At 70.5% G+C, this 54,947-nt stretch carries 57 protein-coding genes, 1 tRNA gene and 2 pseudogenes (2 of these 60 cut by a window edge); 25 read left to right on the forward strand and 35 right to left on the reverse strand.

Annotation, left to right across the window (positions count from 1 at the left end; translation table 11 throughout):
• On the forward strand, positions 1-541 hold the 3' portion of the coding sequence (locus AB0C87_RS21525; protein ID WP_353831824.1) for a trypsin-like peptidase domain-containing protein. Its footprint begins 434 nt before the window's first position; the window shows 541 of its 975 coding nt (coding positions 435-975); its start codon lies beyond the left edge, outside the window; the stop codon is at positions 539-541.
• 176 nt (positions 542-717) lie between these two features.
• Here AB0C87_RS21525 and AB0C87_RS21530 read toward each other — a convergent pair whose 3' ends face one another.
• Complete coding sequence (locus AB0C87_RS21530; protein ID WP_353831825.1) at positions 718-1,587, reverse strand: oxygenase MpaB family protein; 870 nt, start codon at positions 1,585-1,587, stop codon at positions 718-720.
• A gap of 129 nt (positions 1,588-1,716) precedes the next feature.
• Between AB0C87_RS21530 and arfB the strand changes: the two genes are divergently transcribed.
• Positions 1,717-2,142 carry an alternative ribosome rescue aminoacyl-tRNA hydrolase ArfB gene (gene arfB, locus AB0C87_RS21535; RefSeq protein WP_345172742.1) on the forward strand — a complete coding sequence of 142 codons (426 nt, stop codon included), beginning with the start codon at positions 1,717-1,719 and terminating at the stop codon, positions 2,140-2,142.
• Positions 2,143-2,298: 156 nt separating this feature from the next.
• On the opposite strand, the gene AB0C87_RS21540 is transcribed toward arfB, so the two are convergent.
• The 5 genes from AB0C87_RS21540 to AB0C87_RS21560 form a co-directional block, all read right to left on the reverse strand.
• Positions 2,299-4,107 (reverse strand): M4 family metallopeptidase, encoded by a 1,809-nt coding sequence (locus AB0C87_RS21540; RefSeq protein ID WP_360579159.1) that lies wholly within the window; start codon positions 4,105-4,107, stop codon positions 2,299-2,301.
• Between the two features lie 222 nt (positions 4,108-4,329).
• Positions 4,330-7,143: an AAA family ATPase gene (locus tag AB0C87_RS21545; RefSeq protein ID WP_360579161.1), complete on the reverse strand. Its 2,814-nt coding sequence runs from the start codon at positions 7,141-7,143 to the stop codon at positions 4,330-4,332.
• Positions 7,144-7,224: 81 nt separating this feature from the next.
• Positions 7,225-7,968: a L,D-transpeptidase family protein gene (locus AB0C87_RS21550; protein WP_360579163.1), complete on the reverse strand. Its 744-nt coding sequence runs from the start codon at positions 7,966-7,968 to the stop codon at positions 7,225-7,227.
• 238 nt (positions 7,969-8,206) lie between these two features.
• Positions 8,207-8,971 carry a crotonase/enoyl-CoA hydratase family protein gene (locus AB0C87_RS21555; protein ID WP_345172734.1) on the reverse strand — a complete coding sequence of 255 codons (765 nt, stop codon included), beginning with the start codon at positions 8,969-8,971 and terminating at the stop codon, positions 8,207-8,209.
• Positions 8,972-8,979: 8 nt separating this feature from the next.
• On the reverse strand, positions 8,980-9,753 hold the full coding sequence (locus AB0C87_RS21560; RefSeq protein WP_345172731.1) for an SDR family oxidoreductase: 774 nt from the start codon (positions 9,751-9,753) through the stop codon (positions 8,980-8,982).
• 179 nt (positions 9,754-9,932) lie between these two features.
• On the opposite strand from AB0C87_RS21560, the gene AB0C87_RS21565 reads away from it, so the two are divergent.
• Positions 9,933-10,781: an SDR family oxidoreductase gene (locus AB0C87_RS21565; protein WP_360579165.1), complete on the forward strand. Its 849-nt coding sequence runs from the start codon at positions 9,933-9,935 to the stop codon at positions 10,779-10,781.
• Between the two features lie 10 nt (positions 10,782-10,791).
• On the forward strand, positions 10,792-11,814 hold the full coding sequence (locus tag AB0C87_RS21570) for a DNA topoisomerase IB (RefSeq protein WP_360579167.1): 1,023 nt from the start codon (positions 10,792-10,794) through the stop codon (positions 11,812-11,814).
• 28 nt (positions 11,815-11,842) lie between these two features.
• Here the strand turns inward: AB0C87_RS21570 and AB0C87_RS21575 are convergent, their stop codons facing one another.
• Positions 11,843-13,246 (reverse strand): family 1 glycosylhydrolase, encoded by a 1,404-nt coding sequence (locus AB0C87_RS21575; RefSeq protein ID WP_360579169.1) that lies wholly within the window; start codon positions 13,244-13,246, stop codon positions 11,843-11,845.
• A 626-nt stretch (positions 13,247-13,872) separates the two neighbouring features.
• Here AB0C87_RS21575 and AB0C87_RS21580 point away from each other — a divergent pair.
• Entirely contained in the window at positions 13,873-14,403 is a 531-nt protein-coding gene (locus AB0C87_RS21580; RefSeq protein ID WP_345172723.1) for a C40 family peptidase, read from the forward strand.
• Between the two features lie 55 nt (positions 14,404-14,458).
• Here AB0C87_RS21580 and AB0C87_RS21585 read toward each other — a convergent pair whose 3' ends face one another.
• Together AB0C87_RS21585 and AB0C87_RS21590 are read right to left on the reverse strand one after the other, a co-directional pair.
• On the reverse strand, positions 14,459-15,145 hold the full coding sequence (locus tag AB0C87_RS21585; protein ID WP_360579172.1) for a dienelactone hydrolase family protein: 687 nt from the start codon (positions 15,143-15,145) through the stop codon (positions 14,459-14,461).
• A gap of 1 nt (position 15,146) precedes the next feature.
• Positions 15,147-15,539 (reverse strand): hotdog domain-containing protein, encoded by a 393-nt coding sequence (locus tag AB0C87_RS21590; protein WP_353831833.1) that lies wholly within the window; start codon positions 15,537-15,539, stop codon positions 15,147-15,149.
• 6 nt (positions 15,540-15,545) lie between these two features.
• Here AB0C87_RS21590 and AB0C87_RS21595 point away from each other — a divergent pair, with 6 nt between their 5' ends.
• The 4 genes from AB0C87_RS21595 (at position 15,546) to AB0C87_RS21610 (ending at position 17,990) form a co-directional block, all read left to right on the forward strand.
• Complete coding sequence (locus AB0C87_RS21595) at positions 15,546-16,850, forward strand: cytochrome P450 (RefSeq protein WP_360579174.1); 1,305 nt, start codon at positions 15,546-15,548, stop codon at positions 16,848-16,850.
• Between the two features lie 44 nt (positions 16,851-16,894).
• A tRNA-Lys gene (locus AB0C87_RS21600) sits at positions 16,895-16,967 on the forward strand.
• A gap of 367 nt (positions 16,968-17,334) precedes the next feature.
• Positions 17,335-17,601, forward strand: coding sequence for a hypothetical protein (locus AB0C87_RS21605; protein ID WP_353831835.1), 267 nt, complete (start codon positions 17,335-17,337; stop codon positions 17,599-17,601).
• Positions 17,602-17,786: 185 nt separating this feature from the next.
• A complete protein-coding gene (locus tag AB0C87_RS21610; RefSeq protein WP_353831836.1) occupies positions 17,787-17,990 on the forward strand; it encodes a hypothetical protein in 204 nt (67 codons plus the stop codon).
• A 196-nt stretch (positions 17,991-18,186) separates the two neighbouring features.
• On the opposite strand, the gene AB0C87_RS21615 is transcribed toward AB0C87_RS21610, so the two are convergent.
• Both AB0C87_RS21615 and AB0C87_RS21620 read right to left on the reverse strand, forming a co-directional pair.
• Positions 18,187-18,345: a hypothetical protein gene (locus AB0C87_RS21615; protein ID WP_360579176.1), complete on the reverse strand. Its 159-nt coding sequence runs from the start codon at positions 18,343-18,345 to the stop codon at positions 18,187-18,189.
• A 32-nt stretch (positions 18,346-18,377) separates the two neighbouring features.
• Entirely contained in the window at positions 18,378-18,734 is a 357-nt protein-coding gene (locus AB0C87_RS21620; RefSeq protein ID WP_360579178.1) for a PRC-barrel domain-containing protein, read from the reverse strand.
• A gap of 774 nt (positions 18,735-19,508) precedes the next feature.
• Here AB0C87_RS21620 and AB0C87_RS21625 point away from each other — a divergent pair.
• From AB0C87_RS21625 to AB0C87_RS21635, 3 genes are all read left to right on the forward strand, one after another.
• Entirely contained in the window at positions 19,509-19,841 is a 333-nt protein-coding gene (locus AB0C87_RS21625) for a hypothetical protein (RefSeq protein WP_360579179.1), read from the forward strand.
• Between the two features lie 67 nt (positions 19,842-19,908).
• Entirely contained in the window at positions 19,909-20,487 is a 579-nt protein-coding gene (locus AB0C87_RS21630) for a DUF5994 family protein (protein WP_360579181.1), read from the forward strand.
• 78 nt (positions 20,488-20,565) lie between these two features.
• Positions 20,566-20,961, forward strand: coding sequence for an STAS domain-containing protein (locus AB0C87_RS21635; protein ID WP_360579183.1), 396 nt, complete (start codon positions 20,566-20,568; stop codon positions 20,959-20,961).
• A gap of 607 nt (positions 20,962-21,568) precedes the next feature.
• Here AB0C87_RS21635 and AB0C87_RS21640 read toward each other — a convergent pair.
• From AB0C87_RS21640 to AB0C87_RS21660, 5 genes are all read right to left on the reverse strand, one after another.
• Positions 21,569-21,850 (reverse strand): hypothetical protein, encoded by a 282-nt coding sequence (locus AB0C87_RS21640; protein ID WP_179848283.1) that lies wholly within the window; start codon positions 21,848-21,850, stop codon positions 21,569-21,571.
• A 294-nt stretch (positions 21,851-22,144) separates the two neighbouring features.
• Positions 22,145-23,614, reverse strand: coding sequence for a High-affinity nickel-transporter (locus tag AB0C87_RS21645; RefSeq protein ID WP_360579185.1), 1,470 nt, complete (start codon positions 23,612-23,614; stop codon positions 22,145-22,147).
• A 158-nt stretch (positions 23,615-23,772) separates the two neighbouring features.
• Positions 23,773-25,074, reverse strand: a complete 1,302-nt coding sequence (locus AB0C87_RS21650) for a tetratricopeptide repeat protein (RefSeq protein WP_360579187.1) — start codon at positions 25,072-25,074, stop codon at positions 23,773-23,775.
• Positions 25,075-25,129: 55 nt separating this feature from the next.
• The gene (locus AB0C87_RS21655) at positions 25,130-26,554 is read right to left on the reverse strand and encodes a DUF4331 family protein (protein WP_353831843.1); all 1,425 of its coding nucleotides are present in this window, start codon (positions 26,552-26,554) and stop codon (positions 25,130-25,132) included.
• A 244-nt stretch (positions 26,555-26,798) separates the two neighbouring features.
• Positions 26,799-26,990 (reverse strand): transposase, encoded by a 192-nt coding sequence (locus tag AB0C87_RS21660; RefSeq protein WP_353831855.1) that lies wholly within the window; start codon positions 26,988-26,990, stop codon positions 26,799-26,801.
• A 573-nt stretch (positions 26,991-27,563) separates the two neighbouring features.
• On the opposite strand from AB0C87_RS21660, the gene AB0C87_RS21665 reads away from it, so the two are divergent.
• From AB0C87_RS21665 to AB0C87_RS21695, 7 genes are all read left to right on the forward strand, one after another.
• Positions 27,564-27,851, forward strand: coding sequence for a hypothetical protein (locus tag AB0C87_RS21665; RefSeq protein ID WP_179842312.1), 288 nt, complete (start codon positions 27,564-27,566; stop codon positions 27,849-27,851).
• 232 nt (positions 27,852-28,083) lie between these two features.
• Positions 28,084-28,326 (forward strand): helix-turn-helix domain-containing protein, encoded by a 243-nt coding sequence (locus AB0C87_RS21670; protein ID WP_360579258.1) that lies wholly within the window; start codon positions 28,084-28,086, stop codon positions 28,324-28,326.
• Positions 28,323-28,706, forward strand: a complete 384-nt coding sequence (locus tag AB0C87_RS21675) for a hypothetical protein (RefSeq protein WP_179842314.1) — start codon at positions 28,323-28,325, stop codon at positions 28,704-28,706. The genes AB0C87_RS21670 and AB0C87_RS21675 overlap by 4 nt, the downstream gene beginning before the upstream one ends.
• A gap of 1,717 nt (positions 28,707-30,423) precedes the next feature.
• The gene (locus AB0C87_RS21680) at positions 30,424-31,788 is read left to right on the forward strand and encodes an amino acid permease (RefSeq protein WP_353831845.1); all 1,365 of its coding nucleotides are present in this window, start codon (positions 30,424-30,426) and stop codon (positions 31,786-31,788) included.
• A gap of 25 nt (positions 31,789-31,813) precedes the next feature.
• Positions 31,814-33,022 (forward strand): arginine deiminase, encoded by a 1,209-nt coding sequence (locus AB0C87_RS21685; protein WP_360579190.1) that lies wholly within the window; start codon positions 31,814-31,816, stop codon positions 33,020-33,022.
• Complete coding sequence (gene argF, locus AB0C87_RS21690; protein ID WP_360579192.1) at positions 33,019-33,957, forward strand: ornithine carbamoyltransferase; 939 nt, start codon at positions 33,019-33,021, stop codon at positions 33,955-33,957. Before AB0C87_RS21685 ends, argF begins: the two co-directional genes overlap by 4 nt.
• Positions 33,954-34,853, forward strand: coding sequence for a carbamate kinase (locus AB0C87_RS21695; protein ID WP_360579194.1), 900 nt, complete (start codon positions 33,954-33,956; stop codon positions 34,851-34,853). The genes argF and AB0C87_RS21695 overlap by 4 nt, the downstream gene beginning before the upstream one ends.
• A gap of 192 nt (positions 34,854-35,045) precedes the next feature.
• On the opposite strand, the gene AB0C87_RS21700 is transcribed toward AB0C87_RS21695, so the two are convergent.
• The 4 genes from AB0C87_RS21700 to AB0C87_RS21715 all read right to left on the reverse strand — a co-directional run bounded on the left by AB0C87_RS21700 (position 35,046) and on the right by AB0C87_RS21715 (position 37,508).
• On the reverse strand, positions 35,046-35,414 hold the full coding sequence (locus AB0C87_RS21700) for a hypothetical protein (RefSeq protein WP_360579196.1): 369 nt from the start codon (positions 35,412-35,414) through the stop codon (positions 35,046-35,048).
• A 243-nt stretch (positions 35,415-35,657) separates the two neighbouring features.
• The gene (locus AB0C87_RS21705) at positions 35,658-36,089 is read right to left on the reverse strand and encodes an STAS domain-containing protein (RefSeq protein ID WP_360579198.1); all 432 of its coding nucleotides are present in this window, start codon (positions 36,087-36,089) and stop codon (positions 35,658-35,660) included.
• Between the two features lie 74 nt (positions 36,090-36,163).
• Positions 36,164-36,733, reverse strand: a complete 570-nt coding sequence (locus tag AB0C87_RS21710) for a DUF5994 family protein (RefSeq protein ID WP_360579199.1) — start codon at positions 36,731-36,733, stop codon at positions 36,164-36,166.
• 442 nt (positions 36,734-37,175) lie between these two features.
• Positions 37,176-37,508 (reverse strand): hypothetical protein, encoded by a 333-nt coding sequence (locus AB0C87_RS21715; RefSeq protein ID WP_353831851.1) that lies wholly within the window; start codon positions 37,506-37,508, stop codon positions 37,176-37,178.
• Positions 37,509-37,977: 469 nt separating this feature from the next.
• Here AB0C87_RS21715 and AB0C87_RS21720 point away from each other — a divergent pair, with 469 nt between their 5' ends.
• Together AB0C87_RS21720 and AB0C87_RS21725 are read left to right on the forward strand one after the other, a co-directional pair.
• Positions 37,978-38,370 carry an STAS domain-containing protein gene (locus AB0C87_RS21720; protein ID WP_360579201.1) on the forward strand — a complete coding sequence of 131 codons (393 nt, stop codon included), beginning with the start codon at positions 37,978-37,980 and terminating at the stop codon, positions 38,368-38,370.
• A 414-nt stretch (positions 38,371-38,784) separates the two neighbouring features.
• Complete coding sequence (locus tag AB0C87_RS21725; RefSeq protein ID WP_360579203.1) at positions 38,785-40,518, forward strand: SpoIIE family protein phosphatase; 1,734 nt, start codon at positions 38,785-38,787, stop codon at positions 40,516-40,518.
• 49 nt (positions 40,519-40,567) lie between these two features.
• On the opposite strand, the gene AB0C87_RS21730 is transcribed toward AB0C87_RS21725, so the two are convergent.
• From AB0C87_RS21730 to AB0C87_RS21745, 4 genes and pseudogenes are all read right to left on the reverse strand, one after another.
• Positions 40,568-40,864 carry a hypothetical protein gene (locus AB0C87_RS21730; RefSeq protein ID WP_353833101.1) on the reverse strand — a complete coding sequence of 99 codons (297 nt, stop codon included), beginning with the start codon at positions 40,862-40,864 and terminating at the stop codon, positions 40,568-40,570.
• Between the two features lie 603 nt (positions 40,865-41,467).
• Positions 41,468-42,742: a cytochrome b N-terminal domain-containing protein gene (locus AB0C87_RS21735; protein WP_360579260.1), complete on the reverse strand. Its 1,275-nt coding sequence runs from the start codon at positions 42,740-42,742 to the stop codon at positions 41,468-41,470.
• A 185-nt stretch (positions 42,743-42,927) separates the two neighbouring features.
• A complete protein-coding gene (locus AB0C87_RS21740; protein ID WP_345172678.1) occupies positions 42,928-43,659 on the reverse strand; it encodes an MFS transporter in 732 nt (243 codons plus the stop codon).
• 79 nt (positions 43,660-43,738) lie between these two features.
• Positions 43,739-44,143, reverse strand: a pseudogene (locus tag AB0C87_RS21745) (MFS transporter); the annotation flags it as partial.
• On the opposite strand from AB0C87_RS21745, the gene AB0C87_RS21750 reads away from it, so the two are divergent.
• On the forward strand, positions 44,097-44,231 hold the full coding sequence (locus AB0C87_RS21750; RefSeq protein ID WP_345172675.1) for a hypothetical protein: 135 nt from the start codon (positions 44,097-44,099) through the stop codon (positions 44,229-44,231). The pseudogene AB0C87_RS21745 and the gene AB0C87_RS21750 overlap by 47 nt on opposite strands.
• A gap of 273 nt (positions 44,232-44,504) precedes the next feature.
• Here the strand turns inward: AB0C87_RS21750 and AB0C87_RS21755 are convergent, their stop codons facing one another.
• From AB0C87_RS21755 to AB0C87_RS21770, 4 genes and pseudogenes are all read right to left on the reverse strand, one after another.
• Positions 44,505-44,729 (reverse strand): hypothetical protein, encoded by a 225-nt coding sequence (locus AB0C87_RS21755; protein WP_345173126.1) that lies wholly within the window; start codon positions 44,727-44,729, stop codon positions 44,505-44,507.
• A gap of 85 nt (positions 44,730-44,814) precedes the next feature.
• Positions 44,815-44,901 (reverse strand): annotated as a pseudogene (locus AB0C87_RS21760) (hypothetical protein); the annotation flags it as partial.
• Positions 44,892-45,287, reverse strand: a complete 396-nt coding sequence (locus AB0C87_RS21765; RefSeq protein ID WP_345172673.1) for a sigma factor — start codon at positions 45,285-45,287, stop codon at positions 44,892-44,894. The pseudogene AB0C87_RS21760 and the gene AB0C87_RS21765, both read right to left, overlap by 10 nt.
• Before the next feature lie 238 nt (positions 45,288-45,525).
• Positions 45,526-46,269, reverse strand: a complete 744-nt coding sequence (locus AB0C87_RS21770; RefSeq protein WP_360579205.1) for a helix-turn-helix domain-containing protein — start codon at positions 46,267-46,269, stop codon at positions 45,526-45,528.
• A 64-nt stretch (positions 46,270-46,333) separates the two neighbouring features.
• Here AB0C87_RS21770 and AB0C87_RS21775 point away from each other — a divergent pair, with 64 nt between their 5' ends.
• A complete protein-coding gene (locus AB0C87_RS21775) occupies positions 46,334-46,903 on the forward strand; it encodes a TIGR03086 family metal-binding protein (RefSeq protein ID WP_360579207.1) in 570 nt (189 codons plus the stop codon).
• Between the two features lie 137 nt (positions 46,904-47,040).
• Here the strand turns inward: AB0C87_RS21775 and AB0C87_RS21780 are convergent, their stop codons facing one another.
• On the reverse strand, positions 47,041-48,165 hold the full coding sequence (locus AB0C87_RS21780) for a glycoside hydrolase family 76 protein (RefSeq protein WP_345172667.1): 1,125 nt from the start codon (positions 48,163-48,165) through the stop codon (positions 47,041-47,043).
• A 284-nt stretch (positions 48,166-48,449) separates the two neighbouring features.
• Between AB0C87_RS21780 and AB0C87_RS21785 the strand changes: the two genes are divergently transcribed.
• Positions 48,450-49,202, forward strand: a complete 753-nt coding sequence (locus tag AB0C87_RS21785) for a DeoR/GlpR family DNA-binding transcription regulator (RefSeq protein ID WP_360579210.1) — start codon at positions 48,450-48,452, stop codon at positions 49,200-49,202.
• A gap of 241 nt (positions 49,203-49,443) precedes the next feature.
• Here the strand turns inward: AB0C87_RS21785 and AB0C87_RS21790 are convergent, their stop codons facing one another.
• The 6 genes from AB0C87_RS21790 to AB0C87_RS21815 all read right to left on the reverse strand — a co-directional run bounded on the left by AB0C87_RS21790 (position 49,444) and on the right by AB0C87_RS21815 (position 54,546).
• Positions 49,444-50,640 (reverse strand): UDP-N-acetylglucosamine--N-acetylmuramyl-(pentapeptide) pyrophosphoryl-undecaprenol N-acetylglucosamine transferase, encoded by a 1,197-nt coding sequence (locus AB0C87_RS21790; RefSeq protein WP_360579211.1) that lies wholly within the window; start codon positions 50,638-50,640, stop codon positions 49,444-49,446.
• Positions 50,637-51,221 (reverse strand): peptidase, encoded by a 585-nt coding sequence (locus AB0C87_RS21795; protein WP_360579213.1) that lies wholly within the window; start codon positions 51,219-51,221, stop codon positions 50,637-50,639. The genes AB0C87_RS21790 and AB0C87_RS21795 overlap by 4 nt, the downstream gene beginning before the upstream one ends.
• Positions 51,222-51,279: 58 nt before the next feature.
• Entirely contained in the window at positions 51,280-51,888 is a 609-nt protein-coding gene (gene vanX, locus AB0C87_RS21800; RefSeq protein ID WP_345172659.1) for a D-Ala-D-Ala dipeptidase VanX, read from the reverse strand.
• Entirely contained in the window at positions 51,885-52,925 is a 1,041-nt protein-coding gene (gene vanA / locus AB0C87_RS21805; protein WP_353833094.1) for a D-alanine--(R)-lactate ligase, read from the reverse strand. The genes vanX and vanA overlap by 4 nt, the downstream gene beginning before the upstream one ends.
• Positions 52,922-53,887 carry an NAD(P)-dependent oxidoreductase gene (locus AB0C87_RS21810; RefSeq protein WP_353833102.1) on the reverse strand — a complete coding sequence of 322 codons (966 nt, stop codon included), beginning with the start codon at positions 53,885-53,887 and terminating at the stop codon, positions 52,922-52,924. Before AB0C87_RS21810 ends, vanA begins: the two co-directional genes overlap by 4 nt.
• A 461-nt stretch (positions 53,888-54,348) precedes the next feature.
• On the reverse strand, positions 54,349-54,546 hold the full coding sequence (locus AB0C87_RS21815; RefSeq protein WP_345172655.1) for a hypothetical protein: 198 nt from the start codon (positions 54,544-54,546) through the stop codon (positions 54,349-54,351).
• A 212-nt stretch (positions 54,547-54,758) separates the two neighbouring features.
• On the opposite strand from AB0C87_RS21815, the gene AB0C87_RS21820 reads away from it, so the two are divergent.
• Positions 54,759-54,947: the start of a dihydrofolate reductase family protein gene (locus tag AB0C87_RS21820; RefSeq protein ID WP_345172653.1), read on the forward strand. Its footprint extends 375 nt past the window's final position; only the first 189 of its 564 coding nucleotides appear in the window; its start codon is at positions 54,759-54,761; its stop codon lies beyond the right edge, outside the window.

The following is a 54,947-nucleotide window of genomic DNA, read 5'->3' on the forward strand; positions in this document are numbered from 1 at the left end:
CAACGCGCACGTGGTGTCGGGCGCCCAGCAGGTCGCGGTGAAGTTCAGCGACGGCAGGACCGCCTCGGCGCGGGTCCTCGGCGCGAACACGGCGGAGGACGTCGCCGTGGTCAAGGCGCAGGGGGTGTCGGGCCTGAAGCCCGCCACGCTCGGCACCGGCGGCCGCGTCTCGGTGGGCGACGCGGTCCTCGCCGTGGGCAGCCCGCTCGGGCTGGACGGCTCGGTGACGTCCGGCATCGTCAGCGCCCTGGGCCGCGACATCCAGGAGGGCGGCGACCAGCAGCAGCTTCCGCCGGGGCTCCAGGGACGGCTGTCGCAGCAGCAGCAGACCGTGATCAAGAACGCGATCCAGACCGACGCCGCCATCAACCCCGGCAACTCCGGCGGCGCGCTGGTGAACGCCGCGGGCCAGGTGATCGGCGTCAACACCGCCATCGCCACGTCCGGGAGCAGCGAGGGGAACATCGGGGTCGGCTTCGCCATCCCCGTCGACTCCGCCAAGAAGGCCGCCGACGCGATCATCGCCGGCGCATCGGTCTGACCCGGGGCGCCGTCCGGCCAGGGCTCTGGGGGGAGCGGGCGGCGGACGGCGACCCGGGCCGGTAGGTCCTCCCGCCGGGTCTGGGCGGGAGGACCGAGCAAGGGAGAGCGGCCGCGTGACCTGCCTGTGGGTCGCGCGGCCGCTCACATCCGTCTCCGGCCCGCCCGGGCCCGCGGTCAGCCCTGTTCCGGCGCCGCGCTCCGCACCTCGACGGCCGGGCGGCGCTTCAGCTTCGCCAGCATGCGGCGGGTCGTGAGCAGGTAGTAGTCGCGCGGCAGCGTGCGGACGCGCAGCGGGAGCCGCGGGTACACGAGCGCGATCACGCCGACCAGGAGGCGGAAGCGGCGCTCCCGCGCCGCGTTCCAGGTCCATCCGTACTGCTCGCGGATCGGCGCGGGCATCAGCCCCGCGGTGAGCAGCCGGATCGCCGCGAGCCCGGGCGCGTGCAGCGGCCCGCCCGGCAGCCGCGGGTTCAACACCTGCTCGGCGATGGCCCGCGACGCGTCGGTGATCTCCAGGCCGCGCAGCATCCCCGCGTAGTACTCGCGGAAGCGCGGGTACGTCTCCGGCATCCGCTCCTCCGGGCAGCCGAGGATCGTCGCGTAGACCTTGGTCTGCCGGTAGAACTCCTCCAGCTCCGCGTCGGTGAACGTCCGCCGGAAGACCAGCTGGTAGAACTGCACCGCCACCGCGAACAGCGTGGCCGCGACCCACACCTGCAGCTCCGGGTCGTTCGCCTCGTAGTCCGGGCCCGTGACGGCCGCGTGTCCTTTGGTGACCAGGGCGCTGAAGGTCTCGGCCTCCTCCTTCGTCCCGAACTGCACCGCGTAGAGCCACCCCATCGTGTTCCGCAGCCGGCGCAGCGGGTCGTCCGCCGTGTAGCTGTGGTCGTAGACGCCCTGCGCGACCTTGGGGTGCGCGGTCTGGAGGAGCGACGCGGCCCCGCCCGCGGCGATCAGCACGCCCTCCCGCGTGATGACGCGGATGAGGTCGTCGTCCCGGAAGAGCCCTGGTTCGTCGGCATGGTCATCGGCGAGAACGGTCATGGCGCCCAGTGTAAGTAAGTACTTGCAACGGTCGCCAGTCGGACCCGCGAGCCGGAGGTTGGGGCGCGACGCGGCGGCGGGCACGATATTGGAGCGACCGGGCCGGCCCTTCCCTGCGACAATGGGGGCATGCCCGCCCAGATCCACGTCCGCGGCTCGGTCTCCATCCCGGAGTCCGAGCTCGGCTGGCGCTTCTCCCGCTCCTCGGGGCCGGGCGGGCAGCACGTCAACACCAGCGCCACCGCCGCCGAACTCTCCTTCGACGTCGCGAACTCGCCGTCCCTCCCCGAGCCGCTGCGCGCCCGCGCCCTGGAGCGCCTGTCCGGCCGCCTGGTCCGCGGCGTCCTCACGATCCGCGCCGAGGAGTACCGCTCCCAGCAGCGCAACCGCGACGCGGCCCGCACCCGCCTGGCGACCCTCCTGGCCGAGGCGACGGCCCCTCCCCCGAAGAAGCGGATCCCCAAGAAGGTCCCCAGGGGCATCAACGAGCGGCGGCTGGAGAACAAGAAGCGCCGCAGCAACGTGAAGCGCCAGCGCAACGCTCGCTGGGACTGACCCCGGCGGCGTCCCCCAGCACGCGGATCCGACCCGGCACGACGGCGGCGCACGGCGCGACCCGAGAACACAGCGCGACCCGAGAACACGGCGCGACCCGAGAACACGGCGCGACGCCGCGGTGCTCGGCGGGAGCACCGCGGCGCGCGGGTTCGGTCAGATCCTCTCCCAGAGGGCGGGGACGTTGGGCGGGGTCCAACCGGGCATGGCGGTGTGGGCCTGGAGGCATCGGTAGCTGGCGCCGTCGTAGGTCACCACGTCGCCGGTCTTGTACGCGGTGCCCGCGGCCCACGATCCGCTCGGGTCGCCCGGGCCGGGGTCGCCGGGCCCCGGGTCGCTGACGCGGCTGCCGACGTTGACCCCGGCCCACGCGTTGGCGGTCGCGGCGTACTCGGCGCTGGACTGCCCGTACAGCTTGGACGCGGCCGCGAGCGTCGAGCGGCGGGCGTCGGCGTAGTTCGTGGTCGGGCGCATCTCCTCGGTGAGCGCCTTGTACCAGATCGCCGTGGCCTTCTCCCGGCCGATGCCGGTGACCGGCTTGCCGTCGGAGGTCGGCGAGTTGTAGGCGGTGCCGTTGATCACCTTGGAGCCGCTGCCCTCGGACAGCAGGTAGAAGAAGTGGTTGGCGATCCCCGAGGAGTAGTGGACGTCCACGTTCCCGGCGTTCGGCGACCAGCTGTCCAGCGAGGAGCCGTCCTTGCTGGGACGGTCCATGTACCGCAGCGGCGCGCCGTCGCCGCGCAGGTTGATCTTCTCGCCGATGAGATAGTCGCCGACGTCGCTGGAGTTGTTCGCCCAGAACTCCATGGCGCTGGCCATGATGTCCGACGTCGCCTCGTTCAGGCCGCCGGACTCGCCCTGGTAGACCAGGCCGGCCGTGTTGGAGGTGACGCCGTGCGTCATCTCGTGGCCCGCGACGTCCAGCTCGGTCAGGGGCTTGCTGTTGCCCTGGCCGTCGCCGTACGTCATGCAGAAGCAGCTGTCGTCCCAGAAGGCGTTGACGTAGCCGGTGCCGTAGTGGACGCGGGAGTAGGCGCCGACGCCGTCGCCGCGGATCCCCGACCGTCCGAAGACGGTCTTGTAGAAGTCCCAGGTCTCCCCGGCGCCGTAGGCGGCGTCGACCGCGGCGGTCTGGCTGTTGCCGGCCGTGCCGTCGCCCCAGGTGTCGTCGGCGTCGGAGAAGAGCGTGCCGCGTCCCGTGGTGGCCCGGTTGAGGTTGGTGGTGTCGTGGTTGCCGCGCCCGGTGTCGCGCAGGACGTAACTGCCGCCGGACGAGCTGGTGCCGAGCTGGACCGTGCCGGAGTACTGGCTCCTGCCGGTGCCGGTCTGCACGCCCTGCCACTCGATGATCCTCTTGCCGGAGACGGCGTCGGTGAGGACGTGCAGCCGGTTGGGCGTGCCGTCCTTCCGCGTCCCGCCGACCACGGTCTCCCAGGCGAGGACGGGCTCGCCGCCCTCGCCGACCCACACGACCTTGCGCGGGGCGACGCTGCCCTCGGCCTTCGGCGTGTTCGGCCTGGTCGACACCAGGGTCTTCGGTGCGGTCTCCACCTGGAGCGGCTTGGTGAGCGCCTGGGAGACCCGCTCGATCGAACCGGCCTTGGAGCGGTGCACGATGAGGTCGCCGCCGAGGACGGGCAGGCCCTCGTAGGTGCTCTCGTAGTGCGTGTGGGTGGTGCCGTCCTGGTCCTTGACGACGGTCTTCACCTTCAGGCCGACCTTCGCGCCGAGCTTCAGCGCGGACCGGGTCTCGTCCTGCCGCGCCTCGGCCCGGCCGACGAGCGTCCGGTACTCCTGCGCGCTCACCTTCGCCGGCAGCTGGCCGGGGTCGCCCTTCGGCGCCCGCGCGGGTGCGGCGGACGCCGGGCCCATCGGCATGCTCAGCAGCGCCATGGCGGCGACGGTGACGAGGGAGGTGCTCAGGGCGACGCGCCTGTGGGCGCGTCCGGGGGTCGTGGATCTCACGGGGGTACTCCTTGTCTGCCGGCCGTCGCGGGGACGCCCGAGGGGGAGCGCTCCTGCGGCCCGGTGGGGCCGCGGAACTCCGGAGTGGGGGGTTTGCCTCGGGAACGATGACACGCCATTTCCGGCATGTCATCGCAAAGTTCCCCCTGCACCTGAGGTGTAGGGAGGCCCGCCGCACGGCAAGGGAAACCCCTACACGGCCAGGGGGCGGACGAGGGTTCCCTAGTGCGGCGGCGACGCCCCGGGGCCGGCCGGCCCGCCGCCCAGCAGCGCCCCGAGCTGCGCCCGGGAGCGGATGCCGAGCTTGCGGTAGACGCGCGTGAGGGACGCCTCGACGGTCTTCACGCTCAGATACAGCCGGTTGGCCACCTGCTGGTTGGTGGCGCCCTGACCGACGAGGACGGCGATCCGCCGCTCCCCCTCGGTCAGCGACGCCCGGGCGGCGGGACCGGGCCCGGCGGGGCCGTCCCGCAGGCCGGTCTCCAGGCGGGACAGCCGGTGCCGCGCCTGCTCGATCCAGGGCCGCGCCTCGCACCGCGTGAAGATCTCCAGGGCGTCCTCGGCCGCCCGCCGCGCGGCCGCGGCGCGCCGCCGGCGCCGCTCGACGCGCGCCTGGTCGAGCAGGCAGTGCCCGGCCTCCAGCGGCTGGCCGAGCCGCGCGAACAGCGCCGCGGCCTCGCTGAGCAGCGCGACCGCCGCGTCGTGCTCGCCGCGCGCGGCCAGCAGCGCCGCCTCCGCCCGGTCCAGCCGTCCGGTGACGCTCGCGCCGCGGTACCCGACGGCGGCGCGGGTCGTGCGGATCAGCTCCGCGGCCCGCCCGGTGTCGCCCAGGGCCGCGAGCCCCTCGGCGAGGTCGCACTGCCAGGGCAGCACCGTCGGCGACGGCAGCCTGCGGTCCTGGCCGAGCGCCTCGATGCGCCGCAGCGTGCCGACGCCCGTCCGGACGTCCCCGCTCCGCGTCTGGGCGACGCCGAGCACGTGCAGCAGGCGGCTCTGGAAGATGACGTCGTTCTCCTGCTCGGACGCCCGCACCCCGCGCTCGGCGAGGGCGACCGCCCGGTCGATGTCCCCGCCCGCCAGCTCCGCCAGCGCGCCGTGGTACCAGGCCGGGCCGGGGCTGAGGGCCGCCTGCTCGGTGACGCGCATGGCGCGGTCGGCGAAGTCCAGCGCCTCCCGGCAGCGGCCCGTCCGCGCCGACACCTCCGACAGGTTGCGCAGGACGTGCACGACCTCCTCGCCGGAGCCGCGCTCCACCAGCGCCAGCAGCCGCAGCAGCTCGGCGCGCGCCTCGGTGAGCCGGTCCTCGAAGATGGCGCAGTAGGCCGCGAGGTACCGGGGCGTCATGTGGAGCCGTCCGTCCAGCGGGGGCTCCGGGAGCCGCCGCGCCCGTTCGAGGTCGCCCGCGTAGTCGCCGCGCCCCTCGATCAGCGCGATGTTCGCCCGGACGGCGAGCGCCCGCGCCTCCAGGTCGGTGTCGCCGGTGTCGCGCGCGTGCACCAGCGCGGCGTTGACCTCCTGCTCGGCGCGTCCGGGCGCGCCGGTCACGAGCGTGCCGAGCGCCGTCCGCAGCCGCACCTGCCCGAGCAGCGCCGGGTCGCCCTCGGCGTCCACCAGCGCGGCGGTGAACAGCTCGCCCATCTCGGTGAGCCCCTGGCCGGACAGGTCCAGCAGCGCGAGCCGGACCCGGACCCGCTGCGCGCGGGTGGCGTCGGCGGCCAGGACGGCGTCGGCGGCGCGGTGCGCGAGGTCGGGCAGGCCGCCGCTGGCGCCGGTCTCGGCCGCCGCGACCAGCCACTCCAGCCGCTCGGCTGCGGGCTCGGCCGGCGAGCGGTCCGCGGCCAGCAGGTACAGCTCGGCGGCCATCCGGTGCGACCCCTGCCGGACGGCCTGCTCGGCGGCGGTGACCAGCGAGTGCGCGAGCTCGGCGTTCGGGCCCGGGTCGGCGAGGGCGCGGTGCCGGGCCCGTCCCGCCGCGTCCGGCACCACCTCGGCGAGGGCCCGGTGCACCCGCGCCAGGTGCGGGGCGTCGGCGGACTCGGCGAGGACGGTGGCGACCGCGGGCGGGGTGAACCGGATCCCGCCGCCCTCGGTGATCAGCAGCCCCAGCCCGGCGGCGTGCCCGATGTCGCGCGCCGCCTCGGCGCGCCCGGCCCGGCGCAGCAGGTCCGCCGTCGGCCGGATCGCGAGCGCCGCCATCAGCAGCGTCTCGCGGGCACGCTCGGGCAGCCGCGCCAGCCGTTCGGCGATCACGGCCCGCACCCGCTGCGGCAGCGGGGCGGGGCGCCAGTGCCGCGGGACGCGCCCGGTGAACGCGCCGCCGAGCGCGAGCGCCAGGTACGGGTTGCCGCCGGAGTCGGCGTGCAGGGTGTTCACCACCCGCACCGGGAGCCCGTAGCTGTCGAGCATCTCGGCCAGCTCGTCCGGCTCCAGCGGCGGGACGGGCAGGTGCGCGGCGTCGGGCGCGGGCGTCCAGGTGTCGCCGCCGCCGTCGCCCGCGGCGAATCCGTCCGGCCAGCGCCCGGCGACGATGGCGCGCACGCCGCGCGGGCCGAGCCGGCCGACCGTGTAGCGGACGGCGTGCACGGACTCGGCGTCCAGCCACTGGGCGTCGTCGACGAGCAGCAGCACCGGCCGCTCCTCGGCGCACCGGGCGAGCAGCCCCCGGAACGCCAGCCGGCACGCGGCATGGTCGGACGCCGCCGCCGGATGCGGCTCGGGCAGCCCGGACAGCCGCTCGCGCGGCAGCTCGGCGGTGAGCGCGCCCGGCAGCTGGTCGAGCAGCTCGGCGAGCCCCGAGCACGGCACCCACCGCTCGGTCTCGGTGCCCGCGACCCGCAGCACGAGCTCCCCGCGTTCCGCGGCCGCGGCTCCGGCGGCTTCGAGCAGCGCCGTCTTCCCGATACCGCTCGGACCGGTCAGCACCACGCTGCCGTTCCGCCCGATCCGGGACTCCACGGACGCGAGCAACGCGGACCGCCCTGCCAGCCTGGGCGGTGCTCCGGCGCGGACCACCGACGACGCGGCGAGGACGTCCATGACTCGCTCCCCTCAGGAGGACTAGGACGCCGCCACCGACGATAGCCAGCGGACGAACCCGTCACAACGCCCGCGTTCCGTTCAGGGGCGGAACAGGGCCCGGCTCGTCCCCATCATGATCCGGTCGTGCGGGCGCAGGGTCCGCATGACGGCCTCCAGGACGGACCGCTCCATCGAGACGCACCCGGCCGTCCGACCCGCGCCGACGTGCATGAAGATCGCCGAGCCGTTCCCCTGGACGACCGGCGAGTCCGGAGGCCGGTTGTAGTTGATCACCACCGCCTGCCGGTAGGGCCCGTCCTGCATGATCTTCGAGAGGTTCTCGTCGGCGGGCAGGCACGTGCCCCGGTAGTACCGGTTGTACCGCCGGTCGCCGATCGTCGAGCCCCAGCAGTCACCGCCCTCCCGCAGCGTGCGGTAGGGGAGGCGGGTGCCGGGGTCCCCTTCGCCGAACGCCTGGGTCAGGCTGTAGGAGCCGGTCGGCGACCTGCCGTCGCCCTCCCGCTTGGCGCCCGGCTCGGCATATCCGTTCCGTCCCACATGCCCCGGTGCGGTCAGGAGCGTCTTCCACGAGCGCCCCGCCTTGACGCATTCGGTGACGGCCACTTCGGTCGTGCCGTATTGGGCCGCCACGGCGAACACCACATGCCGCGCCGCACCCGGCTCGTAGCGCGTCTTCCCCTGGCCGAGGGCCCGGCAGGGATCCTCCGCCCTCTCCCGGGCGAACGCCTGCGGGGCATGAACCCCCGCCGCGACCAGCACCGCGGCAGAGGACAGCGCGGCGGCAGAGGAGAGAACCGTGACCCGCATGGCACCCGAACGCATGACGCGGCTCCCTGCTGTCGAGGAACGGATGATCATGCCTCGATCTCTACCCCGCCCCGGTACCCCTCAACAGCGGGCATGCGCCCGAGAGGACGGCATTACTCACTGCCGGGCAAGGGGGCTCTTCTCGGCGACCGGATCGGGACGCTCTGGAAACCGCAGAACGCCCGGAACCGTGAAGTTCCGGGCGCTCTGGAGGGGCCGTCACGACACCGAAGGGCCACTCAGGCCGGAAGGCTTACTCGCCCTTCCAGTTCGGCTTGCGCTTCTCGGCGAAGGCCGCCGGGCCCTCCTGGGCGTCCTTGGACATGAAGACCGGCAGGGTGATGTCCTGCTGCTTCTTCCACGCCTCGTCGGACGTCCAGTCCGCGGACTCGACGATGACCTTCTTGGTCGCCGCGAGCGCCAGCGGGGCGTTCTCGGCGACCTTCAGGGCCAGCTCCTTGGCCGCGGCGAGCGCGCCGCCCGGCTCGGCGAGCCGGTTGACGAACCCGAGCTCGGCCATCCGCTCCGCCGGGTACTTGTCCCCGGTGAGGGCGATCTCCATGGCGATGTGGAACGGGATGCGCTGCGGCAGCCGCAGCAGCCCGCCGCCCGCGGCGACCAGCCCGCGCTTCGGCTCGGGCAGCCCGAACTGGGCGTCCCGCGCCGCGACGATCATGTCGCAGGACAGCGCCACCTCGCAGCCGCCGGCCAGGGCGTAGCCCTCGATGGCGGCGATCAGCGGCTTGGCCGACGGGCGCTCGGTGATGCCGGCGAAGCCGCGTCCCTCGACGGTCGGGTTGTCGCCCGTCAGGAAGCCCTTGAGGTCCATCCCGGCGCAGAACGTCCCGCCCGCGCCGGTGAGGATGCCGATGGACAGGTCCTTGCGGGAGTCGAGCTCGTCGAGGGCCGCCGCGATCCCCTTCGCCACCTCGCCGTTGACCGCGTTGCGGGCCTCCGGGCGGTTGATGGTGACGATGAGGACGGCGCCGTCTTCTTCGGTAAGGACAGCGTCGGTCATTCAGTGCCTCACTTCGGCTGGAAGCGGATACCGCCGTCGAAGCGGATCGTCTCGCCGTTCATGTAGTCGTTCTCGATCAGGGACTTGACCAGGTGGGCGAACTCCGACGCCTTGCCCATCCGCTTCGGGAACGGGACGGGGGCGGCGAGCTTGGCCTTGAACGCCTCCGCCGCCTCGCCCTCGCCGTAGATCGGGGTGTCGATGATGCCGGGGCAGATCGTGTTGACGCGGACGCCGATCGCGGCGAGGTCGCGGGCGGCGGGGAGCGTCATGCCGATGATGCCGCCCTTGGACGCGGAGTACGCGAGCTGCCCGGTCTGCCCCTCGATGCCGGCGATGGAGGCGGTGTTGATCACCACGCCGCGCAGGCCGTCCTCGTCGGCGGGGTCGGTCTTGGAGATCGCCGCGGCGCCGATCCGCATCAGGTTGAAGGTGCCGATCAGGTTGATCCGGATGACGGTCTCGTAGGAGGCCAGGTCGTGCGGGGTGCCGTCGCGGTTCACGGTCCGCGACGCCCAGCCGATGCCGGCGCTGTTGACGATGACGCGCAGCGGGGCGCCGGAGTCGACGGCGGCCTGCACCGCGGCCTGCACCTGCTCCTCGTTCGACACGTCCGTCTTGACGAACACGCCGCCGATCTCGTCGGCGAGGGCCTTGCCCTTGTCCTCGTTCAGGTCGGCGATGACCACCTTGGCGCCTTCGGCGGCCAGCGCGCGGACGGTGGCCTCACCGAGGCCGCTCGCGCCACCGGATACGACGGCGGAAACTCCGTTCAGGTCCATAAGCGACACCTTACGTGAGGGACCGAATGTGGTTCGGGGTGATGCTATCCAGACGTCGTCGCGCGCTCTGCTCACACCCCTGCGGATCAGGGAGGCGCGACCTCGCCCGGGAAGGCGAAGTTACTCTGGAGTCACAATAGAGAACGTTTGCCGCCCCCTGGCAAGGGCACCCGGACCCCATGAGCGAGCGTCCTGCACAGAGCCAGTCCTACCCCGGGCGCACCGAGGACATGACGCCCGAACCACGCGACGAGATGCGCGGCTACACCGGCAGCGGCCTGCTGGACGGACGGCGCGCACTGATCACCGGCGGCGACTCCGGCATCGGCCGGGCGACGGCCGTCGCGTTCGCCAAGGAGGGCGCGGACGTCGCGATCACCTACCTGGAGGAGGACGAGGACGCCCGGCACACCGCGGGCCTCGTCGAGGCCGCCGGCCGCCGGTGCGTGACGTTCGGCGGCGACCTGGCCGAGGAGCGGCACTGCCGCGAGGTGGTCCGGCACACCGTCCGCGACCTCGGCGGGCTCGACCTGCTCGTCCTGCACCACGGCACCCAGACGCCGGTGAAGGACGTGCGCGAGATCGACGACGCCCAGCTCCGGCGGACGTTCGAGGTGAACGTGTTCTCGCTGTTCTGGACCGTCCAGGAGGCCCTCGACCACCTGGGGCCCGGATCGTCGGTGATCATCACCGGGTCCATCAACGGGCTGCGCGGCAACAAGACGCTCATCGACTACTCGGCCAGCAAGGCGGCGGCGATGGCGCTGACCACGTGCCTCGCCCAGAACCTCATGGACCGCGAGATCCGGGTCAACTGCGTCGCGCCCGGCCCGGTCTGGACGCCGCTCATCCCCGCCACGTTCGACGCGGAGAAGGTCGAGGACTTCGGGAAGCAGGCCCCGATGGGGCGCGCCGCCGACCCCGACGAGATCGCGCCGTCCTACGTCTTCTTCGCCTCCGACCGCCAGTCGTCCTACTACACCGGGCAGACCCTGGTCCCCGCCGGCGGTGAGATCCACCCGGGCTGATGGAGTGCCGATGACGGAGCTGCGACGCAGCGACCTGAGCGAGCCCGGCTACGGACGCCGGAAGTGCGGGAAGGGATTCGTGTACCTCGGCCTCGACGGCCGGACCCTGGCCGACGCCGCCGAGAAGGCACGGATCAAGGCCCTCGTCATCCCTCCCGCGTGGAAGGACGTCTGGATCTGCCCCGACTCCGACGGCCACATCCAGGCCGTCGGGACGGACGTCGCCGGGCGCCGCCAGTACCTCTACCACGACGCCTGGCGCGAGCAGCGCGACCGGGAGAAGCACGACCACGTCCTGGAACTGGCCGAGCGGCTGCCCAAGGTCCGCCACACGCTCACCGAGCACCTGGCCGGACGCGGCTACACGCGCGAGCGGGTGCTCGCGGCGGCCGTCCGCCTCATCGACCTCGGGTTCTTCCGGATCGGCGGGGAGGCGTACGCGGCCGAGAACGGCACCTTCGGGCTCGCGACCGTCCTGCGCGAGCACGTCACCTGCGGGCGCGACCGGGTGACGTTCGACTACCCCGCCAAGGGCTCGAAGGACCGGTACCAGGCGGTCGCGGAGGAGAACGTGCGCAAGGTGGTGAGCGGCCTCAAGCGGCGCGGCGACGACTCGCCCGAGCTGCTCGCCTACCGGACGCCCGGCGGCTGGCACGACGTCACCACGTCCGACATCAACGAGTTCATCCACGAGGTCACCCAGGGCGACTTCACCGCCAAGGACTTCCGGACGTGGCACGCCACCGTCCTCGCGGCCGTCGGGCTCGCGGTGTCGGTGCGCGCCGGTGACAGCGAGGCCTCCCGCAACCGCGCCGTCGTCCGCGTCGTCAAGGAGGTCGCCTCCTACCTCGGCAACACCCCGGCCGTGGCGCGGGCGTCCTACATCGACCCGCGCGTCATCGACCTGTACGAGGAGGGCGCGACGATCGCGCCCGCCCTCGGACGGCTCGGCGTGGACGTCGCCGAGGGCGAGCTGGCGACGCAGGGGCCGGCGGAGCAGGCCGTCCTCGACCTGCTCCGCGGGGCCTCCTGAGGCCCTCCGGAGGCGGAGACGCCCGTCCTCACTCCGCGCGGCGGTAGGCGGCGGGCGGGGTGGGCGTCGTGCCGAGGCAGGTGGCGACGGGGTCCTCGATCGAGCACCAGCCGGGCTTGCGCACCGGCACGTAACCGGCGGGAACGCCCCGGTTCGCGATGATCGACCGGTAGGTCGGGACGGCGTCGGTCGGACGGCGCGCCAGGGACGGATCGGTCAGCGCGTCCACCGTGTAGAGGCCGAACCGCGGCCGGTAACTGCCCCACTCGTAGTTGTCGGTGAGGCTCCAGTAGTTGTAGCCCATCATCTTCACGCCGTCGGCCATCGCACGCTGGATCCAGTAGACGTGGTCGCGCAGATGGTCCGAGCGTGTGTAGCCGTCCTGGCGCGGCTTGCCGTCGTCCGTGGACATGCCGTTCTCGACGATGTAGATGGGCAGGTTCGGCAGCCGGCGCTGGTAGTTCCTGAGGACGTAGTACAGCCCCTCGGGCTCGGGGTCGATCTTCCAGAACTCGCCCATGAGCGCGTAGGCCGCGGTCCCATTCTGCAGGTTGGCGCCGTAGTAGTAGTCGATGCCGATGAAGTCGAGCTTGTCGGTGACCTCGTTGAACAGGGCCGCGTCGAAGATGCCGTTGACAGGCGACCCGTAGGCGACGTTGCTGGACACCGGGGCGCCCGGGTCCACCGCGTGGATCATGTCGTAGGCGGCGCGGTGCGTCCTGACCAGGGCGTCGCGCATCCTCATCATCTGGCCGAGGTCCATCGGACGGGCCGTCAACTCCTTGTAGACGTAGGCGCTGGCCTCGTTGAAGGTGATCCAGACGACGCCCTGGCGCTTGTACCTGTCCACGACGAAGCGGGCGTTGCGCAGCCAGTCGTCCCGCGTCCGAGGGTTGTCCCAGCCGCCCTGGTCGGCGACCCAGCCCGGGTAGACCCAGTGGTCGAGCGTCAGCATCGGGCGCATCCCGGCCGCTTTGATCCGGCGGACGAGGTCGTCGTAGTAGGCGATCGCCTTGGGGTCGCGGAAACCGCGGCGCGGCTCGACGCGGGACCACTCGACGGACGTCCGGAACACGTTCGCGCCGAGCCCGCGGGCGAGTTTCAGGTCGCTCGGGTAGCGGTGCCGGAAGTCGACGGAATTCCCGTAGGGGTCGGTGACGCCGCCGGCCTTGCGGTCGGCGTACCTCGTCCAGTTGCTGTCGGGGAAGGAGCCTTCGCTCTGGAAGCCGGACGTGGCGACGCCCCAGAGGAATCCCGGCGGGAACTTGGCGGTGGCGGGCCTGCCCGCGGCGGGCTCGGCGGCCGGGGCGGCCGCGGCGGGGGACGCGGCGGTCAGCGCGAGGGCGGCCGCCAGGCCGAGGGCCGGCAGGAGGTGGACGGGGCGTGCTCTGCGGGGCCTGCCGAACACGGGACTCCCTCCGGAGGCGGACATGAATCTCCTTCGCACTACAGGGGTCGCGCGCGCCCCCGTCAATGGCCGGACACGGCCGGATCCGGCAACCGCCGGACCCGCCCCCGGCTGTGCCGCGCATCACAGACCGATAAATTGATCATGCTTTTCCGGCGCTTGTGACTCACTTCACAATCAGTGAAAGGGGTTGCTGATCAGTGCTGGCAGAACGCTGGACCGGTGTCTCAAACGGACCGCCGCCACCGTGGAGAAATGGCGGGTGATTTGCCAGCCCGGCCGCGCGCTGGCTAGCTTCCTGCCCGGTTCATGCGGCGCCCGAGCCGCCCGGACAACAGAACACGCACCCCGACGCGCGGCGGCGGCGCGGACGGTCTCCCACGGGAGGCCGGCGCGGACCCCCAGGTCGTCCCCTCCAGGGACCTCGCCCGGAAGCCGTCGTCGGACGCCGAATCCGTGCAGACGAGAGGCACGGAACCGGAAGCGGCCGCCATTTCTCTGCGTCCCCCCTCAATGACGCTGCGAAATCGGCCGCTGCATCTCGAACCCTCCAATTAATCCGGAGGGTGACGGCTGCCCGGTAGGCATCAACCGCGAGGTCTGGAGACATTCTGCATACCCCTCGAAACCCCCTCAAGGCCGGATTCACCGTGGGCGGGCTCGTGCTCACCACGACCACCGCGCTCGGCGCGTCCGTCCTGGCGGCAGGGCCCGTGCACGCCGCGGCCCCGCAGCGGGCGCCCCTCGCCGCGGCCCCGGCCGCGACGGTCACCACCACGGCCCTCACCGCCAAGCAGGCCCGGATCGCCAAGCAGAGGAAGCGCGCCGACTACGCCGTGAGGTACGCGGCCAAGCAGATCGGCGACCCCTACCGCTACGGCGGCACGGGCCCCGGCTCCTGGGACTGCTCCGGGCTCGCCGGAGGATCCTGGCGCAAGGCCGGGGTGAAGCTCCCCCGGACCACCCAGCAGATCTACAAGGCGGTCCACAAGAAGGTCTCCTGGAAGGGCGCCGTCAAGGGCGACCTGCTGTTCTTCTACGGCGGCCGGAGCCACATGGGCATCTACGTCGGCCACGGCTACATGATCCACGCGCCGAGCTCCGGCAAGCGGGTCAAGAAGATCAAGCTGAACGGCTACTACAAGCGCAACTTCCACGGCGCCGTCCGGCCCGGGATCTGACCCGGACCGCACGCCAGGCCCCGCGCCGCCCGCCCGGCGCGGGGCCTTCGCGGCACTAGGCCGGCAGGGTCCGCCGCAAGAACTCCTCGGTGAGCCGCCAAGCGCGCGCGGCGGGCTCCGGCTGGTAGAACATCGGAGCCTTGCGGTTGTGGAACGCGTGCCCGCCGTCCTCCTGGACGTGGATCTCCATGTGGTCCCTCTGCTCGACCGCACGTTCCACCTTGGCGACGTCCTCCCGGGGGATGTACGGGTCGGCACCGCCGAAGTGGAACTGCGCAGGCGCCTGGACGGCGTCGAGCTTGTCAAGCATTCCCGGCACACCGGACCCGTAGTACGAGACGAGCGAATCGACCTGCGCGTTCGCAGCCACCAGGTACGCCAGCGTCCCGCCGAAGCAGAACCCCAGGACGCCCACCCGGCCCACCTCTGGCAGCCCCTTGAGGACCCCCAGCGCCGCCACAGCGTCCTCTACACCCCTCTCCCAGTCGAACTGGGAGACCATCGACATCCCCTTGGGCAGGGCCGCCTCGTTGTGCGCGGTCGTCCAGTTCGGCTCGATCCGCCAGAACATGTCGGGCGCCGCCACGACGAACCCCAGCGCGACCAGGTCCTCGGCGACCGCCTCCATGTAGTCGCCGACACCGAAGATCTCCTGGAGGAGCAGGATCCCGGGGCCGTGCGTTCCCCACACCCGCAGGTCGAACTCGCCGTCCGCGACGACGACCTTCTCTGTACACGTCATGTCAGCCGATGATGGCGTAGACCGCGCTGGCATGCGCGACCGTCCGCCCGTCCGCGGTCATGTCGATCTCCGCGAACGCCAGCGTCCGGCCCAGCTTGGACAGCTCCGCGCGCACCAGCACGTCCCGTCCCGTCACGGGCCGCTGGAACGTCGTGCTGAGCTGCACCGTCGTCATCGGCACGAAGGCCCCCCTGGCCCCCGACACCGCCAGCACCACCGCCGTGTCGGCCGCCGCCATCAGCGCCTGCCCCGACAGCGCGCCGCCCTCCCTGGCGAGACGGTCGGACCAGGGCAGCCGCAGCACCGCCGTCCCGTCCCCGACCTCCTCGGGCACCAGGCCCAGGTCGAGCACCCACGGCGCGAAGTTGTCACGGAGGATCTCTTCAGGCTTCACCCCGTCATGATGCACGCTGAGGGCATGCACGAGGAGATCTTCCTGCCCGCCACCTATGCCGCCGGCGTCCCCTACGCGACGTTCGCCCGGCTCCGCGCCGCGTCGCCGGTCGCCCGGGTCGGCGAACCGGCCGTCGGCCCCTGGCCCGCGGGCCCCGGCTTCTGGGCGGTCTTCCGGCACGCCGACGTCAAGCACGTCCTGCGCTCCCCGGACCTGTTCTCATCCCACCTCGGCGCCACCCAGATCCGCGACCCCGACACGCCCGAGGACCTCGCCTTCGTCCGCGCGATGATGCTGAACCAGGACCCGCCGGACCACTCCCGCCTGCGCCGCATCGTCGCCGCCGCGTTCACCCCCCGCGCCGTCCGCGCCCTGGAGGACACCATCAACGAGCGGGCGCGCGCCCTCGTGGCCTCCGCCCTCGGCGAGGACACCGACTTCGTCGAGCTCGCCGCGGACCTCCCCGTCTGGACGCTGGCCCACATCATGGGCGTCCCCGACTCCGACCGCCGCCTCCTCTACGACTGGGCGTCCCGCGTCATCGGCTACCAGGACCCCGACTACGCCGGCCTCTCCACCGCCGACGCCGCCGCGATGACCCCCATGGCCCGCGAGGCGATGAGGCACCGCCCGTCCGAGACCGTCCGCCCCGACGGCCGCCCCATCAACCCGCGCTCCTCCACGGCCCTCGCCGACATGTTCGCCTACGCGCACGCCCTCGCCGCCGAGAAGCGCTCCCACCCGTCCGGCGACATCATGTCCCGCATGCTCGAAGGCGGTCTCACCCCCTCCGAGTTCGAGAACATGTTCTTCCTCTTCGCCGTCGCCGGGAACGAGACCCTCCGCAACGGCATCCCGGGCGGCCTGCTCACCCTCCTCGACCACCCCGCCGAACTCGCCCGCCTCCGCGCCGACCCGTCCCTGCTGCCGTCCGCGGTCGAGGAGATGCTCCGCTACTGGCCACCGGTCATGGACTTCCGCCGCACCGCCACGACCCCGCTCGACCTCGGCGGCCAGAAGATCGAGCCCGGCGACAAGGTCGTCGTCTACCACGCCTCCGCCAACCGCGACGAGACCGTCTTCTCCTCCCCCGACCGCTTCGACATCACCCGCACCCCCAACGACCACGTCAGCTTCGGCTTCGGCCCCCACTTCTGCCTGGGCGCCCACCTGGCCCGCACCCAGATGCGCGCCGTCTTCCGCGAACTCCTCCCCCACGACGTCACCCTCACCGGCACGCCCGTCCGCCTGGCCTCCAACTTCCAGAACGGCCTCAAGCACCTCCCCGTCCACCTGACCCCCGCCCCCTAACCCCGTCGCGAACCCCCCGTCGATCTCGGTACGCTTGCCAGGACGGGTCGCTAGCTCAATTGGCAGAGCTCCGGACTTTTAATCCGTAGGTTGTGGGTTCGAGTCCCACGCGACCCACCCAGTCCGACCAGGGCAAACGCGAAAATGTCCCGGTTTGCCAACTGCCCGATTCCCCCCACTCCGTCCCCCTGACGGCTTGAGGACGGCTCGGCGGCTCGATCCGGGCCATGCGTCCACCTTGGTCAAGCCTCGAACCCGGGCGCTCTTCGCCCGCCCAAGCCGGTCATACCACCCACTGAACCGACCGCAGGACCACCAGAGCAGTCAGCAGCACCCTCCCGCAGAGTGAATCCGGAGGCTCGCATCCCGCTGGCGGCATCATCGATGCGCTTCCCATCTGGTGGCCGTGGGGGGCGGCGCAGTCAAGAGCAAAAGGCGGACGAAGGCCTGCCTCTGCCCCTCAATACTCATACGCGCGTGGCCCTTGCACGTACTTCTCGACGACAACCTGCGCGAGTTCGCGGCCCGCTACCTTCTAGCTGGCGGTATCGCCGAGGACACCGACGAGTTGGAGGCGGCGATCACGGCGTTCGCGGCGCTCTGGCTCTCGATACGCGGTATGGACCTGCTGTCCCACGGCAACGGGGCGATCCGTCGTTGGGGGTCGGTGATCCGCGCGCAGACGCTCGTGCGCGCCCTCAGCAACCGCCACGGCGTCGCCTATTGCGAGACGAGTCTCCTCCAGTCCTAAGCGCAGGCGCTGCGCCATCTCCATGCGGTCGGCGGGCCGTTGCGTCCCGAGCTGGAGTAACCAACGCGCAGCTCATGCTGGTGTCCCTCATGAGCCCGCCGCCAGGGTGCGCAGTCTGGTGTTGCCGGCGGTCGGCGGCGGGGCGGTCCCGGCGACCACGCTGCTGTCGGCGGTGGCCGCGTCCGGTGGCGTCTGTCGCGCAGGTCCGGATGGGGGCGATCGTTTCGGCGCTGGTCTGGCAGGCCCTGCAATGGGCCGGCGCGTTCCTGCTCCCCCACATGCTCAAGGGCGCGACCGCCACCTACGGCATGTTCGGTCTCGTGCTCGGGCTGCTGACGTGGATCTACCTGGGCGCGGTCACCTTCGTGGCGGCGCGGAGATCAACGTGATGCGCGAGCGGCGGCTGTGGCCCCGCAGCCGGCTGACGCCCTTCCCCGACGATGTCGAGCTGACCGCCGGAGACCGGCGCGCCTACGCCTCCTGTGCCGAGACCGAACGCCACAAGGGGTTCGAGAACGTCGACGTCGACTTCGACCCGCCCGCGGACGATGCGGACCGACGTCGGGGCCGTTTCCGTGCAGGTGGTCAGCGAAGCGGCCGTTCGCGCCTGGTCGAGCGCACGCCGAGGAACGCCAGATCGGCGACGAGAACGATGACGCCGATGATCAGCAGGTAGAACAGGCCGTGGACGAGGATGCCCAGCACCAGCGCGGCGATCAACACCACGAGGACGAAGACCATCATGTGCCTTCACTCCTTCGGTCGGGTCCGAGTGTTCAGCGGCGGGCGAGCTGGCGCTCGCCGCCTGCGCCGGGTTCGTAGTGCAGGCCGTAGTGCCGGAAGACCGCTTCCTCGTCCTGGGCGGGCAGAACGTCGTCCATGCCGATCGCGGGACTGTGCTTGACCTGCGACCTGTCGTGGGCGATCCGCACGTAGCCGGGGCCGGCGGTCGCACCTTCCAGGGGGACGAAGGCCAGGCGGTGCCGGGTGGGCAGACCGATCCGCACGGTGGCCATGGCGGGTTCGTCGGTGCTGGTGTCGACGTAGACCGACTCCAGTGTGCCGATCTTGTGGCCGCCGGAGTCGCGGACGGCGCGGGTGCGCCATTCCCTGATGCCGGCCATCTGGATCATTGGGACTCCTTCATTTCCGGTTGAATCAGTTTCCCCAGTCTTCGTCGTCCACTTCGTCCCAGGTCGGCTGATCCGTGGGCGGTGTGCCCGGACGGTGGGGGGATCTGCCGGAAGCGCCGGCGCGGGGCGGCGGTGCCGGGGACGGTGCGGCGGCCGGTTCGTCCAGGCGGGGTTTGAGTTGCCGGTAGCGCTCCTCTGTCTCCTCGACGCCGAGGCCGAGGACGGCGGCGATCTGTTCGAAGCTCAGGCCCGCGGCTTGGGCGGTGCTGAGCAGGCGCGCCTCGGTCTGGTCCAGATCGTTCGTGGTCGGCCCAGTCCGGCGCGCCGGGAGGGGGGCTGCATTTCGAGGTTCGGATCGGGGAGACCCGGTCTCGGACGGTCATGGGGCTCACTTCCTGTTCAGCAACCCGGCCAAAGGTCTCGCCTCACCACGGGTCGGCCGTGGTGCAGGGCCTGCCGGCCCGGGGAGGAGCGGACGGTCCTGGACCAGCCGGGCGCAGCCCCCAGCGGTGACCGGCTGCTTCGCATTCAAGTCGGACGGCCTGATGGCGGGAAACAGGCAAAGCGCGCACACGGCATCACTCGCACCGATGACCGCCCGCCCGGAGCTCGAATGAATCCTGATCCCGTGTCCCTGCACACCTTTCAAAGAAATCTTTTTAGATAATTGCAAATATTCATGAATCGTCGGGTAGGATCAAATTATCCGGCAACGATGACGTCCTCATTCTGAGGTTGTTCCGTCACACCGGCTCGCCCCCGAGAGGGGGAGTCATGCCGAATTCGTACGAGCCTCGCACCAGCGGCCGTCCCGGCGCGGGCTTCCGGCCCGGCCCCGGCTCGCCCGGTCAGCGCAAGACCCGGTCGGCCCCGCAGACGGTGACGGTGACCCGCACCAGCGTGGCGTGGTCCGGTATGTGGGCCGGCGCGGTCATCTCGGCCGTCTTCATGGTGGTCGTGGTAAGTAACACCGGCGACGCGCAAATCTCCTTCGCCGGCATGAGCGGTGTCCTGCCGCTGGCGGTCGTGCTCCTGGCCGCGATGGCCGCCGGACTCGCGGTGACCCTGATTCTGGGCACCGCCCGCCTCGCCCAACGCGGCCGCTGACCCGCAAGCGCCTCCGATGAGGAACCGGCTCGCCGCATCGATCGAAATCCAGAAGAAGGTGCCGGCCATGTGGACCACCACCGAACGCCGCACGACGATCAGCCTGTCACCACCCTCGACTCCACGATTGCGGTTGCGCCCCGCGGCTCCTCCCGGCTCGGTGCGGACCGCGCTGGACGGCGCCTGGTGGCCCCGCTCGGCCGACCCGGTCGCGGAGCTGCCGGGGCTGGTCCTGGCGCTGCAGGACCACGGCCCCATCGACGACCACCGTCCCGTCACCCACGTCCTGCTGCGGGTGGACGACTGGGACAGCCGACCGCGCCGGCTGCGGATCGACGGCCCGGCCGACAGCAGAATGGTGCGGCTGAGCTGGTTCGACTCGCTTCCCGCCGGGCTCCTCACCGCGATCCATGCCGACGGGCGGCGCGTCGACCTGCTCACCGTCCCGGTCTCCACGACCCGCACCGAAGCCGAGGCGGTGATGGAACTGGCGTCCCACCCCGCCAACCATCTGCACACCCCCGGCCTGCTGGCCGCCCTCACCGCGGCACCCGGCCGACCGGACCGGGCCGGCACCCAGAACGCCTCGGAGGACGCTTGGGAATCCGAGGGCGGACGCCTTCGAGGAGACCCGGCGACACGCTGATCCGACCCGTTGCCCGGCCGGCCCGTCGGGCGGCCGCCCGGGCACGGAACCTCCGCCCCTCTCCGAACGGAGATCACCATGACCACCTTCACCACCACCCCGCCCGCCGCCGCAGATCTCGTACGAGGCCCCCACGAGGTGCGGATGCCCGCCCACCGGCGCCCCGGTCACACCATCGTCGCGTTGTCGGGCGCCCTGGACGGTGCCGCCGCAGCAGCGCTGCGCGAACACCTGATCGACGCGTTGCGGCCCAACGGCCGCTTGCTGATACTCGACCTGAGCACGGTGACGTCCGCCGACGCGGCCGGACTGGCCGTGCTGATCGGCATCCGCCGCCGCGCCGCCGGACTCGGCATCACCCTGCGCCTGGCCGCCCCCGGCCCGCAGGTCGCCGCGCTGCTCCGCGCCACCGGGCTCGACCGCGCGCTCATCGTCCTGCCCGCTCGGGCAGTCCGCGCCGGGCTCGCCGCATGACCGCGTGGGCGCCGGGCACAGAGATGTTGGCTCGTTGTCCGCTCGGCGGTTCCGAAACGGGCTGGACCGCCCCCTGCGGCGCCCGGACCGGCTGCTCAGCGGAGTCGTCCCCAACGATGCTGTCGGTCACCTGGCGTCTCCTTGATCATCGGATCCGCCGTTGACTCGACACTCCCCGAATCGGGATGCCATCTCCGCCTGGTCGCTCAACACACCTGATGGCCATGGGAAATGTGAACGCGATCTGGCCGGCTGAACGTCCATCACTCCAGTTGCTGGTACTAACCGGGGGAACCTCTTCGTGAGCGTTGTTGATGGCGCCCCCGGCGTGCGGTGTCCTGTTCGCCTCCACCACATTCTCCGGGAAGTGTGGTGCTGGTTGCCGGGCGGTGGAGGGCGACGAACCAGCGGGCCGCCTCCTCCCATCGCTCGGTGACGGCCGCATCGCATGAGGCGGCCAGCGCGTCGGCGCCATCGGTGGAAACATGAGCCCAGGGAAACCAATCGCCGATCGCCCGGGCTGAACGCAGCCGCATCGGCTCGGTTCGTGAGCTCGTGCCGGGCGGGTCGACTTCGATCAACACCTGGCCGCCTGGCCCCAGCAGTCTCAGGACGCGGCGCAGCAGTGCTGCGGGGTCGCCGCCGATGCCGATGTTTCCGGCGGCAAGCAGGATCGTCCGCCATCGCCCGGCGCCTGGCACGCGGCCGAACACGTCTCGACACAGGGTCGGGGCGCCGGCCGCGATGGCCAGTTCGACCGCGCGCGGTGCCGCGTCGATGCCGAGTACTGGAAGTCCGCGGTGGGCCAGCGCCGCCGTCGGCCGTCGAGGTGTTCGATCTCCACCCGTGCGCTGCCATACAGCGCCTCCTCGAACAGTTCGCCGATCATGCCGGGACGGTCCCCTCGGCGGCTCGGGTGCCAAGAGCGCGGACCCCCGCGGCGTACCGGCCACCGAGAGTCTGCTTGGCGCCGGTTACGGCGAAGGTCTCGGTATCGGTCTGTGGCTCGGTGTCGGGTGCGTTGTCGACACCTGTCAGCTCCTCCGCCGTTGCGGGGCATTCGCGACAGTGCCCACACGGCGGGGCTTCGGCCTGGCTGAGGCACGGGACGAGCACATCGCCCACCACTCGTCATCACCCTCCGCATCGACTCGGACCCTGATGGTGGTCATGGGGTGTCGGCCTACACCGAGCCGTTGAAGCTGCGCAGCATCAGGCCGAGGCCGACCACGATGACCAGCGCGGCGGTTGCGAAGGGAACGAGGCGGCTCAAGCACTTCGCTTTGCGGGTGAGGGAGGTCCGGCCCAGCATGCTTTGCAGGCGGATGAGGGTGAGGCCCGCTGCGGTGAGGGTGGCGGCCATGCCGATTCCGTAGGCCAGGACGAGACCGGCTCCGAAGAACGTCCGGCCAAGGGCGATCGTGCCTAGCAGTACCACCAGCGCGGACGGGCTGGGTACCAGGCCGCCGGAGAGTCCCAACCCGATCAATCCGGCCTTGCCGAAGCGCCCGTGGCCGTGGCCGTGCCCGTGGCCGTGGCCGTGCCCGTGCCCGTGCCCGTGCCCGTGCCCGTGCCCGTGGCCGTGGCCGTGCCCGTGGCCGTGCCCGTGGGCGTGGGCGTGGGGGTGGCGGTTGTGGTGTGTGCGCCAGGCTGAGCGGAGGAGTCCGATGCCGATGGCCGCGACCAGGAGGCCGCTGGCGACGCCGAGGTAGGCGAGCATGGTTTCTCCGGCCAGGGCTGCCGAGGTCGAGAGCAGCAGGCCCAGGATCAGGACGCCGCCGGTGTGGGTGAGGGTGACGGTGGCGCCGAGGATGATGGCGTCGCGGGCCCTGCCCCGGCGTCCGGCGATGTAGGCGGCCATGACCGTCTTGCCGTGGCCGGGGAGCGCGGCGTGTCCGGCGCCGATGATGGCGGCGAGAGCAACGGCGAGCAGGGCGACGCTCAGGGACAGGTGCCGGGCGCCCACCAGGGAGTCGAAGTAGGTGGTGAGGTGTCCGAGCGTTCGGGTGAAGGGCCCGGCGGTGGGCAGCCCGGGTAGTCGTGCGAAGGACGAGCCGGTGCCGGGTCGGACGTCGAGGGTTGCCGATCGGACATCCAGTGGCGAGGTGAGCAGGTCGCTGGGGTAGTGGCGCAGTTGGTCGCTGATGCTGCTCGCGGGGACGGGCGATCGGTCGATCCGCACACCCTTGCCGGTGGCGGTGATCTCGTGCCAGCCGATCCGGTCGTTGCGGAAGGTGTCGCTGAAGTGGATCCGTGTGGCCGCCGTTATGGTGGCGGGCGCCGAAAGCGTGCAGGTCAGGCGACTGGTGGGCAGTCCTGCCGAGCCGGGGACCCGGGCGTAGGAGGTGGCCGTCGGCCGCCAGGCGACCGTCCTGTTTCCCACGGTCAGCGGTTTGGCTAGGGCGACGGCGGCGCATTGCCGCTCGGCGTAGCGGGCCGCCTCAGGTGCGCTGACCGTCCCGTCCCGGTCGGTGTCGACCGCGGCGCGCTCCTGGAGGGTGGGGATTTCCGCGGAGTCGACGATCGCGGTGTCCTCGACGCGGTCGGTCTCCAGCCGCAACCCGTCGTAGTGGTTGACGGTGAAGTTGCCCAGCGGATGGTGGGGCAACGAGGTGCCGGCGTTGGCGGGGAGGGGAGGTCCCCAACAGATCACCGCGATCAGGGCGGAGATCAACGCCAGCGCAGCCGATAGTCCGGCGCGTCCTGGCGCGATTCGTGCTGCGGCCCGTGCGGTCAGGCGGCGCGTCCGGTTGCTCGGCCGAGACGTCGGCTGGGTGTGTCCGTTCAGCGTGGTGGCTGGGCCGGTTGGAGTCATGATGCTCTGCCGATCGCGGGGAATCTCAGGTCGAGGTGCGGGTTGATGCGCCGGGCCGTCGCGCGGTCCCGGCGGGCTGCGTCGTTGTCGCCGAGGGCTGCGTGGATCTCGGCCCGGTGGCGGTAGAACAGTGCGTTGCGCCAGCCAAGGCGGGTCGCCTGCTCTGCGTGTCGCAGTGCTTGCCGGTCGCGGCCGTTGAGGTGCAGCGCCCAGGCGAGGGCGTCGGCCACGACGACGCTCCGGCGGCGCGCCCACTCCGCGCGGGCGTGCCGCAGCGCCCTGGTCGCGTCGCCTGTGTCGGCGGCGTACTCGGACGCGCTCAGATCGTCCACGACGCCGTTGCCGGCCATCAGCCCGCGTTGGGCGACCAGCAGCCGATGCTGTTCGGCGGCCTCGCCGGTGCGCCCGGCCGCGCGGAGCAGCTCGATGTACTCGGCGATGTACTGCGGCTGCGGGACGCGGCCCACCACGTCACGGTAGCCGTTGATCGCTCCCGCGAGGTCTCCGCGCAGGGCATGGGTCTTGGCGATGCCCTGCGCGGCGGGGACGTAGGCGGGGTCGGCGCTGCGGGCCGCCTGGTACTGGCGGGCGGCTTCGTCCAGGTCGCCGGAGTGCAGGGCGAGTTCGCCCAGGTAGTAGCGGCAGTACGCGATGTCCGACGGGGTGTAGGCGTCCTCGGCCGCCTGCCGCAGCACCCGGCGGGCGCCCGCGTCGTCGCCGTGCGTCTCGAGTTCGTAGGACGCGCGAGTGAACGCCGCGACGCCGGGGCCCAGATCGTTCATGCGGGCCACGGCGGCGGTCGCGGCCGGGTAGTCGCCGAGCTGGGTGTAGGCGTCGGTGAGCACGCCGTACACTTCGGGGCTGGCCGGGTCGATCCGCTCGGCCCGCCGGCCCCAGCGGACGGCGTCGGTGAACTCGTGGCGGGCGTTGGCCAGCGCGGCCATGGCGATCATCGCTCGGTGGTTGCCGGCCGCGTTCAGCGCCAGGGATCGGCGTAGCGCGCCTTCGGCTCTGGCGTAGTACGCCGGGTCGACGGTGATCCTGGCCTGCTGCACGTAGGCCGCGCCCAGCGCCGCCCATGTCGCGTAGTCGCCGGGTGTTTCCCGGAGTGTCCGCTGGTAGCGCGCGATGGCGCCCGCCGCCGCGTCCGCCGGCGGCGCGGATGCGGCGGGGCCGGGATCGCGGCGCGCGGGCGCTGGTCCGCGCGCGACTCCCACGACCGCGATCGAGGCGACGGCCAGCGCGGTGGCCGGGAGCAGCAGGAAGGCCGCACGTCTGAGCTTGGGTGTGGACAGCACGTTTCCCTCTCGGATGAGGGGTGCAGGAGGCCGCGGCCTCCTGCACCCCGTCTGCTCAGCCGGCCTGGTTGACCGCGGCGGTGTGCGGCAGCGCCACGTACGGGAACGTTCCGCCGAACGGTGCGTCGTTGCGATTGACGCGGTCGCCGTCGGCCAGGGCCGGGACGAGCCGCCCGGTCTGGGCCGCGCCTTCCAGTGCCTGGAGCTCGATGTCGACGACGTCGTCGGTGAGCCGCCGCCCGTTCGGGAAGCCCTGAAGGTCACCGGCCAGCACGCCGAGCCGGTTCGGGTCGCGGGTGACCGGGACGGCCATGTTCAGCCGCAGCATCTCGGCGGGTGTGAACCGCGCACCGCGGGCGTCCTTGTTGAGCAGTTGGGAGTTGAGGTCGGCCTGGAGCGGCCCGCCGGTCTTCTTGGCCAGGCCGGTCAGGAAGATCTCGAACAGGTCCCGGCGCGGGGTCGGCGGCGCCTTGATCCCGTAGATCTTCTCCACCAGGACGGGGACCTCCGGCTCCAGCACCCGCTTCACCAGCGGCTTGACCGTGTGGTCCTTGTCCGGGGCGAGCCGGTTGAAGGCGTCCTTCAGCCCGGCTGACGAGACGACCTCGTTGACCAGCGGGTTGCCCAGTCGCGAGACCTGGTGGTAGCCGCCGGCGCGGTGGTGGCCGAGCCTCGCCGACGCGCCGCGGCGGTCGGTGGTCGACCAGATCCCGACGACCGGGTTGCGGCCGGGGTCGCCCTTGAGCGCGAGGTCCTTCTTGGGGACCTGGAGCGCGATGGTGTTGACGTTGTAGCCGCGCAGGGTGTCGTTGCCCCGTTCCTTGAGGTTCCCGCCGTAGAGCAGGTCGAAGACCCGCAGGTCGAGGAAGAAGGAGTCGTCGGCCTGCCCGGCGTAGGTCCGGGCACCGCCCGCGAGCTGCCGCGTCGCCTGCCGGCGCAGCGTCCCGTAGTCGGGCATAGACGCCGCACCTGTCCGCGAGGGCGCGGCGAGAGCATCGCGGACCAGCGTGCGGGTGCCCTTACGGGTGATCCGCTGAAGTGTGTAGTGCTGGCGGAACAGCAGATTGGGGTCGTCGAGCGACGTCACTGGTCCGTTGTTGTACAGGAACGTCTTGTTGCCGCGCCGGTCCTCGTTCCGGAACGTCCAGCGGTAGACGATGTCGGGTTTGGCGTCGCCGTCATTGTCGATCTTGATGTTGTAGCGCGCACCGGTGGCGAACGGATAGAAGTTCGGTCCGCCGTTCGGCTCCTGGAACGGAATCCAGTTGGCCACCAGCGACACCGTGTCGGGCCTGTCGGGGCTGGTGAAGGCGTACAGGTCGGTGTTGTCGGCCTGTGGGTCACCCGCGATCAGCGGCGCCTCGCGGTGGCTGGACGCGCTCGATGGCGCCGGCCGCAGCGCGACGGCGGCGACCAGCCCTCCAGCCGCGATCACTCCCGCCCCGGCAGCGGCGGCCACCGGTTTGCTGACTTTTATCACGATAGTTGAATTCCTCTCGATACCACCCTAAAACGGACTTGGATGTCGTCGCCCGGGTGTCTTCATTCGACATTCGGAGAACACCGGCACGGGGATGGGCATGAAAAAGAAAAGGAACGGCGGCCTTCGGCAAACAACGCGGCTCACCGCACAGCCCGAGTGGCGGACTGTGATCCAGGACACACCATCGTCGAGTCGTCCAGCCGGCGCGCGACTCCGGACTGGAGAGCTTCAAGAGTTGGGGTTACCAGAGTGGTAGGTGTGTGCCGGCGAGGAGGCCGTTAAGTAGGGCGGGCCGGCGCTGGACGCGTTTCAGGCGGGTCTTGATGAGCGTCATGAGCTGGTCGATGGCGTGCTTGGCGAGGTTGGCCAGAGACCGTTTCAGGTGTGCCCAGACGCTTTCGACGGGGTTGAGTTCGGGGGCATAGGGCGGCAGTTAGAAGACGGTGAGCCAGTCCCGGGCGGCCAGGTAGCGGCGCATCCGGGCCGAGCGGTGGGTGTTGAGGCCATCCCAAACGACGACGATCGGTCCGCCGAGATGCTGGTGAGCGGCGTCCAGTAAGCGGATGTAGTCGCCTTCGTCGAACCCCTCCGGTGGGTGCCGCGAGCGGTGACGCGCACGACCGGTGTGCGTCCGCGTCGTCCCCCGGTAGTGCCTTTGCCTCGGTCCAGCCGTGCGCGGCCGGACCGGCCTCCAACGCCTCCTCCAGGAGCTTCACCTGATCGCCGGTCACTTTGCATTTCGCGCCACTGGCGCCCTTGGAGGCCAGCGCTGCCGTCCCTCCCGTCTGCCAGGCCCGCCGTCACCGGTTCACCGACATCGGCGCCCCCGCCCATACCGCATCCACCAGAGGTAACCCGCTCACCCCGCAGACCAGTCACTATCAAGACACAGTCGGTAAAACCAACCATTGAAGCTCTCTAGATGATCTATCTGAAAGCTGAACCGGCCAGTGTCAAGGCCGCTCTTGATCAGTCGTGAAGATCGCTGCCGAGGGGTGGCCAGTCGATGCGTGCTCAGCTCGGCTGGTCGCAATCGAACTGGCGACCAGATGCCGTGATTCACGCAAAAACGGAGCTGGGCACGGTGAACGCCTACACTTCCGGTAGCGCGTATGTCGTGGAGGCCTGGGACGGGGACAGACCCCTTCCGGTCTTCAAGGAGACCGAGACGCTCAGTCAGGGCAGTTGGGGCCTGCGCACGGTCGCCGAGTCCGTCACACGGTGGGGTTCGCGCTTCGACTATAAGGGCGGAAAGGCCGTCTTGACCGAGTTGCGGTGTCGTGATCTCTCCTGAAGCGGTCCGACGCCGAGTTGCTGTACCAGCGGGCTGATACGCGTGTTCTCGCCGTGGCGGTCCTCGGAAGTGCTGGCGGGCCGGGAAGTTCGATGGGCGCGTGCGCGTATCAAGCATGCGCGGCTTGTTCTTGCCATGCGTGGGGTGGATCTGCATGGGTCTGCTCCCGCCGTGGTCGCCTTCAATGACAGAGGGGATCGGTGTGGGAGAACGGATGATCGCTGCCCGGGTGATGGTCGACGGGTGCGACTTCGGTCCTGGGCGGACTCTTACTTCCGGTGAGGCTGCGCGCATGTTAAGTGTGCGTCGCAACACAGTGGTGCGCTGGGGCAACAGAGGAAAGCTGGCGAGTGATCGCGCACAGGGCGGTATACACCGTTACGGCCGTGAACAGGTCGAGCACCTGTGGTACGGGCGGGCCGCAGCACGTAAGGCCGGGCCCGCAGTGTCACACGTTGCAGGAGATGTCCGGTGACCGGGCCGGACGTGTCTGGGCCGGACGTGTCTGGGCCGGACACGGTGGAGGTGACGCTCGAGGCGCTTTACCAGCAAGCGAGAACGGCCTGGGAGGTGGTGCAGCGCGATTCTGACGGCCTGTCCCTGGCGGGGACGGGTGATGCGCTGGAGGTGACCGTGGATGTGCTGGACCTGGTGTGGTCGGTCGTCAGGGCGGTGGTGACGCGTACCGAGTCGATCCGGGAGCGCGAGGTGAACGATCGTCGGAGGGCGGAGACTGATGTGGTGGATCTTGCGCTAGTGCATCTGCACTATGGACAAGAGGGGCTGATGGTGGCGCGTCACCTGCTGGGGGCGGGTCGCGGTGAGGTGCTGCGAGTGACACAGGGCAAGGTGTAGGTTTCGGGGAGTCGCGGGGTGAAGGGCCGCGGCTCCCCCTTCGCGTGTCAAAGCCAGCTTCGGAAACCGGCGCACCGGATTGGCAAGCCGCCTACCCCCACCGGAGATCACTGGTCGAACACACTGTCGCCCGGCTTCGCCCACCACGCAGACCGCCGCCTCCGCCGCCGATTCGTCGCTGCGCCGTCCTGGAACCTGCCGCGGCCACGACCACCGGCGCCCCGACTGGTCACACGCTGCGGTCACTGGCTCGACGGACCGCCATCACCACCTGCATCCGGCGTGGCGGGCTGCTATCGAGTCGGTCCCGAGACTGCCGCGGTCCTGCTCATCGCCGCGGGCGTCTCCACAGCGCGGCATCATTCGCCGCCCTGTGCAGAGCCAGCCCGTTCCAGACATCTTCCGGCAAGCCGAACGTCACCGGCTCAATCGATAGCCGCCGTTCTCCATGCGGCCGAGGATTTCACGGTCTGGGCCACAAAACGCTGGCCCTTGCCTGTCGGAGTAGGCAACGCCCAATCGTTGTGGGGGTCGCGATCCCGAGCGCTTCGCGTCCTACACCAGCGCAGTGCCAGAGACCGACAAGTGGACCGGCTGTGCGCCGGACGGCGTGCCCCGCCCGCCGTGCAGGCGCCCTTGGTGCCCCAGCGCTCTCGGATCGCGGGCCTCCACAGTGGAGTAACCGGAGCAAGTACTAGTTCCGCGTGACGGAGCCGGCAATCAGGGCGATCATACGAACCTGGTGGTGCTTGGCGCGCAGCCGCACGGTTCTGGTCCGCGCGGTCACTGCGATGTCCTCCGCACGCAGCCGCGCATACTTCCCTCACCCGAGCCCCGGAGCAGGGCTGCCGTTAGCACCCGCCCGTGTCATACGCCGCACATGTCCTTGGCACTTCCTTCCAGTACAGGCCGACCAAGGGTGCGGCGTAGGGCTACAGGTAGCGACGGCCCGGACAGCACCTTGAAATTGGCGGAAGCAGAGGAGGTACGGCACCTGGAAGAAGTCGGGGCGCCGTCGCGCCAGAAGCGCAACTGCCCTGGTGCCAACTCGGCCCGTCCCGACGGCCACGATCGGCGGCGAGGTATGGCCGTGGGCATCGACGGCCCCGGGATTCACGGCCCTCCGCGCGGGCCTCTCGGTGTGCCGCCGATGCCGGACCAGGAGCCGGATCCACGGCCGACATGAGCCCGGCCACCGATCCGTCCCCTCAAGAAGGCATCCTGCCCTGATCACACCACGGCGCGGGCCATATCTCTGAATCCCGTTCCGCTTTTCCCAGGCAGCAAGATGATCACTGGAACAGTATGGACAGCCGCCTATAAACCATTGAGAAACGCCGCAGCCAGACACGAGGGCGGGCGAACTCACTACGAACGGGACTTTCACACCGGCCGCGTCCGGGCCCTCGCCGCTGACGTAATCGATGCCGACGGAAGTGCCCGTCGGCACAGCGTGGACCAGCATGCGCCTTTCGGCAACCGACGGGTGCGGAACGGGCGTCATGCGGCCTCGACGACGTCCGTTTCGGCGGGCAGGTCCGGTGGCGTGCGCGAGAGCCGCGTCCAACAGCCCGTCATTGTGCGGGGCAGCGGCCGATTGTCTCCACGGGGCGGGACCTTGGTCCGGAGGGTTGGGGACGGACGACCGGCGATCGGGCGGGCCGCCGGTGATCGACTGAGTGTCGCGGCACGCAGGCCGCTCATCGAGGAGACGCTCATGCGCACGCAATCCCCCCGCCGAAGACTGGGTTTCTGGATGGCCTCCGCCCTAGTCGTCGGCAACATGATCGGATCAGGTGTCTTCCTGCTGCCCAGTTCGCTGGCCGAGTACGGCCCCATCAGCCTGATCGCCTGGGTGTTCACGAGCGCGGGCGCCGTGCTGCTGGCGCTGGTGTTCGCGCGCCTGGCCCGCGCCTACCCGCGGACGGGCGGGCCCTACGCCTACGCGCGGCGGGCGTTCGGCGACTTCGTCGGTTTCCAGACGGCCTGGGGCTACTGGATCGCGGTCTGGGCTGGGAACGCGGCGATCGCGGTGGCGTTCGTCGGCTACCTGGCCCACTTCTGGCACGCGCTGGCCACCGAGAGGGCCCTGGCGGCCGTGGTGGGGATCGCGGTGATCTGGCTGCTGACCGCCGTGAACGCCTACGGCGTCCGGCAGGGCGGCGCGGTCCAGGTCGTGACGACTGTGGTGAAGCTGGTGCCGCTGCTGCTGATCGCGGTCGGCGGGCTGTTCTTCATCAAGTCCGCCAACTTCGGGCCGTTCAACGGCAGCGGCGAGGGCGCGTTCTCGGCGGTCACCGCCGCCGCGGCGCTGACGCTGTGGTCGTTCATCGGCCTGGAGTCGGCCACCGTTCCGGCCGAGGACGTGGAGAACCCGGAGAAGACCATCCCGAGGGCCACCATCGCCGGCACCGCCGTCACCGCGCTGATCTACATCCTCGGCACCGTCGCCGTGCTCGGTCTGGTGCCCGCCGCCGCGCTGGCCGGCTCGACGGCGCCGTTCGCGGACGCCGCGGACGCGGCGTTCGGCGGCTGGGCCGCCGACCTCGTCGCGGCGGGCGCCGCGATCAGCGCGTTCGGGGCGCTGAACGGCTGGATCCTGCTGCAGGGCCAGGTGCCGTTCGCCGCCGCGCGCGACGGGCTGTTCCCGCGGATCTTCGCCCGCACCGGACGCGGCGGCACCCCGGTCGCCGGCCTGGTGATCTCCAGTGTGCTGGTGACGGCGCTGATGGCGATGAACTACAACGCGAGCCTGGTCGACCAGTTCACCTTCGTGATCCTGCTCGCCACCCTCACCACCGTCATCCCCTACGCCTACGCGGCGGCCGCCGAACTGGTGCTGCTCGCCACCGACCATGCCGCGTTCTCCGGGCGCCGGCTCGCCCGCGACGCGGTGATCGCGCTGCTGGCGTTCGGCTACTCGGTGTGGGCGATCTCCGGCGCCGGCCAGGAGGTCGTCTTCAAGGGCACGCTGCTGGTCTTCGCCGGATTCCCCGTCTACGCGTGGCTGAAGTACCGCGACGCTCGCACTCCGCTCAAGGCCGTCGGAAGCGAGCCCGAACCGCCCGCCAAGGCCGCCTGAACCGCCGTCCGAAAGGAAAGATCCCTTGTTCACCGTTTCCTCCGAGGTCGGGCGGCTGCGGCAGGTGCTGCTGCACCGCCCCGACCTGGAACTGCTCCGCCTCACTCCGGCCAACAAGGACGACCTGCTCTTCGACGAGGTGCTGTGGGCCAAGCGCGCCCGGCAGGAGCACGACGTGTTCGCCGACACCCTGCGCGAGCGCGGCGTCCAGGTGCTCTACGTCGCCGACCTGCTGGCCGAGACCCTCAAGGACGACCAGGCGCGGGCGCACGTGCTGGACCACACCGCCGCCGAGACCGTGCTCGGGCCGACGCTGGCCGATCCCGTCCGGGCCGCGCTGGACGGCCTCGACCCCGACACCCTCGCCCGGCACCTCATCGGCGGGCTGACGAAGGCCGAGATGGGCCTGGCCGTCCACAGCCTCCTGCTGGCCTCGCTCGACGACGGCGACTTCGTCCTGCCGCCGCTGCCCAACCACCTGTTCACCCGCGACCCGTCGGCCTGGGTGTACGGCGGCGTCACCCTGCATCCGATGGCCAAGCCCGCCCGCCGCCGCGAGACCCTCCATCTCGACGCGATCTACCGGTACCACTCGATGTTCGCCGAGCAGCACCAGCCCGTCTGGTATCCGGGCGCGGACTTCGCCCTCCCCACGCTCGAAGGCGGCGACATCCACGTCCTCGGCAAGGGCCTGGTCCTGATCGGCATGAGCGAGCGGACGACACCGCAGGCCATCGAGCTGCTCGCCCGGTGGCTGTTCGCCGAGGGCGCCGCGCACCGCGTCATCGCCGCCCAGCTGCCCCGGCGGCGGGCGTTCATGCACCTGGACACCGTCATGACCATGGTCGACCGGGACGCCTTCACCGTCTACCGCGGGCTTCCGCCGCTGCGGTCCTACACGCTCACGCCCGGCCGGGCCACCGAGGTGCTGGTGCACGAGAACGAGGCGCTGTTCCCCGCCATCGCCCGCGCCCTCGACCTGCCGCACGTCCGCGTCCTGACCGCCGATCAGGACGTCCGCGCCGCCGAGCGCGAGCAGTGGGACGACGGCGACAACGTCCTGGCCGTCGAACCGGGCGTCGTCGTCGCCTACGAGCGCAATGTCACCACTAACACCATGCTCCGCCACCACGGAATCGAGGTCATCACCATCCCCGGCAGCGAACTCGGCCGCGGTAGAGGCGGCCCCCGATGCATGTCCTGCCCCCTGCACCGCGACGAGGTGACCCCATGAAAGACCTGCTCCGCACCGCCGACCTCAGCGCCGACGACCTGGCCATGCTGCTGAAGCTGGCCACCGGCTTCCAGGACGAGCCGGGCTCGGCGCACGAGCTGCTGGCCGGCCGCATCGTCCCGATGTACTTCGCCAAGCCGTCCACCCGGACCCGCCTGTCCACCGCGGCGGCGGTCGCGCGACTCGGTGGCGTCCCCGTCACGGTCGGGCCGGACGAACTGCAACTGCGGCGCGGCGAGACCATCGCCGACACCGCCCGGGTGGTGGGCTCCTACGCCGCCGCGATCGTCATCCGCACTTTCGCCGACACCGACGTCGAGGAACTGGCGGCCGCCGCCCCGATCCCGGTGGTCAACGCGCTGACCGACGGGCACCATCCGCTGCAGGCCGTCGCCGACCTGCTGACCGTCAGGGAGCACTTCGGCGAGTTGCACGGCCACCGCATCGCCTACGTCGGCGACGGTGGCAACAACGTCGCCCGCAGCCTGATGGAGGCCGCGGCGGTCGCCGGCATGGAGATGGCCATCGCCGCCCCGGACGGTTACCTGCCCCAAGAGGAGGCCCTCGCGTCCGCCAGGGCCGAAGCCGAACGGCGCGGCGGAAGCATCGTGGTGACGCATGACCCCGCCGCGGCGGCCAGTGGCGCAAGCGTCGTCTACACCGACGTCTGGCTGTCCATGGGAGATTCCGAAGACGAACGCGCGCGCCGCCGCTCCGTGTTCGCCGCGTACCGGGTCGACCAGGACCTCATGAACGGTGCGGGTGAGGACGCCGTGTTCATGCACTGCCTGCCCGCCCATCGCGGCGAGGAGGTCACCGCGGCCGTCATCGACGGCGGACGGTCGCTGGCCTTCAGGCAGGCCGCCAACCGGCTGCCCGCCACACAGGCCGTCCTCTACGCCCTCCTGACCGACCAGTTGGAAGGCCGACGATGAGGATCGTCGCCGCGCTCGGGGGCAACGCGCTGCTCCAGCGCGGGGAACCCCTTGACGCCGCCGTCCAGATCGCGCATGTCCGCGAGGCCGTCCGCGGCCTCGCGGCTCTGGCGGACGGCAACGATCTGATCGTCACGCACGGGAACGGTCCGCAGGTGGGGCTACTGGCGATCGAGAGCGCCGCGGACCCGGAACTCGCCGCGCCCTACCCGCTCGACGCCCTCGGCGCCGCGACCCAGGGCATGATCGGCTACTGGCTGATCCGCGAGCTGCGCCGCGTTCTTCCCCACCGGGAGGTCGTCGCCCTGCTCACCGAGACCCTCGTCGACCCGGCCGACCCGGCCTTCCGCGACCCGACCAAGTTCATCGGCCGCGGCTACCCACCGGCCGAGGCACGGCGGCTGCGGGACGCCCGGGGCTGGGCGATGCGCCCGGACGGCCGCATGTGGCGGAGGGTCGTCCCCTCCCCCGAACCGCGCGACATCGTGGAACTCGCGGCGATGCGGCGGCTCGTCGACGACGGCTGCGTGGTGATCGCGGCCGGTGGCGGAGGCGTCCCGATCGACCCGGACCACCACGGTGTCGAGGCGGTGGTCGACAAGGACCTCACGGCCGCACTCCTCGCCGCGTTCCTGAAGGCGGACACGCTGATGCTGCTCACCGACGTCCCCGCGGTGATGGCCGGCTACGGCACCGCGGACGCCCGTCCCGTCGGCCTCATCACCCCGGCCCGGCTGCGCGCGATGGACCTCCCGAGCGGTTCCATGGGGCCGAAGGCGGAAGCCGCCTGCCGCTTCGCCGAGCAGCGTCCCGGCGCCGCGGCGGTCATCGGCTCCCTCGCCGACGCGCCCGCCCTGCTCACCGGCGAGGCGGGCACCAGAATCGAGACACCATGAGCGCCGGACCGCAGGCCCTCGATGCCGACACCTGCCCTGCCCTGCCGCAGGACCTCGCGGTCGGCCGGATCGCCTGAGCCGGGACGGCGGCCCCGCGTCCACCCTGCCGGTGAACTTCGTCATGGCCGGGGAGCCGAGGTCGGCGAGGGAGCGCCGGTCCGGCCCGTCCCGGAAGCAGGGACGCCGATGGCCTCAGTGTGGCCGTTCCGCCGTCCAGCGGCGGTGGCGTGCGGCACCGAGTCTCCCGTCGGGTGCGGAGGTCGTGGTCGGTGTGGCCGGCGGCGCCTGGGCGATGGCGTAGGCGAGCGCCGCGGCGCGGATGCCGTGGATGATCTCGTCCAGTGCGCCGATCGACTGCCGCAGTGTCCTGCGTAGCCGCTCGGCCTCGGCGGGGGTCACCTGGCGATGGGCCGGCGCCGCAGCGGCAGGCCGACCGGGCCTGCCGTCGCGCTGCCGCCGGGGCGGATGGTCGTCACCGTCGTGTGGGCTGAGCCGGGCGAGGTCTTGGTGCAGGTCCATGCTGACGGTGAACGCCTGGCGGATCAGCCCATCGGCCAGCACGCTGAAGTCTGGGGGCCCGCCGTCCGCGGGTAGGTGGGGCGGGTGTTCCGGCATCGCAGACCACTTCCTTGATGGTTTGAAGGACGCCGGCCCGCGGCGGTGCGCTCGCTCCGCCCGCCGCGCGAGCCCGGCCGCAGCACCGAACGCACCGGGCGGCCACCACGCCGGTCCGGCCGGCCGCCGTTCTGGTCGACCGGACGGCGGGCGGTCTGGCGGGCGCCGTGGATTTCCAGTTCGACCGCATCAGCTGCCTGGAGCATCCGGGGCGTGGCGGGAGGAGCCTGGGTGGACGTTGAGACCGCGGTCCAGGCCGGTTATGCGCAACAGTTTGGCGACCTGCGGGCGGGGGGCGGACAGGTAAAGGCTGATGCCGAGTTCGGTGGCATCGCGCTGGATGCCGATCAGCATGGTCAGCCCGGCCGCGTCGCAGAAGGTCACCTCGCGCAGGTCGAGGATCAGCAGCCGGGCGCTTTGGGGCAGTGCGGTGAGAAGTCGCTCGCCCAGTGCGGGGGCGGAAGCCATGTCGAGATCGCCCCGCAAGGCGACGATGGTGATGCCCGGACGTCCGGGGGAAGGCGCGGTGGCCCTGGCGACGGCCCGGGATCGGCTGACGGCGGTGAACCGGGTGGGGCCGGAGTACCGGGTGCATACGGTCGTGGGCTTGCCGCCGGTCATGGCGATCTCCGATCGCGGGGTGGATGAATTCGGCCGTGCCGGTCGTGTCCTCGGGTCAGCGCGGCATTGACGGTTCACGCGGTCAGCCGCCATGCGATCTCCACCCTCTGGAGCTCGGACGCCTCAGGCCCGTCATGCGAGTCGGCTGGAACGGTCGGTGCGGCCGGCAGGCCGGGCGCGGGCAGATGATCGGCGGGATCGGCGGCCTTGTCCAGGGCCGCCTGGGCCGCCGTGTGGCCGGTGGCGGCCGGGACGGTGAGCAGGTCGATGCGGCGGCCGTCGGCGTAGATCGCGGTGAGCAGCCCGGCGGGCAGGTTGTCGAACCAGCTCAGCAGGACCTCGCGGGTGTCGTCGGGGCCGTTGACGAGCAGGCGGCGCGGATGGGTGTGCCAGTCGGCCGCCCGCAGCAGGACGTGGCTGATCGGCTGGCGGTCGCCGGGTGGGCCGTGGGCCCGCAGGGCCAGCAGCAACGCGGGCAGTTCGGCGACCGGATCGGCCGAGCGGGGCCACCAGGCGCCGTCCAGAAGCGCGCGTCCCCGCCCTGAACGGTGGCGCATGAGCGGGGCGGACGGCTGCAGGGCGAGCCGGGGGGCCGGGGGCGGCGGGAGGCCGCCGGTCGTGATCGGTTCCGCGGTGGTGCGCATGGACTATTCCCCTCCCCCCGGAACCGCGAGGCGGCTCCTCTGGGTGAGCTGTCGATCGGACGGACCGGCCGACAGGTCTGGGGCTCCCCCGCAGATGCGGGGTGATGCGGCAGAACCCGGCAAGCGGGGCGGTTCCGATCAGCGAACGAGCCGGTGTGGCGGATCACCCTCAAGGGCGGGGATGTCGTCTTTGCCGGATATCGTTGACTCTAGTCGCCAATCCTCGACGCCTCAAAAACCTGGAGTAATATCTGCCCAAGTTTTCGACATTTCTTCTACTGTCTTTGGATTTCGCGGGTTTGACGGCGGTGGATTTCCATCGCATTTCCGCCCCGTCCGGCTTCCTGGTCATCGAGCGTGGCGGGAAGACCAGGTGTGAGAAGAGCTGTCGTGGCCCGACGTGGCTCGATCGCCTCACCGGCTCCGACGGTGGCGGCCGGGGTCAGCGTGAGCGCAGCCTGTCGAGGCGATGGGCCGGTACACCGAGCGCCTGCAGAGCGTCGCGCAGTTCGTCGCGCTCTGCTGCGCTGACCGGCGCATCCCTCATGTACAAGCCCATGATCAGCTCGCCGATCGCCTTCTCCCACGAGCCGCGGGCGGCCGAGTCGGCAACGCGGTGCAGCGTCGAGGAGGGCAGCCGATCCTGGAAACCCCCGGGCAGGCACCGCATGGCGTCGGCCAACTCCCGGTGCCGCGCGGCTGCCAGCGGTGGGGCGGATGCTGGTTCGGGACGGGGCGGTCTTGTGACACCGAGTAACCGCAGCATGTGATCCATCGCGCCCACAGTGAGCCCCGTCCTTTTGCATCGGCTTGCCGGCCCGGAGAGGGGCGCCCGGCGTCCGTGCCCGTGGTTCCGGAGGAGTGGCCAGCTCATACCCCCGAACGAACAGGCCCACCCATCGCGATGAGCCGGCGCAGGTCGGTCCGGCACTCCAGTGACCTCGATCGCCGGCAGCAGCCCCCGGGCGGGGCCCGGTGGCGTAGGCTCGGTGGTACCGGAGGCACTTCGTGCGCGGGCCGCCACGTCGGCGCCGTCTTCGGCGATCACGACCCGGTCCTCGACGGACCGAGAACGGGGCCTTCGAGATGGCCCGCACACTGCTCGATTCGCATGTGTCGTCAGGCGGCGGTCCCGGTCGGCGATGTGCTGCGGAGGAGCTCCTCGCCTGCCGTGCCACGCGATTCGGTGTCATTCGTCGCCTACCTCCCGGGGCGGTAGAGCGTTCCGTGATCGGAGATCACCAATGAGCGCCATGACCGCCGCGTCCACCGCCGATGGCCTGACCGCGGCGCCCGCCGAGGTGCGGATGCCCGCCCATCGGCGCCCCGGCCGCACCATCGTCGCGCTGCACGGCGCCTTGGACTCCGGCGCTGCGCCGGCGCTGCGCGAGCACCTGCTGGGAGTGCTGCGTTCCAGCGGCCGGCTGCTGATACTCGATATGGGTGAGGTGTCGTCCTGCGACGAGGCCGGGCTCGCCGTCCTGGTCGGCATCCAGCGCCGCGCCGCAGGACTCGGGATCACCGTCCGCCTCGGTGCCGCGAACCGGCAACCCACCGAACTCCTCCACCTCACGGGCCTGGACCGCGTACTCGTGGTCCAGACTGCTCCGGGGGCGCAGGTCGCGGCCGCGGCATGACCGCCGGGACTCTGGACGCCACGGGTATGGCGCCAGAGCGCACCGTGTCCGATCAGGCTGGTCGTACCAGACGGCGCGGGGCGTTCACTGACAGGGCGGACGCGTGATCCCCCGCCGCGCGCTCTCCGCACCGGCGACCCCGACGAGAGGTCCATCGAAATCCGAGGCGGGCCGATGACGATGAAAGACGAATACCTCTCGCTGATGAAGGGCCTCGCCGCAGGCATGGCCATCGCGCTGGTCGCCGTCTGCGCGGTCGTCACCGTCGTCTCTCTGATCGTCTCCTGAACCGGCCGAGCGGAGGCGACCGCACAGTGCACCGGAACCGGAGGGACTCTCCAGGGACCGGCGCCAGATCGGCCACGCACCCGCGGGACCGAGGTGTTCCGGTGGCCGCGGGGGGCAGGGATCCTGATGTCCGACCAGGAGGAGCAGATGAGCGGGCAGCCGCACGCCCGGGTCGGCGCGGACCACGCGGGCCCGGTCGGTGCGATGGACTCAGCGATCGTGGCCGTCAGCGCGTCCGGCATGATCACGGCCTGGAGTCCCTGGGCCCGGCACCTGCTGGGCCACACCGCCGAGGAGGCGCTGGGACGGCCAGTGGAGCGGTTCCTGCACCGCGTCGCCGAGGGCGGTGCCCATCCGCGGTGGGACCACCGCATCCTGCGTGTGCTGCGGGCCGGTGTCCCCGTCGACGCCGGCGCTGACTCGTTCACCCATCGCGACGGACACCCGGTGATGCTGGCCTGGTCGTCCGCTCCGATCTACGCCGGCGAGCCGGGAACGGAGGAACGCGAGGCCGGGACGGTGACCGGAGCGGTCATCGTGCTGCAGGACGTGACCGAGCGGCTCCGGATCGAGCGGGAACAGCACGACCGGATGGAGCAGGCGCGGCGGGCCAACTCCCGGCTGGAGCTGGTCGCCGAGATCACCACCGTGCTGTCGTCCACCCTGGACGAGAACGAGGTGCTGCGGCGGCTGGTCCGGCTGGCGGTCCCCGCGCTCGGTGACTGGGCGGAGGTCGACCTGCTCATCCCGGACGGACGCGTCGAGCGGGTGGCCGCGACCCACCGCGAGTTCTCCCCCGCCGACATCGCTCGCCTGGAAGGGCCACTGCCGCCACTCCCCCGGTCCCCGCGCGGCCCCCTCGCACGAGTGCTGCACGGCGCCCCGACCATGGTCATCAGTGGCGACGATGCCCGGCCGTACTCCGACGAGCCGCTCACCGCCGCGCAGCACGAGCTCTTCCAGACCATGGACGCCCACAACGTGATCATCACCCCGCTGGCGGCCCGGGGCGAGACCTACGGCGCGCTGACCCTGGGCTACTCCCGCCCCCGGCACGGCTACGGTCCTGACGACCGGCTCGTCGTGGAGGACATCGCGCGCCGCACCGGACTCGTCCTGGCCAACGCCCGGCTGTACACCACCCAACGGAACACCGCCGAAGCCATGCAGCGCAGCCTGCTCACCCCTCTGCCCCAACCGGACGACCTGCGACTCCAGGCCCGGTACCTGCCCGCCGCCTTGGCCAGCTGGGTCGGCGGCGACTGGTACGACGCCTTCCCTCTCGCCGACGGCGCCACCGGGCTGGTCATCGGCGACATCATGGGCCACGACCTGCACGCGGCGTCCCGCATGGCGCAGGTCCGCAACATGCTCAGGGCCCTGGCCTGGGACCTCGCCGCGCCCCCGAGCACCGTCCTGGAGCGCCTGGACGCGGTGATGGACGCCGTCAGCGACGCCGAACTCGCCACCGCCGTGTTCGCCCGCGTCGAAAGGACCACCGCCGGATCCTGGCAACTGCGCTGGTGCAACGCGGGCCACCCCCCGCCGCTCCTGATCACCCATGACGGCGCCACGACCTTCCTCGAAGAGCACGGAATGCTGCTCGGCAACCCCACCCTCACCGGTGGCCGCCCCGACGGCACTCGCGAACTGCCGCCGCTGTCCACCCTGCTGCTCTACACCGACGGCCTCATCGAGACCCGCGGCACCGACCTGACCGACAGCCTCACCGGCCTTCGCCGCCACAGCGCCCACCTGGCCCGGCTCCCCGTGTCCGACCTGTGCGACCAACTCCTGGAGCGCATGGAACTCAGCGGCGAGGACGACGTCGCCCTCCTCGCCCTCCGCGTCCCCACATGAAGGCACGGGCCCTGCGTCCCAGCGGCAGGGGGCCGGCATGCGCCTCCGCTCACAAGGGTTCGCTGACCCAGCGCCAACCGCCGTCGACATGACGCGCACTGATCAGCTGCGCGCTCCCGGAGTCCGCGACCTCGGCGATCATCCGGACCAGCCGGCGGTGGAAGTCCGCGGGCGGACGGCCATCGCCCGACGACCCCTCCAACAAGGACACGCTGACCTTCGCCTCGTCGCGCAACTGCACGGTCAACCGGCCAGTCCCGTCCAGACGCAGGACCACGATCGCATCAGCACGGATCAGGTCGCCTTCGGCCGCCGAGATCCACACCTCTGGTGCATTACCGCCCATGAGCCCCACCTTCCATGAGTCCAGGAGCCCGCCTCACCCCCGAACCTAATGCGGACCCCGCCGCAGACTCCTCGGCGCGCCGACGAAGAGGACACCGCCCGCAGCCGGACGGCGCGGCGACAGCGCCCAGCCCCCTCCTCCCTCCCGGGAGCAGACCGGCCCAAGCCTCACGTCAAGGTCCCCACCCGCCCCACCGCCGTTGCCGTCGACCAGGTCGGCTCGCTACCTGCTCGACGGTTCTGAACCAGGGCGGCACCACGCGACATGGCACGGTATGGAAATGGAGTTGGATGTGGACAGAGCTGTGCACCCCGGCACTAAGAGCACTGCTCTGATACAAGAACTGCGGACTTTTAATCCGTAGGTTGTGGGTTCGAGTCCCACGCGACCCACCCAGCCCTGACCAGGGCGAACGCGAGAACGCCAGGCTGGTCCGCCGCCCGCTTCGCCCCACTTCGTCCCCATGTCGGCTCCAGGACGGGCTCGGCGGCCCGATCCGAGCCCCACTTCCCCCTGGTCACGCCTCAGTGCCCGGCGTGCTGCTGGTCGGCCTGGACGACCCGCCGCGGTCAGGGCGGCCGCCTGTGGTCGATGAGGCCGAGGTCAATGTGTCAGTTCGCGGGGCCTGTGTGGGGCTTCGTGAATCTCGCTGAAACCGCCTTCCGAACTCATCACGATCCGTCCGGTCTCGCGGCCGTGCTCGGAATCCCTCTGGTCCCTGTAGGCCAGCCCGAGGCAGATCCACCGGGTGACGGCGTAGGCGAGCGGCGGTCCGGCGAAGACGGCCAACCGGAAGAACCAGGTGACGTCGTACAAGGACAGGCGGAAGTTGTCCGCGATCTGGTCGTTGGCGGCCGCGGCCCACAGCAATCCATAGAAGGCGATGCCGGCCGCACCCACTGCCGTACGGGTCACCGCGTCGCGGGGACGGTCCAGAACGTGGTGAATGCCGTGATCGCCGGTAAGCCGCCGTTCTATCCAGGGATAGACCGCCAGGACGGTGAAGAACGCCCCCGGCATGAGAAGCGCGGGCACCAGCACCGCGAGGGTGATCGGGTGGCCGGCCACGCTGGGTTCCCAGCCCGGCATGATCCGCACGGCTCCGTCCAGGAAGCCCATGTACCAGCCGGGCACCGCTCCGGCGGTGATGTCCCCTGGCCGGTACGGGCCGTACTGCCAGACCGGGTTGATCTGCGCGAACGTTCCGAGGAGCGCGAGAACCCCGCCAGTGGCCAGCAGAAGCGCCACCGCTGAGCCGCGCGACGCGTCTCCCGAGAAGGCGCCGGGAAAACGGGTGTGGCCGTGCTCGCGGACGAGCCTCTGGCGGAGGACGAACAGGGCGGCCAGGACCGCTGGAAGGACGAGGATGTGCAGCCAGTAGAGCCGGGTGATGATCTTTTCCCCCGGAAACTCACCGCCGAAGATCAAGAACGTCAGGCTGGTGCCGACCAGGGGAATCGCTTGGGTCACGCCTTGGAGGAGCCCGAGGCTGCCGCCGGACAACATGTCGTCCGGCAGAATTGTGCCGGTCCAGGCCGTCACCATGCCCAGCAACAGTACGGCCACCCAGACCAGCCAGTTGAGGCCGCGCGGGCGGCGGAACGCACCGGTGAAGAACAGCCGCAGCAGCTGCAGGGTGATCGCGGCGACGAAGATCAGCGCGGCCCAGTGGTGAATCTGCCGCATGAGCAGTCCGCCGCGCACGTCGAGGCTGATGTCCAACGTCGACGCGTACGCCTCGCTGACCGGGATGCCCCGTAGCGGCCCGTACGAGCCGTTATAGGTGACCTGCGTCATGTCGGGGTCGAAGAAAACGGTCAGGAACGCGCCCGTGACGATGAGTACCAGGAACGAGTAAATCGCGAGCTGGGCGAACAAGAACGACCAATGATCGGTCCGTGCATGCCGTGACCACCGTCCCACGCCGCGGGCTTGTCCCTGCATTGGCTTCACTCCCCGAACTGGTTCTGGTACACATGCGACACTCCGAGATCGGCAGATGTGACATCCCAAGGGAGAAAACCGGCAGGTGTGACATAAACGACGAGCGGCCGCTCGTACGGTCACTGGGCGGCGACGGTCTCGGTGTGCTCCGCCTCGTCCGGTGCGGCCGCGGGGGCGGCGTTCTTCGGGCCCCGGAGGACGATGTACACGAGCAGCAGGCCCATAAGGGCGACGCCTGCCCACATGGACTGCTGCAATCCGTCGACGTAGGACTGCTTTGCGGCGTCTACCAGGGTCTGAGCCTGCGAGCCTGCGCTGTTTGAGGCCTGGAGTGCGTTGGCGATGCCCTCGCGTGCGGTGCCTGCGGTCCCCTGCGGAATGCCGTCCAGCCGGTCGTCGATGGCGTTGCGGTAGCCGGCTGTCAGGAGCGCGCCGAGCATGGCGACGCCGAGTGCGGTGCCGAATTCTCGGGTGACGTCGTTGAGGGCGGAGGCGACGCCTTGTTTCCCTTGCGGCAGGGAACGGGTGATGGCCTCGGTGGAGGGCACCATAGACAGGGCCATGCCGACGCCCATGACAACGATTCCGGGCAGGATCGACAGGTAGCCGCCGTCGATGGAGACGAACAGGGCCAGGAGGGCCAGACCGACGCTGGTCAAAGCGATTCCCGAGCTCATGGTCAGGCGGGGGCCGACCCGCGCGGCCAGCCTGGGGGCCAGGCCGGAGGCCGTCATCATCGCGACCGCCATGGGCATCAGCGCCGCCGCGGACAGCAGCGCCGACCAGCCGAGCACGGCCTGGAAGAACGGGAAGAGGACCACGAAGATGCCCGACTGAACACCGAAGACCACCAGCAGCGTGAGCGGAGCGCTCGTGGGAGTTGGGAACCGACTTCGACGTCATGGCCAGGGCCATGACGATCAGGGCCACGGGCAGGACGAACATCCAGCGCCAGTCGGCGACGTCGACCAGAAGAGCGGACAGGAACATGCCCAGGATGCCGCCTCCTCCGGCCACGCCGGTCCACACGCCGATCGCCTTCCCGCGCTGCTCCTCGGGGAAGGTGGATGTGATGACGGCCAGGGTGATGGGCATGATCGTCGCTGCGCCGATACCGCCGGCCACGCGCGCGGCGATCATGACTTCGGCGGTGGGGGCCAGGCCCGCCGCGATGCTCGCGAACCCGAAGACGACCAGCCCGGCGATCAGCGTGGGCCTGCGGCCCAAGCGGTCACCGATCGCGCCGAGCGGGAGCAGCAGTGCGGCCAGGGTGAGGGTGTAGACGTTGATGATCCACAGGACCGTGTTCTGCGAGGTGTCGAAGTCGACGGCCATCTGCGTCTGGGCGACGGTCAGCCCGGACACCGACGCGATGACGGCCATCAGCGCCATCGAGACGGCTGTCAGGACCACGCGCAACTGACGCGCGTCCGGCACGTCCCCGCCGCCGTCGGCGAGCGCGACCCGTGAAGGTTTCATACTCATGGAGTCCTTTCAAGATGGGCATGCGGCATCGGCCGGTCTGTCACCGGCTGAAGGGGATGTGGAACCCGACCGCCGTGCAGGGTGGATCCCTCGGATTGCCGTCGCCTGCAATGGGGTCGATGAACGGAGCCTGCTCGGTCACCTGATCGGCGCAGCCTCAGCCGAGGGATGGTGCCTCAGTGAGGTGCGCGCGCCTGCTCCGCGACCGTGCTCATCGCAGGGTGAGTGAGGTCTCGGTCTCTACGTGGGTCAGCTTGCCGGGGTTGCGGACGTAGTAGAGACCGGTGATGCGGGCGTCCTCGACGCGCACCGCCAAGACGCCGTCGACCTCGCCGTTCACGCGCAGAATCAGAGCCGGGTTGCCGTTGACCACGGTCGGCCCAACGGTGAGAGTGGCATCGGTCTTGGCCAGGCCGCCAACGATGAAACGGGCCACCTTCTCGGCGCCGGTGATCGGATGGGGCGCGGTGAGCGATCTGGCGGACGGCCGCGGAGGTTTTCCCGACGGCGGCCGCGATCTCGCCATAGCCGAGCCCGAAGGCCTCGCGCAGCACGAACACGGCGCGTTCGGTCGGTGACAGCGTCTCCAGCACGAGCATCAGCGCCATGGACACGCTCTCGGCGAGCTCGATGTCTCGGCCACGTCCGGTGTGGTGAGCAGCGGTTCGGGCAGCCAGGGACCGACGTAGGCCTCCCTGCGGCGTCTCATGCTGCGCAATCGGTTGATCGATTGGCGGGTCGTGATCTGGACCAGGTAGGCGCGCTGATCGCGCACCTGCCCCACGTCGGCCTTCACCCATCGCAGCCAGGTCTCCTGCAGGACGTCCTCCGCGTCGGCCGCCGATCCGAGCATCTCGTAGGCGACAGTGAACAGCATGTTCCGGTGGGCGAGGAACGCCTCGGTCTCCGGGTCGGCGACGAGCTCGCCCACATCTCGAGCCTTCTCCTTCTCCGGCGGCCCTGGCTGCCGGCGGCCCTCACGCGGTGCGTCCACGACACGGTCCTCTTTCGGAGATTGCCATTGAGCGCGGCCCAACGGGTTGGTGCAGTCGACATCAAGACACCGGCTGGTGCACGCCTGTGACATCGAGCCGCCGCGGCCGTCCACTCACCCGGCGGACACCCGCCCGGCGCGCCTGCCGTCGTGACCTCTCCTCCGGTTCAGGGGGGACGGGTCGGTTGCCAGCGCGATGTCGTCGAGCGCGCCGCCGTGGGTGTCGCGGGAACGCGGACTAATACCGCTGCGCGTACCAGGTCGGTCGCTCGCCGAACATGCCCTTGAAGTCGCGGATGAAGTGGCCCTGGTCGACATAGCCGAGGTCGGCCGCCAGCGCGGCCCAGTCGATCGCCCCGCCGGCGGCCATGCGTGCGGTCACCTCGTGCAGGCGGTAGCGGCGGATCACCCACTTGGGGCCGATGCCGACGTACTCCGCGAAAAGCCGTTGCAGCCCCCGCATGCTCAGCCCCAGCTCGCCGGCGAGGCGTTCGACCCTGGTCAGGGCCTTGTCCTTGGCGATCAGCTCGACCGAAGCCACCGCCTGGCGCACCCGGGGGGCGTCGTCCGGCAGGTGTCTCAGCAGGAAGGCTTCCACGGTCGGCACGTCGAGCGTCGTGGGCAGGTCCGGGCCGAACACCTCGGTCGCCGGGACAACGCGGTCGGTGATCGTCGAGACGGAGGCACCGAGGAACAGGCGGAAGCAGCCCGGCCGGAACGCGACGCCGAAGACCTGGTCGCGGCCCTCGAGAACCTTGATCTGGTAGCCGCTGCACACGCCGTTGACGTCCGCGCGGCCGCCGCCGAACGACAGGTGCACGTTCGGGTACGGCACGATCTTCTGCCGGTAGGGCTCGGCGTAGTCCCAGCGAGCCTCCCAGTACCGCTCCACCCATGGTGCGAGCGCCGGCGACGGGCTGTGAAACGTGTGGCGCTGATACCTGGTCCACGCACCCCGCAGCTCACGAACGTCCCGCTCCACTCAGCAGAGTGTATGTCGCCTTTGTCCAATACCCCTCCGGCCCGGGCCGCCTAGCGTCGCTGCCATGTCACATCTGTCCAACGCTGCCGAGGCCATGGCCGCAGTCGCCCGCACCATCACCGACGACCAGCTCGCCAACAAGACTCCGTGCACGGAGTACGACGTGCGGGCGCTGGTCAACCACCTCCTGTTCTGGGGCCCGTCGCTCGCCGGCGGCGGCCGCAAGGAGTCCGTTCCGCAGCCGGCGGGCACCGAGTCCGAGGTTGACCTGGCGGCCGGCGACTGGCGCGGCCGCCTGCTCGCCCTGCTGGACGACATCACGTCGTCGTGGGCGCCGCCGAGCGCCTGGGAGGGCGAGACGAGCATGGGCACACCGCAGACGCTGCCCGCGCCCGTCCTGGGCGACATGATCGTCGGCGAGCTGGCCATGCACGCCTGGGACCTTGCGGTCGCGACCGGGCAGCGGCTGGAACTGCCCGCCGACCTGCTGACGCATCTGCACGACACGGTGTTCGCCAGCGTGGAGCAGGGGCGGGAGATGGGCATGTACGGACCGGAGGTCGCGGTGCCGGCGGACGCACCCACCTTGGACCGCATCGTCGGCCTGACCGGCCGTGATCCCGCCTGGACATAGTTCCCAACCGGCGATGTCGGTCATACCTGACGTGAATTGTCGAAGCATGGTGCGGCGGCACCGCGTCCATGCCGCCTTCACGTGGCGTGGCGGATGTGGCGGCGTCGTCGTGGGGGGCGAGTCCGTTCGCTCAGGGGTTACAGGACGGCGATGAGCAGGCTCACGGCGGACTCCTGGCGGGCGATGTCGGCCTGGTCGAACGGGCCCGTCCAGCGCAGGCCGTACTGGTCGGCGTTGTTCCGTCCGTAGGTGAAGGCGGAGCGGGCCTGGGTCGTCAGGTAGCTCCGGTACGGGTGGCCGGGGAGCGCGCGGTCGAGTTCGGCGAGGTTCCGCGCGAAGATGCCCTTGAACGCCGCCTGGTCGGAGTTGCACGTGGCGGCGGCCTCGCAGGGTTCGGTGAGGATTCCGCGCGGTGACAGGCCCGGGTCGGTGGTCACGGCGTCGGCGATCCGCCGGGCGGTGGCGAGCAGGGACGGGTCGCCGGTGGCGCGGTGCAGCTCCGTCAGGCCGCCCAGGATCACGCCCTGGTTGTACGTCCAGGTGGTGCCGCCGTTGTTGCCGCAGTTTCCGCTCTGCGTCGCCAGGCCGTCGTTGACCAGGTGGGATCCGTTGATCATCCCGCTGCGGGCGAACCAGCGCCAGGTCTGGCGCGCGCGGGCGAGGTACTCGGTGTCGCCCGGGATCCGGTTGTGCAGGGAGGCGGCCAGTTTGAGGTAGAGCTCGTTGCTGATGGCGTTCTTGTAGGTCTTCCCGGGCAGGTCCCACCAGATGCCGCCGCCGCAGGTGTCGTCCCAGTACTGGCGCATGTACGCCTCGTCGGTCTCGGCGATCTTCAGGTACCTGGTGTCGCGGGTGAGGTCGTACATGCGGACCATCGCCAGCGCCCACCAGCCGGTGTCGTCGGTGGAGTCCGCGCGGAACTCGCCGTCGCCCTGCGGCCACCAGGGCAGCGGCTTGCGCTGGAGCTCGATGGTGTTCTTCACCTGGGGCAGGTATCGGGTCGAGCGGGTCCGCGCCATGTAGTCGAGGAGCGCTTGGAGCGCGTTGCCCGACTGCCACCAGGGGCTCTCGGGCTGCCAGCGTCCGCTCGCCTGGTCGTAGAACCCCATCATCGCGTCGACGGCCGAGGTGGCACGGGCCCGCGCGTTCCTGTCCTCGCCCGCGTCCGCGCTCGCGGCGGACGTGCCCACGGTGAGCGCCAGCACGGCGCCCGTCACGAGGGAGACCAGACCCTTTCCCGTAAGTCGCTTCAGTCCGGTCATCGCGCACCCTCCATGGCAACGAGGCGTCCCAGCCCATGGCCTCCGCCCTGGGCGGGCAGTGCGCTGAATTGTGCCCCGGCCGGGACGAGGCACGCAAGAGTCGTCAGGATCGTTCATACATGTGAGCGTTCTTGCTTGAAATTGCCGGGAGGTGTCGGTCGGTTCGCCGCGACGGCGGTCAGGTGGGAGCGCCTGTCGGGTTCGTGCGCCCACGAGAGCCGACGCGCAGGAGCGTAATCGAGAATGTCTGGTGGTGATCGGTCTTGCGCGAGTACGGTCGACGCATGCTCCGGGACCGACGCCATGAGCTGATCCTCCGCGTCCTTCGCTCCGAAGGGCCGGTGACGGCGGAGACGCTGGCCGAGCGCTTGGCGGCGAGCCTCGCCACCATACGCCGCGATCTGCAGAAGCTCGACGAGGAGGGCCTGCTCAAACGGGTGCACGGCGGTGCGATGCCGGTCGAGGGCCATGACGACCCCTTCACGGACGTCGCCGAGGTCCGGCCCGCCGAGAAGGACGCCGTCGCGCTGCGCTGCGCCGAGATGATCCAGGACGGCGAGACCGTGCTGCTCGACATCGGCACGACCGCGCACATGGTGGCGCGGCACCTGCGGGGCCGGGCGCTGACGGTCGTCACCAGCAGCCTCCCGGTGGTCGAGACGCTGGCCGACGACCAGCACGTCCAACTCGTCGTTCTCGGCGGCATGCTGCGCCGTGACTACCGGTCGCTGGTGGGCTACCTGACGGAGGACAACCTGCGGCAGATCCACGCGGACCGGCTCGTCCTCGGCACCAGCGGGATACGGCCGACCGGAACCGTCATGGACACGACGGTGGTCGAGGTGCCGGTCAAACGAGCCATGATCGCGGCCAGCGAGCAGGTGGTCCTCGTCGCCGACGTCGGCAAGTTCCCGGGCACCGGCATGGCGAAGGTCTGCGATGCCACCGACCTGGACATGGTCATCACGAACGCTCCGGTCGATCCGGACACGGGGGCGGCCCTCGCGGATGCCGGAGTGCAGGTCCTGGAGGCATGAGGCGCCCGGCGTCCACCGAACCGTTGTCGGCTCGGCGGTTCCGAACCGGATCGGCACGCGGCGGCACCGCGCAGGACGAATAGTCGCTCCGCAGCGGCCATGTAGGTGTCGGCCTTGGTCTGGCGATCGCCAAGAGCATCACCCGAGCACACGCCGGAACGCTCTCGCTCACCCCGCGCGGATTCCAGCCTGGCCGGTGCAGCCGCGTCGCTCGCCGGACCTGTGCGCGTCCGGCCGTCGATCATCGCTGGTGCCCTCCGTCGTACGCATCCGCGGCCGGCGGCGAAGACTCGGCGTGCCGGGAACCGGCGCCGTATCCGCGTGTTCGGTCGCGTCGCTCCGCGACCGCGGTGAGCACGTGCCGGGCCAGGACGACGTCCGCGTCCGGTGCGCCGGCAACCGACGCGCGGGCCGCCATCGCCGCGATCCGCTCGGGATCGTCGAGCACCGGGATCAGGGTGGTCTCGATCCAAGCCGCGTCGAGGTCGGCGTCGTCGACGAGCAGTGCCCCACCGGCCGCGATGACCGGCTCGGCGTTCAGCCGCTGCTCACCGCCGCGCAGCGGTAGCGGGACGTACGCGGCCGGCAGGCCGACGGCGGCCAGTTCGGCGCACGTCATCGCCCCCGAACGACAGATCACGAAGTCTGCCGCGGCGTAGGCGTACTGCATCTCGTCCACGTAGGCCATGACGACGTAGGGCGGGTCGGCGGGGCCGCGGTCCGGCGCTTCGACCGCGTGCTGCGCCCCGGTGATGTGCAGCACCTGCACGCCGGCCGCTCGCAACGTCGCAGCCGCACCGGACACCGCGGCGTTGATCGACCTGGCGCCCTGCGAACCGCCGGTGACCATCAGCACCGGCCCGTCGGGGCGCAGCCCGAACCGCCGCCGGGCGGCGTCGCGCAGCACGGACCGGTCGAGCCCGCTGATCGCCGGCCGCAGCGGGATACCGATGGCGGTGGCGTGAGCCAGCCGGACACTCGGCGCGGCGGTGAACACGTGCGTCGTCATCCGGGCCGCCAGCCGGTTGGCCACTCCGGGCCGGGCGTTCGCCTCGTGGACGACGATCGGCAGGCCCTTCCTGTGTGCGGCAAGGTAGGCCGGCATGGCCACGTAGCCGCCGAAGCCCACCACGACCTCGGCCCGGACGCGGTCGAGCACGGCCTCGGTCGCCCGCACCGAGTCGCGCAGCCTGCCCGGCGTCTGCAGCAGGGCCCGGTTCAGTTTGCGCGGCAGCGGCGCCGGCGGGATGAGTTCGAGCGGGTGGCCACGGGCGGGAATGAGCGTGGTGTCCAGGCCGCGGACGGTGCCGAGGGCGGTGATCTCGGCCGCGGGCTCCAGACGGCGCAGGGCGTCGGCGAAGTTCATCGCGGGCTCGATGTGCCCTGCCGAATGGCCACCGGCGACAACGACGCGCGGTGGCGGCTCGCCTGGGATCACGATGTCCTCCTGATCAATATTCCGCGTCTCGCGTGAAAGCGTTCGAACGCGTGCATGGGCAGCGATGCGGAGTCTGAATTGTGGGAATAGCCTGACGGATTATGGAAGCGCACTACACCGTCATCGACCGCATAGACCAGCACAAGGTGACCCCCACGTTGGGGCTCGCGAGTGTTCGGGTCGCGAATCTCGGGTGATACTGACGCGATCAGGACCTGCCCGGGCCCCACCTCTCGGTGGGATACCTGAATGGGCGTGTGCTCGACCAGTTCGCAGTGCAATCCGAACTGTGAATCGACCCAGGCCATGAACGGCCGGTAGATGAGTCCTTGGACCTTGCCGGAGGGCTCCACCACGTAGCAGCCCCAGTCGAGGGCCTGCGCGAGGAGTTCACCCATCGACAGCCGGATGTCGGTCCAGCCGCGGAGCAGCGACTGCAGACACGCCAGACCGCAGACCTTACGGGACCAGAACAGATACTCCTCGCTTGAGCGGTATCCGTCGGAGGCCCAGTCGTGCAGTCGCGATGGATCGATCCCCCCCAGGAATACCTCCAGCCCGGACAGGCCGGTGCGCCGCATGACGACCTCATCGTTGCGGTCCAGAGCCCCCCACTGCGAGATGCAATGGAGGCTCCGATCACGTGATGGGAAAGTCGAAGTAGACATCAGGATAGGGCTCGTTTCTCAGCGTGTAGTGCCACCATTCGCAGTCGTAACGATCGAATCCGCAGTCCTCCATGATGGATCGGAGATGCTCACGGTTTCGGGCCTCGGATGGCGTGATTTCGCTGGCTTGATGACGTGAGATCGGGTCCATGAGGTCATGGCCGCCACCCATGAGGACGAGCTCACCGGTGGCAAGGTGATAGAGGGTCAGATCGACGGCGCCGCCCCTGCTGTGGCCCGACTTCGCGGCCACATATCCCTTCTTGACCATCTCGGCCCGGTCGATGTTCGGGTAGTGGTGCGACTTGGTCCGGCCATCCTCGGGCTGTTCCGACCAGCGCAGGAAGCAGTCGACGGCGCGTTGGGGGCGATACCCGTCCCAGAGAAGCAGCCCGAAGCCAAGGGAGGCCGCCTTCTCGCGTGCCTGCTCCAGGGCCGCGCACAGGGACCGGGTGCCGACGATTCGATTCGCGAGATATCCGTCAACCGGTTTGCCGGTGAAGTTGTCCCAGGTGGCGTACTTGGCATCCCAGCGGATTCCCGACACCCAGTCGTCAACGTAGACGAAGTCGTCGTTCACCGCTTCTTCCCGTGCAGTGTCATCGATATGAGCCGGTCGATCACGTCCGAGAGCGACAATCCCGCGGCGGCCATCATCCGCGGGTAGCGGCTGTAGGAGGTCATGCCGGGCATGGTGTTGACCTCGTTGAGCACCACCTGTCCGTCGTCGGTGAGGAACATGTCGACGCGGGCGAGCCCCTTGCAGCCCAGGACGCGGTAGATGGTCTTGGCGGTCTGTTGTGCGAGCCGGCGCGAGTCGTCGGAGATGTCGGCGGGAACGATGAACGTCGAGTTCTCCGAGCCGGTCTCGGGGGAGTCCTCCTGGTGGATTCTGAAGAATCCGTGCGAGAGGTCGACGCGGTCCACCTCGCCGGTGACCAGGCCGAATCGTTCTTCGAGGACCGCGCAGCCGATCTCGCCGCCGGCCACCGCCTCCTCGATCAGAACCTTCGAGTCGTACTGTCGCGCTGCGCTCAGCGCGCTCGGCAGATCGTCTTTATCGGTGACTTTGCTGACGCCGAACGATGAACCTGATCGCGCCGGCTTCACGAACACGGGATAAGGGATACGGTCGGAGTCGACCTTCTCGTTCTCCGCGACGACCCAGAAATTCGGCGTGGCGATTCCTGCGTTCCTGGCGACGGTGTAGGCCAGGGACTTGTCCATGCACACGGCCGAGCCCTGGATGTCGCAGCCGACGTAGGGGATGCCGGAGAGCTCCAACAGGCCCTGGATCGCGCCGTCTTCGCCGAGCTTGCCGTGAAGTACGGGAAAGACGAGGTCGAGGCGCACCGTCTCGTAGCCCCCCTGTCCCATGACCAGCAGACCGTGCACGCTTCGGTCGGGTGACAACGTGACGGGACGGGCGCGGCCGTTCTCCCAGTCCGCGGCGGGGCCGTCGCACAGTTTCCAATCGCCGTCGGCCGTGATGCCGATCCAGAGCGGCTCGTACTTCTCGGTGTCGAGGTTCCTCGCCACCTCGCGCGCCGACTTGACGGAGACGGGATGTTCCTCGCTGACGCCTCCGAAGATGACTCCGACCTTCAATCTGCTCATGCTGTTCTCCCGCTCTCGAATTTCAGGCAGTTGATGAGAGTGTTCTCGACGATGTCTTTCAGGGCGTGCTCGGTGTCATAGGCGGAGTGCGGACTGATCAGCACATTCGGCAGGCGCTGCAGTCGCTTCAGGGCCTCGTTCTCGAAATGCCTGTTCCGGAAGTCGGCGTAGAAGATGCCTTCCTCGCCTTCGAGGACGTCCAGTGCCGCGCCGGCCAGCCTGCCGCTCTCCAGCGCGGCGAGGAGCGCATCGGTGTCGAGCAGCGGTCCGCGACCCGTGTTGACGATGTACGCGCCGGGCTTCATCCGCTCGATGCGACGGCGGTCGAGGAGATGGTGGGTGTCCGCGGTGAGCGGGGTGTGGAGCGTCACGATGTCGCTCAGTTCGATCAGTTCGTCGAACGGCACGTGGTCGTTCGAGGCGTGAGATCGGTTGTTGTGGGCCAGCACGCGGCAGCCGAAACCTCGCAGGCGGTGGATGACCGCTGTGCCGATGCGGCCTGTGCCGATCACCCCGACGGTCAGGTCCCGCAACTCCTTGCCGCGAGTGTCGCTCAGCCGATAGTCATGAGCGTCGGTGCGGCGGATGGTGGATTTCGCGTGGCGGACGGCCATCAGCATCAACATCAACGTGTAGTCGGCCACGCTGTCCGGCGAGTAGGCGACATTCCCGACCGAGATGCCGACGCGCGCGGCGTACTCCAGGTCGATGTGGTTGCAGCCGATGCTTCTTGTGGAGATGTATTCCACACCGGCTTTGCTGAGCGCCAGAAGCGTGGGATCGGTGACCTGAGTCTTGTGGTTCACGCTGATGCATCGGTTGCCACGTGCCAGTTCGGCGTTGGTCTCGCAGACGGCGGCCTCAGTGAGGGTAAGCGACAATCCGAGGCGTGCCCCCATCTCCTGGAAAAAGGCGGCTTCGTCCTTGCCGCATCCAAAGACCGTGAGGCCTGTTGTCGGCATGGACGAGGAAGACCGCTCGGCCATCTCTTGGGCGCGACGGACCGAGGTCGCTTCGCTGTAGATCGAACCCAATTCGCTGGAGGCCATGTCCCAAGTAAAGACAGCGCCGTGTTATCAGCACGTATGCGATTTTCGATACGCGGGCGATATACCGCCCCAGCCCGCCGGGGGCACGTCAGAGCGTCATGAGGTGCCCTCGCCGACCGCCGCGTGTACCTGGCGCTCACCGCCCTGCTCTGGCAGGTCTCCCCTATGAACGCCGGACTCGCCATCCAGGCGACCATCGACCTCGCCGCTCTCCCCCTGGGAAGGTTTGGGCGTGCTGATCGCCTGGACCCTGGCGGCCTTCTGGTCGGCGGCCTGCTGCTACGGAATCTGACGCATGACGGGCGCCGGAGGCTCGGCGTGGAGAGCCTGGCACGGCCAGGGACACGGCGCGGGCGGTCGTAGAGCCCGACGTGTCATTTGCTCGGCTGGGGAACCTTGCAGTTGGCGGTGGGGTTGAGACCGATGTAGTTGAGCGGACCGGTGGCCAGGGTGATTCCGATGGTGGCGACTCGGGCGCAGCTGCCGTCGAATTGGGTGTAGTAGTGGCGCTGCCCCGCGGCGAGCGCTCCGATGGTCAGCCAGGCGACGAGCATCCACCGTCCGGACCTCATCGCTACCTCCGGTCACCGCTTCGCCGACCCTGGGGGTACGACAGTAACGACAAGGTCGTCCATAGTTAAGCAAGTCGGGGCGGGTGTGTCATGTCACCGACGTCTCGCGCAGCCGTTGGATCCACTGCTTGCGGACGCAGATCGCGCACCGATTAGGTTTCCGCGCCGCGCCCGTCAGTACTTGTGCGATCGACCCACAGGAGGCTGGCACGATGCGGAAACTGACCTTCGGCATGAACCTGAGCGTGGACGGCTACGTCGCCGCGCCCGGCGACGACATCGGCTGGAGCGCCCCGAGCGACGAGCTGTTCCAGTGGTGGTCCGACCGGGTGGGGGCGACGGAGCTGTCGCTGTACGGGCGCAGACTGTGGGAGACGATGAGCTCCAGCTGGCCGACCGCC

It is taken from the genome of Actinomadura sp. NPDC048021 (assembly GCF_040653135.1).
Lineage (GTDB): Bacteria > Actinomycetota > Actinomycetes > Streptosporangiales > Streptosporangiaceae > Spirillospora > Spirillospora verrucosospora.

Bases quoted from the DNA above. Each gene is read 5' to 3' on its own strand.
- AB0C87_RS21530 (WP_353831825.1), bottom strand. From the start codon at position 1,587: ATGACCGTTCTCGCCGATGACCATGCCGACGAACCAGGGCTCTTCCGG.
- arfB (WP_345172742.1), top strand. From the start codon at position 1,717: ATGCCCGCCCAGATCCACGTCCGCGGCTCGGTCTCCATCCCGGAGTCC.
- AB0C87_RS21545 (WP_360579161.1), bottom strand. From the start codon at position 7,143: ATGGACGTCCTCGCCGCGTCGTCGGTGGTCCGCGCCGGAGCACCGCCC.
- AB0C87_RS21550 (WP_360579163.1), bottom strand. From the start codon at position 7,968: ATGCGTTCGGGTGCCATGCGGGTCACGGTTCTCTCCTCTGCCGCCGCG.
- AB0C87_RS21555 (WP_345172734.1), bottom strand. From the start codon at position 8,971: ATGACCGACGCTGTCCTTACCGAAGAAGACGGCGCCGTCCTCATCGTC.
- AB0C87_RS21560 (WP_345172731.1), bottom strand. From the start codon at position 9,753: ATGGACCTGAACGGAGTTTCCGCCGTCGTATCCGGTGGCGCGAGCGGC.
- AB0C87_RS21565 (WP_360579165.1), top strand. From the start codon at position 9,933: ATGAGCGAGCGTCCTGCACAGAGCCAGTCCTACCCCGGGCGCACCGAG.
- AB0C87_RS21570 (WP_360579167.1), top strand. From the start codon at position 10,792: ATGACGGAGCTGCGACGCAGCGACCTGAGCGAGCCCGGCTACGGACGC.
- AB0C87_RS21575 (WP_360579169.1), bottom strand. From the start codon at position 13,246: ATGTCCGCCTCCGGAGGGAGTCCCGTGTTCGGCAGGCCCCGCAGAGCA.
- AB0C87_RS21585 (WP_360579172.1), bottom strand. From the start codon at position 15,145: ATGACGTGTACAGAGAAGGTCGTCGTCGCGGACGGCGAGTTCGACCTG.
- AB0C87_RS21595 (WP_360579174.1), top strand. From the start codon at position 15,546: ATGATGCACGCTGAGGGCATGCACGAGGAGATCTTCCTGCCCGCCACC.
- AB0C87_RS21615 (WP_360579176.1), bottom strand. From the start codon at position 18,345: ATGATGGTCTTCGTCCTCGTGGTGTTGATCGCCGCGCTGGTGCTGGGC.
- AB0C87_RS21620 (WP_360579178.1), bottom strand. From the start codon at position 18,734: ATGATCCAGATGGCCGGCATCAGGGAATGGCGCACCCGCGCCGTCCGC.
- AB0C87_RS21625 (WP_360579179.1), top strand. From the start codon at position 19,509: ATGCCGAATTCGTACGAGCCTCGCACCAGCGGCCGTCCCGGCGCGGGC.
- AB0C87_RS21630 (WP_360579181.1), top strand. From the start codon at position 19,909: ATGTGGACCACCACCGAACGCCGCACGACGATCAGCCTGTCACCACCC.
- AB0C87_RS21635 (WP_360579183.1), top strand. From the start codon at position 20,566: ATGACCACCTTCACCACCACCCCGCCCGCCGCCGCAGATCTCGTACGA.
- AB0C87_RS21640 (WP_179848283.1), bottom strand. From the start codon at position 21,850: ATGATCGGCGAACTGTTCGAGGAGGCGCTGTATGGCAGCGCACGGGTG.
- AB0C87_RS21665 (WP_179842312.1), top strand. From the start codon at position 27,564: ATGCGTGCTCAGCTCGGCTGGTCGCAATCGAACTGGCGACCAGATGCC.
- AB0C87_RS21670 (WP_360579258.1), top strand. From the start codon at position 28,084: ATGGTCGACGGGTGCGACTTCGGTCCTGGGCGGACTCTTACTTCCGGT.
- AB0C87_RS21680 (WP_353831845.1), top strand. From the start codon at position 30,424: ATGCGCACGCAATCCCCCCGCCGAAGACTGGGTTTCTGGATGGCCTCC.
- argF (WP_360579192.1), top strand. From the start codon at position 33,019: ATGAAAGACCTGCTCCGCACCGCCGACCTCAGCGCCGACGACCTGGCC.
- AB0C87_RS21695 (WP_360579194.1), top strand. From the start codon at position 33,954: ATGAGGATCGTCGCCGCGCTCGGGGGCAACGCGCTGCTCCAGCGCGGG.
- AB0C87_RS21705 (WP_360579198.1), bottom strand. From the start codon at position 36,089: ATGACCGGCGGCAAGCCCACGACCGTATGCACCCGGTACTCCGGCCCC.
- AB0C87_RS21710 (WP_360579199.1), bottom strand. From the start codon at position 36,733: ATGCGCACCACCGCGGAACCGATCACGACCGGCGGCCTCCCGCCGCCC.
- AB0C87_RS21715 (WP_353831851.1), bottom strand. From the start codon at position 37,508: ATGGATCACATGCTGCGGTTACTCGGTGTCACAAGACCGCCCCGTCCC.
- AB0C87_RS21720 (WP_360579201.1), top strand. From the start codon at position 37,978: ATGAGCGCCATGACCGCCGCGTCCACCGCCGATGGCCTGACCGCGGCG.
- AB0C87_RS21725 (WP_360579203.1), top strand. From the start codon at position 38,785: ATGTCCGACCAGGAGGAGCAGATGAGCGGGCAGCCGCACGCCCGGGTC.
- AB0C87_RS21730 (WP_353833101.1), bottom strand. From the start codon at position 40,864: ATGGGCGGTAATGCACCAGAGGTGTGGATCTCGGCGGCCGAAGGCGAC.
- AB0C87_RS21750 (WP_345172675.1), top strand. From the start codon at position 44,097: ATGATCCACAGGACCGTGTTCTGCGAGGTGTCGAAGTCGACGGCCATC.
- AB0C87_RS21775 (WP_360579207.1), top strand. From the start codon at position 46,334: ATGTCACATCTGTCCAACGCTGCCGAGGCCATGGCCGCAGTCGCCCGC.
- AB0C87_RS21780 (WP_345172667.1), bottom strand. From the start codon at position 48,165: ATGACCGGACTGAAGCGACTTACGGGAAAGGGTCTGGTCTCCCTCGTG.
- AB0C87_RS21785 (WP_360579210.1), top strand. From the start codon at position 48,450: ATGCTCCGGGACCGACGCCATGAGCTGATCCTCCGCGTCCTTCGCTCC.
- AB0C87_RS21795 (WP_360579213.1), bottom strand. From the start codon at position 51,221: ATGCGGCGCACCGGCCTGTCCGGGCTGGAGGTATTCCTGGGGGGGATC.
- vanA (WP_353833094.1), bottom strand. From the start codon at position 52,925: ATGAGCAGATTGAAGGTCGGAGTCATCTTCGGAGGCGTCAGCGAGGAA.
- AB0C87_RS21810 (WP_353833102.1), bottom strand. From the start codon at position 53,887: ATGCCGACAACAGGCCTCACGGTCTTTGGATGCGGCAAGGACGAAGCC.
- AB0C87_RS21815 (WP_345172655.1), bottom strand. From the start codon at position 54,546: ATGAGGTCCGGACGGTGGATGCTCGTCGCCTGGCTGACCATCGGAGCG.